General features: G+C 67.3%; 58 protein-coding genes and 1 pseudogene (2 of these 59 only partly in view). 31 read left to right on the top strand and 28 right to left on the bottom strand.

Annotated features, from left to right (window positions below; all coding sequences use genetic code 11):
* Together KQ303_RS03635 and KQ303_RS03630 are read left to right on the top strand one after the other, a co-directional pair.
* Positions 1–770: the 3' portion of a nucleotide sugar dehydrogenase gene (locus tag KQ303_RS03635; protein WP_259729203.1), read on the top strand. Its footprint begins 631 nt before the window's first position; 770 of the gene's 1,401 nt are visible here — the last part of the coding sequence; its start codon lies off the left edge, out of view; the stop codon is at positions 768–770.
* A gap of 705 nt (positions 771–1,475) precedes the next feature.
* Entirely contained in the window at positions 1,476–1,661 is a 186-nt protein-coding gene (locus tag KQ303_RS03630; protein WP_259729183.1) for a type II toxin-antitoxin system VapB family antitoxin, read from the top strand.
* 298 nt (positions 1,662–1,959) lie between these two features.
* Here the strand turns inward: KQ303_RS03630 and KQ303_RS14715 are convergent, their stop codons facing one another.
* A complete protein-coding gene (locus KQ303_RS14715; RefSeq protein ID WP_399232806.1) occupies positions 1,960–2,196 on the bottom strand; it encodes a hypothetical protein in 237 nt (78 codons plus the stop codon).
* On the opposite strand from KQ303_RS14715, the pseudogene KQ303_RS14710 reads away from it, so the two are divergent.
* A pseudogene (locus tag KQ303_RS14710) lies at positions 2,167–2,241 on the top strand (hypothetical protein); the annotation flags it as partial. The gene KQ303_RS14715 and the pseudogene KQ303_RS14710 overlap by 30 nt on opposite strands.
* A gap of 75 nt (positions 2,242–2,316) precedes the next feature.
* On the opposite strand, the gene KQ303_RS14705 reads toward KQ303_RS14710, so the two are convergent.
* From KQ303_RS14705 to KQ303_RS03615, 3 genes are all read right to left on the bottom strand, one after another.
* Positions 2,317–2,493: a hypothetical protein gene (locus KQ303_RS14705; protein WP_399232803.1), complete on the bottom strand. Its 177-nt coding sequence runs from the start codon at positions 2,491–2,493 to the stop codon at positions 2,317–2,319.
* Positions 2,494–2,618: 125 nt separating this feature from the next.
* A complete protein-coding gene (locus KQ303_RS03620; RefSeq protein ID WP_259729182.1) occupies positions 2,619–2,963 on the bottom strand; it encodes a type II toxin-antitoxin system PemK/MazF family toxin in 345 nt (114 codons plus the stop codon).
* Complete coding sequence (locus tag KQ303_RS03615; RefSeq protein WP_259729181.1) at positions 2,960–3,184, bottom strand: AbrB/MazE/SpoVT family DNA-binding domain-containing protein; 225 nt, start codon at positions 3,182–3,184, stop codon at positions 2,960–2,962. Before KQ303_RS03615 ends, KQ303_RS03620 begins: the two co-directional genes overlap by 4 nt.
* Positions 3,185–3,607: 423 nt before the next feature.
* Between KQ303_RS03615 and KQ303_RS03610 the strand changes: the two genes are divergently transcribed.
* The 4 genes from KQ303_RS03610 (at position 3,608) to KQ303_RS03595 (ending at position 5,123) form a co-directional block, all read left to right on the top strand.
* Positions 3,608–3,793 (top strand): type II toxin-antitoxin system VapB family antitoxin, encoded by a 186-nt coding sequence (locus KQ303_RS03610; RefSeq protein ID WP_259729180.1) that lies wholly within the window; start codon positions 3,608–3,610, stop codon positions 3,791–3,793.
* The gene (locus tag KQ303_RS03605) at positions 3,793–4,197 is read left to right on the top strand and encodes a type II toxin-antitoxin system VapC family toxin (protein WP_259729179.1); all 405 of its coding nucleotides are present in this window, start codon (positions 3,793–3,795) and stop codon (positions 4,195–4,197) included. The genes KQ303_RS03610 and KQ303_RS03605 overlap by 1 nt, the downstream gene beginning before the upstream one ends.
* Positions 4,198–4,449: 252 nt before the next feature.
* On the top strand, positions 4,450–4,704 hold the full coding sequence (locus tag KQ303_RS03600; protein WP_259729178.1) for a type II toxin-antitoxin system Phd/YefM family antitoxin: 255 nt from the start codon (positions 4,450–4,452) through the stop codon (positions 4,702–4,704).
* Between the two features lie 8 nt (positions 4,705–4,712).
* Positions 4,713–5,123 carry a type II toxin-antitoxin system VapC family toxin gene (locus tag KQ303_RS03595; RefSeq protein WP_259729177.1) on the top strand — a complete coding sequence of 137 codons (411 nt, stop codon included), beginning with the start codon at positions 4,713–4,715 and terminating at the stop codon, positions 5,121–5,123.
* 92 nt (positions 5,124–5,215) lie between these two features.
* Here the strand turns inward: KQ303_RS03595 and KQ303_RS03590 are convergent, their stop codons facing one another.
* The 7 genes from KQ303_RS03590 to KQ303_RS03560 all read right to left on the bottom strand — a co-directional run bounded on the left by KQ303_RS03590 (position 5,216) and on the right by KQ303_RS03560 (position 11,810).
* On the bottom strand, positions 5,216–5,626 hold the full coding sequence (locus KQ303_RS03590; protein WP_259729176.1) for a type II toxin-antitoxin system VapC family toxin: 411 nt from the start codon (positions 5,624–5,626) through the stop codon (positions 5,216–5,218).
* Entirely contained in the window at positions 5,623–5,817 is a 195-nt protein-coding gene (locus tag KQ303_RS03585; protein WP_259729175.1) for a type II toxin-antitoxin system VapB family antitoxin, read from the bottom strand. The genes KQ303_RS03590 and KQ303_RS03585 overlap by 4 nt, the downstream gene beginning before the upstream one ends.
* 263 nt (positions 5,818–6,080) lie before the next feature.
* Positions 6,081–6,299, bottom strand: coding sequence for a helix-turn-helix domain-containing protein (locus tag KQ303_RS03580; RefSeq protein WP_259729174.1), 219 nt, complete (start codon positions 6,297–6,299; stop codon positions 6,081–6,083).
* Between the two features lie 165 nt (positions 6,300–6,464).
* Positions 6,465–8,318: a heparinase II/III-family protein gene (locus KQ303_RS03575; RefSeq protein WP_259729173.1), complete on the bottom strand. Its 1,854-nt coding sequence runs from the start codon at positions 8,316–8,318 to the stop codon at positions 6,465–6,467.
* A 48-nt stretch (positions 8,319–8,366) separates the two neighbouring features.
* Positions 8,367–9,404 carry a glycosyltransferase family A protein gene (locus KQ303_RS03570; protein ID WP_259729172.1) on the bottom strand — a complete coding sequence of 346 codons (1,038 nt, stop codon included), beginning with the start codon at positions 9,402–9,404 and terminating at the stop codon, positions 8,367–8,369.
* Positions 9,405–9,455: 51 nt separating this feature from the next.
* Positions 9,456–10,769, bottom strand: a complete 1,314-nt coding sequence (locus KQ303_RS03565) for a hypothetical protein (protein WP_259729171.1) — start codon at positions 10,767–10,769, stop codon at positions 9,456–9,458.
* Between the two features lie 39 nt (positions 10,770–10,808).
* On the bottom strand, positions 10,809–11,810 hold the full coding sequence (locus tag KQ303_RS03560; RefSeq protein WP_259729170.1) for a Hint domain-containing protein: 1,002 nt from the start codon (positions 11,808–11,810) through the stop codon (positions 10,809–10,811).
* Between the two features lie 238 nt (positions 11,811–12,048).
* Here KQ303_RS03560 and KQ303_RS03555 point away from each other — a divergent pair, with 238 nt between their 5' ends.
* From KQ303_RS03555 to KQ303_RS03540, 4 genes are all read left to right on the top strand, one after another.
* Positions 12,049–13,320, top strand: a complete 1,272-nt coding sequence (locus KQ303_RS03555) for a hypothetical protein (RefSeq protein ID WP_259729169.1) — start codon at positions 12,049–12,051, stop codon at positions 13,318–13,320.
* Positions 13,321–13,478: 158 nt separating this feature from the next.
* On the top strand, positions 13,479–14,396 hold the full coding sequence (locus KQ303_RS03550; RefSeq protein ID WP_259729168.1) for a calcium-binding protein: 918 nt from the start codon (positions 13,479–13,481) through the stop codon (positions 14,394–14,396).
* A gap of 93 nt (positions 14,397–14,489) precedes the next feature.
* Positions 14,490–17,006, top strand: a complete 2,517-nt coding sequence (locus tag KQ303_RS03545; protein WP_259729167.1) for a glycosyltransferase — start codon at positions 14,490–14,492, stop codon at positions 17,004–17,006.
* Complete coding sequence (locus KQ303_RS03540) at positions 17,003–17,806, top strand: hypothetical protein (RefSeq protein WP_259729166.1); 804 nt, start codon at positions 17,003–17,005, stop codon at positions 17,804–17,806. The genes KQ303_RS03545 and KQ303_RS03540 overlap by 4 nt, the downstream gene beginning before the upstream one ends.
* On the opposite strand, the gene KQ303_RS03535 is transcribed toward KQ303_RS03540, so the two are convergent.
* Positions 17,787–17,993, bottom strand: coding sequence for a hypothetical protein (locus KQ303_RS03535; RefSeq protein ID WP_259729165.1), 207 nt, complete (start codon positions 17,991–17,993; stop codon positions 17,787–17,789). The genes KQ303_RS03540 and KQ303_RS03535 overlap by 20 nt on opposite strands.
* A complete protein-coding gene (locus KQ303_RS03530; protein WP_259729164.1) occupies positions 17,993–19,225 on the bottom strand; it encodes a sulfotransferase family protein in 1,233 nt (410 codons plus the stop codon). Before KQ303_RS03530 ends, KQ303_RS03535 begins: the two co-directional genes overlap by 1 nt.
* 203 nt (positions 19,226–19,428) lie before the next feature.
* On the opposite strand from KQ303_RS03530, the gene KQ303_RS03525 reads away from it, so the two are divergent.
* Entirely contained in the window at positions 19,429–20,286 is an 858-nt protein-coding gene (locus tag KQ303_RS03525) for a hypothetical protein (protein ID WP_259729163.1), read from the top strand.
* 215 nt (positions 20,287–20,501) lie between these two features.
* Here the strand turns inward: KQ303_RS03525 and KQ303_RS03520 are convergent, their stop codons facing one another.
* Positions 20,502–21,569 (bottom strand): sulfotransferase, encoded by a 1,068-nt coding sequence (locus KQ303_RS03520; protein ID WP_259729162.1) that lies wholly within the window; start codon positions 21,567–21,569, stop codon positions 20,502–20,504.
* Positions 21,570–21,579: 10 nt separating this feature from the next.
* Entirely contained in the window at positions 21,580–24,117 is a 2,538-nt protein-coding gene (locus tag KQ303_RS03515; protein WP_259729161.1) for a glycosyltransferase, read from the bottom strand.
* Positions 24,118–24,167: 50 nt separating this feature from the next.
* On the opposite strand from KQ303_RS03515, the gene KQ303_RS03510 reads away from it, so the two are divergent.
* The 6 genes from KQ303_RS03510 to KQ303_RS03485 are packed head-to-tail and all read left to right on the top strand — an operon-like array spanning position 24,168 to position 32,013.
* The gene (locus tag KQ303_RS03510) at positions 24,168–25,136 is read left to right on the top strand and encodes a tetratricopeptide repeat protein (RefSeq protein WP_259729160.1); all 969 of its coding nucleotides are present in this window, start codon (positions 24,168–24,170) and stop codon (positions 25,134–25,136) included.
* Entirely contained in the window at positions 25,133–25,927 is a 795-nt protein-coding gene (locus tag KQ303_RS03505; RefSeq protein WP_259729159.1) for a peptidylprolyl isomerase, read from the top strand. The genes KQ303_RS03510 and KQ303_RS03505 overlap by 4 nt, the downstream gene beginning before the upstream one ends.
* Positions 25,927–28,890 carry an ATP-binding cassette domain-containing protein gene (locus tag KQ303_RS03500; RefSeq protein WP_259729158.1) on the top strand — a complete coding sequence of 988 codons (2,964 nt, stop codon included), beginning with the start codon at positions 25,927–25,929 and terminating at the stop codon, positions 28,888–28,890. Before KQ303_RS03505 ends, KQ303_RS03500 begins: the two co-directional genes overlap by 1 nt.
* A gap of 20 nt (positions 28,891–28,910) precedes the next feature.
* Positions 28,911–30,128 (top strand): HlyD family secretion protein, encoded by a 1,218-nt coding sequence (locus KQ303_RS03495; protein ID WP_259729157.1) that lies wholly within the window; start codon positions 28,911–28,913, stop codon positions 30,126–30,128.
* A 2-nt stretch (positions 30,129–30,130) separates the two neighbouring features.
* Complete coding sequence (locus tag KQ303_RS03490) at positions 30,131–31,357, top strand: glycosyltransferase (RefSeq protein WP_259729156.1); 1,227 nt, start codon at positions 30,131–30,133, stop codon at positions 31,355–31,357.
* Positions 31,354–32,013: a hypothetical protein gene (locus tag KQ303_RS03485; RefSeq protein ID WP_259729155.1), complete on the top strand. Its 660-nt coding sequence runs from the start codon at positions 31,354–31,356 to the stop codon at positions 32,011–32,013. Before KQ303_RS03490 ends, KQ303_RS03485 begins: the two co-directional genes overlap by 4 nt.
* Here KQ303_RS03485 and KQ303_RS03480 read toward each other — a convergent pair.
* The gene (locus KQ303_RS03480) at positions 32,007–33,173 is read right to left on the bottom strand and encodes a glycosyltransferase (RefSeq protein ID WP_259729154.1); all 1,167 of its coding nucleotides are present in this window, start codon (positions 33,171–33,173) and stop codon (positions 32,007–32,009) included. The genes KQ303_RS03485 and KQ303_RS03480 overlap by 7 nt on opposite strands.
* Positions 33,174–33,207: 34 nt before the next feature.
* On the opposite strand from KQ303_RS03480, the gene KQ303_RS03475 reads away from it, so the two are divergent.
* Positions 33,208–35,097 (top strand): glycosyltransferase, encoded by a 1,890-nt coding sequence (locus KQ303_RS03475; protein WP_259729153.1) that lies wholly within the window; start codon positions 33,208–33,210, stop codon positions 35,095–35,097.
* Between the two features lie 12 nt (positions 35,098–35,109).
* Here KQ303_RS03475 and KQ303_RS03470 read toward each other — a convergent pair whose 3' ends face one another.
* Complete coding sequence (locus KQ303_RS03470; protein ID WP_259729152.1) at positions 35,110–35,790, bottom strand: tetratricopeptide repeat protein; 681 nt, start codon at positions 35,788–35,790, stop codon at positions 35,110–35,112.
* Between the two features lie 129 nt (positions 35,791–35,919).
* On the opposite strand from KQ303_RS03470, the gene KQ303_RS03465 reads away from it, so the two are divergent.
* Positions 35,920–36,759 carry a hypothetical protein gene (locus KQ303_RS03465; RefSeq protein WP_259729151.1) on the top strand — a complete coding sequence of 280 codons (840 nt, stop codon included), beginning with the start codon at positions 35,920–35,922 and terminating at the stop codon, positions 36,757–36,759.
* 35 nt (positions 36,760–36,794) lie between these two features.
* On the opposite strand, the gene KQ303_RS03460 is transcribed toward KQ303_RS03465, so the two are convergent.
* From KQ303_RS03460 to prfB, 6 genes are all read right to left on the bottom strand, one after another.
* Entirely contained in the window at positions 36,795–37,562 is a 768-nt protein-coding gene (locus KQ303_RS03460) for an MBL fold metallo-hydrolase (protein WP_399232776.1), read from the bottom strand.
* Between the two features lie 65 nt (positions 37,563–37,627).
* Entirely contained in the window at positions 37,628–38,242 is a 615-nt protein-coding gene (locus KQ303_RS03455) for an aminodeoxychorismate/anthranilate synthase component II (RefSeq protein ID WP_259729150.1), read from the bottom strand.
* A 62-nt stretch (positions 38,243–38,304) separates the two neighbouring features.
* Complete coding sequence (locus tag KQ303_RS03450) at positions 38,305–38,727, bottom strand: diacylglycerol kinase family protein (RefSeq protein ID WP_259729201.1); 423 nt, start codon at positions 38,725–38,727, stop codon at positions 38,305–38,307.
* A gap of 99 nt (positions 38,728–38,826) precedes the next feature.
* Positions 38,827–39,441 (bottom strand): rRNA maturation RNase YbeY, encoded by a 615-nt coding sequence (ybeY, locus tag KQ303_RS03445; RefSeq protein WP_259729149.1) that lies wholly within the window; start codon positions 39,439–39,441, stop codon positions 38,827–38,829.
* A complete protein-coding gene (locus tag KQ303_RS03440; protein WP_259729200.1) occupies positions 39,438–39,641 on the bottom strand; it encodes a DUF3285 domain-containing protein in 204 nt (67 codons plus the stop codon). Before KQ303_RS03440 ends, ybeY begins: the two co-directional genes overlap by 4 nt.
* Before the next feature lie 32 nt (positions 39,642–39,673).
* Positions 39,674–40,799 (bottom strand): peptide chain release factor 2 gene (gene prfB / locus KQ303_RS03435; protein WP_144036962.1). Its coding sequence is split into 2 segments (ribosomal slippage): positions 39,674–40,723 and positions 40,725–40,799, totalling 1,125 coding nucleotides; the frame shifts between segments, so codons are not numbered across the junction.
* Between the two features lie 119 nt (positions 40,800–40,918).
* On the opposite strand from prfB, the gene grxC reads away from it, so the two are divergent.
* The 3 genes from grxC (at position 40,919) to KQ303_RS03420 (ending at position 43,343) form a co-directional block, all read left to right on the top strand.
* Positions 40,919–41,209 (top strand): glutaredoxin 3, encoded by a 291-nt coding sequence (gene grxC, locus KQ303_RS03430; RefSeq protein WP_094511805.1) that lies wholly within the window; start codon positions 40,919–40,921, stop codon positions 41,207–41,209.
* A gap of 3 nt (positions 41,210–41,212) precedes the next feature.
* Positions 41,213–42,229, top strand: coding sequence for a glutathione synthase (gene gshB / locus KQ303_RS03425; protein ID WP_259729148.1), 1,017 nt, complete (start codon positions 41,213–41,215; stop codon positions 42,227–42,229).
* A 97-nt stretch (positions 42,230–42,326) separates the two neighbouring features.
* On the top strand, positions 42,327–43,343 hold the full coding sequence (locus tag KQ303_RS03420) for a fatty acid desaturase (protein WP_255100100.1): 1,017 nt from the start codon (positions 42,327–42,329) through the stop codon (positions 43,341–43,343).
* Positions 43,344–43,484: 141 nt separating this feature from the next.
* Here the strand turns inward: KQ303_RS03420 and KQ303_RS03415 are convergent, their stop codons facing one another.
* Both KQ303_RS03415 and KQ303_RS03410 read right to left on the bottom strand, forming a co-directional pair.
* A complete protein-coding gene (locus KQ303_RS03415) occupies positions 43,485–45,203 on the bottom strand; it encodes a cyclic nucleotide-binding and patatin-like phospholipase domain-containing protein (RefSeq protein WP_259729147.1) in 1,719 nt (572 codons plus the stop codon).
* A 41-nt stretch (positions 45,204–45,244) separates the two neighbouring features.
* Positions 45,245–46,669, bottom strand: coding sequence for an isochorismate synthase MenF (locus KQ303_RS03410; protein ID WP_259729146.1), 1,425 nt, complete (start codon positions 46,667–46,669; stop codon positions 45,245–45,247).
* 77 nt (positions 46,670–46,746) lie between these two features.
* Here KQ303_RS03410 and menA point away from each other — a divergent pair, with 77 nt between their 5' ends.
* Genes menA through KQ303_RS03385 form a run of 5 tightly spaced genes read left to right on the top strand, consistent with a single transcriptional unit; the run spans position 46,747 to position 50,540 of the window.
* The gene (gene menA, locus KQ303_RS03405) at positions 46,747–47,706 is read left to right on the top strand and encodes a 2-carboxy-1,4-naphthoquinone phytyltransferase (protein WP_259729145.1); all 960 of its coding nucleotides are present in this window, start codon (positions 46,747–46,749) and stop codon (positions 47,704–47,706) included.
* Entirely contained in the window at positions 47,688–48,803 is a 1,116-nt protein-coding gene (locus KQ303_RS03400; protein ID WP_259729144.1) for an o-succinylbenzoate synthase, read from the top strand. The genes menA and KQ303_RS03400 overlap by 19 nt, the downstream gene beginning before the upstream one ends.
* An 18-nt stretch (positions 48,804–48,821) precedes the next feature.
* A complete protein-coding gene (locus KQ303_RS03395; protein ID WP_259729143.1) occupies positions 48,822–50,066 on the top strand; it encodes an AMP-binding protein in 1,245 nt (414 codons plus the stop codon).
* A 25-nt stretch (positions 50,067–50,091) separates the two neighbouring features.
* Entirely contained in the window at positions 50,092–50,358 is a 267-nt protein-coding gene (locus KQ303_RS03390) for a TM2 domain-containing protein (RefSeq protein ID WP_094511789.1), read from the top strand.
* Entirely contained in the window at positions 50,358–50,540 is a 183-nt protein-coding gene (locus tag KQ303_RS03385) for a hypothetical protein (RefSeq protein ID WP_259729142.1), read from the top strand. Before KQ303_RS03390 ends, KQ303_RS03385 begins: the two co-directional genes overlap by 1 nt.
* Here KQ303_RS03385 and KQ303_RS03380 read toward each other — a convergent pair.
* On the bottom strand, positions 50,537–50,998 hold the full coding sequence (locus KQ303_RS03380; RefSeq protein WP_259729199.1) for a thioesterase family protein: 462 nt from the start codon (positions 50,996–50,998) through the stop codon (positions 50,537–50,539). The genes KQ303_RS03385 and KQ303_RS03380 overlap by 4 nt on opposite strands.
* A 292-nt stretch (positions 50,999–51,290) precedes the next feature.
* Between KQ303_RS03380 and KQ303_RS03375 the strand changes: the two genes are divergently transcribed.
* Positions 51,291–51,989 (top strand): hypothetical protein, encoded by a 699-nt coding sequence (locus tag KQ303_RS03375; RefSeq protein WP_259729141.1) that lies wholly within the window; start codon positions 51,291–51,293, stop codon positions 51,987–51,989.
* 43 nt (positions 51,990–52,032) lie between these two features.
* Here the strand turns inward: KQ303_RS03375 and KQ303_RS03370 are convergent, their stop codons facing one another.
* Positions 52,033–52,398, bottom strand: coding sequence for a DUF2752 domain-containing protein (locus KQ303_RS03370; protein WP_259729140.1), 366 nt, complete (start codon positions 52,396–52,398; stop codon positions 52,033–52,035).
* Positions 52,399–52,469: 71 nt separating this feature from the next.
* Positions 52,470–53,654, bottom strand: a complete 1,185-nt coding sequence (locus tag KQ303_RS03365; protein ID WP_259729139.1) for an NAD(P)H-quinone oxidoreductase subunit H — start codon at positions 53,652–53,654, stop codon at positions 52,470–52,472.
* 61 nt (positions 53,655–53,715) lie between these two features.
* On the opposite strand from KQ303_RS03365, the gene rsmH reads away from it, so the two are divergent.
* The gene (gene rsmH / locus KQ303_RS03360; RefSeq protein WP_259729138.1) at positions 53,716–54,609 is read left to right on the top strand and encodes a 16S rRNA (cytosine(1402)-N(4))-methyltransferase RsmH; all 894 of its coding nucleotides are present in this window, start codon (positions 53,716–53,718) and stop codon (positions 54,607–54,609) included.
* On the top strand, positions 54,609–54,776 hold the 5' end (the start) of the coding sequence (locus KQ303_RS03355) for a DUF456 domain-containing protein (protein ID WP_259729137.1). The gene runs 378 nt beyond the window's last position; only the first 168 of its 546 coding nucleotides appear in the window; its start codon is at positions 54,609–54,611; its stop codon lies beyond the right edge, outside the window. Before rsmH ends, KQ303_RS03355 begins: the two co-directional genes overlap by 1 nt.

The following is a 54,776-nucleotide window of genomic DNA, read 5'->3' as shown; positions in this document are numbered from 1 at the left end:
GCGTGCTGCGCACCAACCTCTGGAGTTCTGAACTCTCCAAGCTCACGGCCAATGCCTTCCTGGCGCAGCGCATCTCCTCGATCAACTCTATCGCTGCCCTCTGTGAAGCCACCGGTGCCGATGTGCAGGAAGTGGGCCGCGCCATCGGCACCGATTCGCGCATCGGCGCCAAATTTCTCAACGCAGGCCCTGGTTTTGGCGGCAGTTGCTTTCAGAAAGACATCCTCAACCTGGCGTATCTCTGTGACTACTACGGCCTGCATGAAGTGGCCGCCTACTGGCAGCAGGTGGTGGAGATCAACACCTGGCAGCAACACCGCATCGCGCGCCTGGTGGTCAACCGTTTGTTTGGCACGGTATCCGGTAAACGCCTTGCAGTGCTTGGCTTCGCCTTCAAGGCCAATACGAACGACACGCGTGAATCGCCGGCCATTCGCATCTGCCAAGACCTCCTGAACGAAGGCGCTTTTCTGGCCATTCACGACCCCAAAGTCTCGGTCGAGCAGATCTCCTTGAATCTCGGGCAAGAGGAGGCGCAGGGTGCAGAAGGGGTATGGCAACGGGTGTCCACGCCGCTTGATGCTGCCCGTGGTTCCGATGCAGTGCTCATGCTCACCGAGTGGCCTGCTTTCCGGCAGATCGATTGGGTTGCCATCGCAGCGGTGATGCGCCACCCTGCCTGGGTCTTTGATACCCGTGCGATCGCGGAAGCCGCCGCAGTGCGGGCTGCGGGCCTGCGCCTCTGGGTGGTGGGGAAGGGTGAGGGGTAGGGATCTTGCAGTAGAGGCACACCACCAAGGTGGCTTTGCCGCCTCACATACCAAAGCGAGTCAGCCGATCTCCATCCAACGCCAGTCTTCCCATTCGGTCTCCTGCTGCCGGTAACCCTGTGCCCCTGAGCAGAGGCTGAAGGTCTTGCTGCTCCGCCCTGACGCCGTTCCCTCCCCTCGGCGCCAGCACCGGTGCCACACTGCCCAAAGCAACACTCACAAGTCTGTGCCGATCCTTGGGCGCGGTGGCCGCCGCCTCAGCTGGCTTTGGGCACTCCTGATCGGTCTCTCTGTCTTCAAGGGAGCCAGCACGCTGTGGTTGCCCCCGTCGTCACCGCTGCATGAACCCCTCTGCAACCTGATGGGCGGGCTGCCTACCTGCCGTAAGTAACACGCGGGCTAGTGCCGCTACGGTCATGGCAGAGAACGAAGCGCCGCTTTCGTCGGATCCGCCCGATCCGCTTCACCTCCTGCAGCCATGTCGATCTCCTCGACATCCGTTTCCCCGTCAACCAGCAAATCGGCATTCCTTTCCTAGTTGCCGCCGTGGCGGCGCTTCTTGGCGAAGACGAAGTCTTCTCAGACTCTTGCAGGAGTGTGGCGAGGATCAAGCGGTGCTGTGCACTTTTGCGCTGCACCAGGGCCCGTGCTCGGCCCTGGCCTGCAGGGCTACACTGATGGAGCGTTGTCTACACGCTTCCAGCCGTGATCCTGGCCCTGAAAGAGCGTCTGCGGCGCCTGCAGCGCCAGAGCCACACCACAGCGAACAAGCAAGCCGCACTCGTCAACCGGCTCGACCAGATCGCCCTGCGTTGTGCTGGGCGGCCGATCAGCGATCGCCGCAGCGCAGAGGAGATCCTCGGCTACAACGCCACGAGCCTGAGTCTCTGAAAAAAATGCTTCCGTCTTATCAAAAGAGCTGTTAAAAAATGACAATCAAGTGTTGCATAGATTGAGTCACTTGCGAAGTGGTTCGCCTTGGCGATGGCTCGATCATCGCGTCTACTTAGAGGGTGTCTGAATCGCGTTGCATCATCAGGGCCCACCAGTGAAAGGCTTGACCATGCATTGATAGAATGTTATGAGTGAGACCCGCCAAAGCTAGCCAGATATCAATCTCGCTTGCTATGCCTGTATTTCGCCTAGTGGGTTACCGCGGAAAGATGAAGGCGGCGTGTTTTGCGCAGCTCTATAACCCGATCAGTTCACGCCGCAGGGGCCTTCCCCCGGGGCGGCACCAGGCCTTTGGTTTAAGCCCCACGGCGATCCCCTCCAGCGCCAGCCCGTGATCGAGCTGGCCCAGCAGCAGCTGGGCTGGCAGCCCGCCATCCCCCTGGCTGACGGCCTGCAGCGCACCATCTCCTGCATCGTCGCGGGCTACGTCGGCGGACCCACCATGGCGGTCATCGCCGATCGCTGTCCCCACATCCAGGTCACCGGCGTCGATCTCAACGAACGCCGCATCTCCGCTAGGCGGCCATGGCCTTCGAAAGCCGTGGGGCGGCGTTCTCCAGGCAGGGCAGCATCGGCTCACTCACCGCTGCTATCACGCTGGAGGTGGCCTCTGCCATCTCCAGCGGGGCCTACTGCCTTTGAGGGCCATCGCCACCGTTGCCCTCTGGGGAGCGATTTGGTTGGTAACTCTCCCCATCACGGAATAGGCAGAGAGGATGTCATAGAGAGGGCTGAGGCGAAAGGCACCACCGACACTCAGCGACAGCAAAAAATTCTTGGCATGGCCGTCGATGGCGGCTGAATGCGGGCCAGCAGCGTCATCAGCGCAACGATTCCTGGGCCGCCATCACGTTGATCGTTCAATCCAGGCGGCAGCCCGAGCGAGTGATCGGCTCAGGGGCCTGTCGGTAGGAACTTGGCCAACTGGGTTGCCACGCCGACCTGATCGCTAACCCCCAAAGCACCGAGGTTGCCGAGCACCAGTCGCTCATCAAGGGTGAAGAGCTTGAGCCTCACCACACAGTCGTGAGGCAAACCGGCCGCCTTCCGATCCTCAATCGGCCAATCCAGGGGCCAGGAGGATTGGCGCGCCGAGGTGATCATGGCCAGCAACAGGTGGCCGCAGGCCTGCTGAAAGCCAGGCTGCGAGAGCACCAGCGCTGGCCGCCGCTTCTGGGCCTGGCGATCCGTGAACGGAAACGGCACCCGCACCACCGCGAACTGTTCGAAAGCACTCATAGATCGGCAAACGCTTGCTCATCGGCCGGGCTGCTCCATTCGCTCAGCGTTCCCTCCAGCCCACGCAGATAGGCCACATCCAACGGAGCCACAGCCCGCACCCGCACCGCGCCATCCTCCAGCTCCCAGCTGAGCTGATCGCCCTGACGCAAACCCAGGGCGTCTCGCACCGCCTTCGGCACCGTGACCTGCCCCTTGGCAGTGAGTGTCGCGACGTCCATCGCAAGCCCTCGTCCATCTGAACCCAACCTAGGCGGAATGCGTCCTTGCGGTAAGGAGGCCTTGCTCGACCCAGCCCAGTGGCCCCATCAGCTGCAGCCGTTCCTGTATGGCGTGGCTGCAGACTCGACCACAGGGATCGGGGCCTGCTGCCTTTGAGGGCCATCCCCTCGGACCACCGACAAGGCTGATCGATTCATCTACCCGCAGGCTTCTGCGTAGGCGAAGCCTTCTCGAAGAGAAGCAGTGGACTCTGATGGAGGAGTGGCCCTATGTGAGGCCCGGCGCCTCGGCGACCCAGAACGCCTGTTGCCGGTCTACCTGCGGATCGACAACAGCCGAAGGTGCCGCATTGCCCTGGGTTGTCTCAACCCCAACAGTGGCTCGATCAGCTGCTGGCATGAACAACCTGGTGGCCATCCACAGTGATCCTGGCCCTGAAAGAGCGTCTGCGGCGCCTGCAGCGCCAGAGCCATACCACAGCGAACAAGCAAGCCGGCCTCGTCAACCGGCTCGACCAGATCGCCCTGCGTTGTGCTGGGCGGCCGATCAGCGATCGCCGCAGCGCAGAGGAGATCCTCGGCTACGACGCCACGGGCCTGCCCACCTGATGGTGATCGATTCCTCGGCAGTGCTGGCCATCCTGCAGAACGAACCGGAGCGTCACGCCTTCAACGAAGCCATCGCCGCAGCAGAACAGTGCTCTCTCTCTTCTGCTTCCCTGGTAGAGCTCTCCATTGTGATGGAGGCACGCTTTGGTGCTGATGGCCAGGGAGATCTTGATCTGTTTCTAAGCACGGCGCTGATCGAAATCATCAGCCTGGATCGTGAACAGGCTGAACTCGCTCGCCAGGCCTTCAGTCGTTATGGCAAAGGGCGTCATCGGGCCGGGCTCAACTTCGGCGATTGTTTTTCCTATGCCCTGGCCAAGTGGCTCGATCAACCCTTGCTCTTCAAAGGTGACGACTTCTGCCACACCGATCTCCAGCCCGCCACCGCCCGCAACCAGGCCTGATCGATGTCGGCCGCCTCGCCCACCCTCGCCCCTTCTGGGGCGTCGTTATCCCACTCGGCCCTCCTGATTAGTGCCGGTCGATCGAGGAACGGCCTTACGCCGCCATGGCCTTCGAGAGCGGCAGGACAGCCTTCTCAAGGCCTGACAGGATCGGCTCCCTCACCGCCGCTTCAAGATCGCCATACAGCCCCAACCGTGAGCAGGAGCACGTACGATCTAGTCAGATGACTAGTTATCCAGGGAGGAGCAGGGATGGCGATCTGGCCGGTGCAGCACGCCAAGGCACGGTTCAGTGAGCTCCTCGATGCCTGCGTGCGGGAGGGGCCCCAGGTGGTGTCTCGCCGTGGGGCGGAAACCGCCGTGCTCGTGCCGATTGAGGAGTGGCGCCGCCTTGAGGCTGCGGCCCGCCCTTCCCTCAAAGAGCTCTTGCTGGCCCCCTCAGCACGCAGCGAAACCCTGGTGCCGCCCCGGGGGAAGGCACGGCGGCGTGAGCTGATCAGCCTGTAGGTGCTGCGATGTATCTCCTCCACACCAACGTGGTTTCAGAGTTGCGCAAACCACGCCCCCATGGCGCGGTATTGGCTTGGCTCGATGGCGTAGACGACGCCAACCTGCATCTGGCCACGGTGACCCTGGGCGAAATCCAGGCAGGTATTGAGATCACCCGTGAGCAAGACCCTGGCAAAGCCAGCGAGCTCGAAGCCTGGCTGGATCTGGTGAGCCTCAGCTACAACGTTTTGCCGATGGATGGATCAGCCTTTCGCTGCTGGGCCCGGCTGATGCATCGCCAATCCAACACCCTCTATGAAGACGCGATGATCGCCGCCATCGCCAAGGTGAACCACCTCACCGTGGTGACCCGCAATGGGGCAGATTTTCAAACGTTTGAGGTGCCACTACTCAATCCCTTCGAAACAGATCGCTGAAGCTACCGAGCGGACCCTGTCACCCACCCAGCCGTTCACAGGCTGTGCTGATGGAAGAGATCAGGCCATCTCAATCCTGAGGCTCATTCCGCTCACTCCTGATCAGCCTCTCTGTCAACAGGTTGACCGCTCTGGAAGGGGTGCGCTGAATCCGCCAGCCCCTGTTCCTGGGCCAGTGCGGCCAGGCGCCGGTCTAGGGACCACAGGCGGCAATGGCTCAACCTGGCGGACGCCAGCAGGTGAGCATCGACATAGCCGATCCCCCGACCCATCAGCTGGTTGCGCTCGATCAGCAGCAGCACCTCCGCATCACTGGCCACCACTGCCGCTGGCAGGCCCTGCAACAGCTCGAGCACGTCACGACGGTTGCGCAGCTGGCCGCACGCCAGTTCGCCGATCACCCAGGGATGGATCAGTACCTCGCCCTCCTGCAGGAGCGTGTCGAGGCGGGTCAGTCCATGGCGCAGATGCTCCACCCACACGGAGGTGTCGACGAGGATCAAGCGGCGCTCCGGCGACGGGGGATCGGCTCCAGAGCCGGTTCACTGCCGCCAAGTGCGGCCAGGCGTTTCGCGCTTTCCCGCTGCACCAGGGCACGCAGGGCCTCCTTGAGCAAGCCACTGCGTTCCAGGTGGCCGCACAGCTGCTCTGCTCTGGCCAGTAGTTCATCGTCGAGCGTCACTGTGGTGCGCATGGTCCCGCCCATTGCAGGAATCAATCTAAGCGTCATCTGATGTCGCCAGTGATGCGCTCACTCGCCCGGCGGGCCACACGGATACAGCTCTGTCTACGCGCCTCCAGCCGTGGCCATCAACATCCGCAACGCCGAGGCCAAAAGCACATGGCTATGAGCCACGAGCGGATGCTCTAGCCACCGGGATGGGGGCTTTCAGCCGCTTCCTCACCATTGCGCCTGACCACGACGCCACCGACGGCAAGGCTTAGCGCTTTCGCCCATCAGCACGGCAGCTCACGGGGCTGGAGCACCAGTTCGACCCCCAACGCAGCCAGCAGGCGGTAAAGGCTGTGGATCGTGCAGCGCTGGGGGTCGTTCTCCAGGGAGGACACCGTTTTCTGCTGCAGGCCTCCTCGCGCGGCCGCCTCCGCCTGGGAAAGCCCCAGCTCCTTCCGGCGACTGCGCAGCGCAACGCCCAGCTGCGCCGGAAGGCGTACCACGTGCCACAAATCGCATCCCCCACAAGGAATGAATTCAACCCATCCCCTGTGGGGCGTAAATGCAGTTAATCCCCTGCAGGGGATGCGTACGGTCTGTTCGTGCCATTGGCGGCCCCAATTCAGGCCATCGAAGACCGCCAGCTCACTGCCTTTCGGTGTCGAGGCTCAGAGAGTGGTCTGCTCGATCCCATTGGCCACGCCCACATCCACACCATGCTTGAGCTTGGGGCTGATCCTGTAACCCGCTAGCAGCGGTTTGTCTGCTTCGGTGCTGGGCTCAGCAGTGGATGGCGTCCAATACCAGCGGTAGGCGCTTACCTCCTCGCCACGGTTATCCCGAAACCGCACGCACTCCTTGCGCTGCAGCGCGCTGCTCGCCAAGGGCTCAATCCCCAGAGCTTCAGGGTCATCGCTGTCGGTGATCAGCACGCTCTCCAGCTCGATCCCAGCGTTTCCCCACAGCGCGTCCTCCACCTTGAGGCACCCTGCAGCGCAGTCGAGCACGATCGTGCGCAACAACCTCTGATGTCCCGCTGCTGTCGGGTAGGCGCGGGTGAGGTCCAGCTGCACCCGCACCAGGCTGGCGCCGGTCTCCACTGCCAGTAGCTGGGCGGCATAGGCGCGCCCCGCCGCTTGTTCGTGGCCGTTCACGATCGGCACGGAGTGGCCGCTGCTGCGGGTGGCCAGCAGTGTGTAGCGCTTTGGGCCGAAGGTGTCGGCGGTGTATTCCGGTGCTCCCAGTTCAATCGCCAGCCGCTCGCCATCCACATTGAGCAGGAAACTGCCGCAGTCGTTGTGGTTGTGCGGTTCATCGTTGTGGCCCCCCTTCACCGCCAGTTCCCAGCAGCAGCCCTGGCTGTCCAGCCGTCTTACCACCACCAGGCCGGCGTCGCTGTCGATCCAGTCGCCGCACGCCGGTTCCGTGGCCGTGGCCTGCACGTCCGCACTGGGGGCCTCCAGCAGCATGCGTGTAAGATAGAAGAGATCGCAACGCTGATGTTGCACATCGAATCGCCCGTTGAGAGCTTGCTGGTAGAGCCGCACTCCCGCCTGGGTGCACTCCGCTAGATCCAGCCGCCGTCCCAGCAGCATCAGCAAACTCGCTCGGGGCGGCATGCCGAGCCGGCTGTCAGCCACATTCACCATCTGGCCGCCGCGCAGCAGCATCGCCGGCCCGAAGCAGGCGATCGCCCGGGTGCGATCGTCCTGCCCGGACACCAGGCTCTGCTCACCGTCACTCCAACGCTCCAGCTGCTCATTGAGCAGGGCAAACCAGCCGAAGCCGTATTCCCAGTAAGTGATCCCCTCCAGGCAACTGCCCTCAGCACTGAAGCCTTCGAGAAACACCTGCAGATTCCGTTGGCTGGCGTCCACCAATTCCTGCAGCCATGGCGCTTCCGGCGCCAGTGCCAGTGCCGCCCCCAGCAGCCCCTGATGGCACACCGCGTTCCAGTTGCTGGCCTGGGTCGTCCAGAAACTGGCCTCGGGTTTGGCCAGAAATGAGCCCACCATTTCCGCCAGCACCCGCTCACGCATCTGAGCCACCCAGGCCGGCGGCAGCCAGTGGCCGAACAAGCTCACCAGCTCGCCGCAGAGATTGGCCGTTTCTGCGGCGAACAGATCGATCACCCCGGCATCGATCCCGCTCGGATCACGCACGTGGGCCGGCCAGGCCCAGGAGGGCTCAGCCAGCAGCTCCTGAATCGCCGCCAACAGCTGGCCCCACCACGTGCCCCCTGGGTTGACAGTGGCCTCAGGATCCAGCAGCAACCGCACCGCGGCCCGCGCCAGCCGCCGCCGCCGCTCCTGCCACACCCGCTCAAACGGCAGCCGCTCGCCGCTGCGATGCACCTGGCTGTAGAGCTCGGCCGTCAGCAATGGCAATGGCGCGCGGCAGTCAGCCACCTCCAGCGCTTTGAGTTCAGCCACTAGGGCATGGCCGTAGGGGGTGTGGGCGGCAGCCTGCCAACGGGCATCACCCCACGCGGGCAGCAGGGCCTGTGACGACGGCAAAGCCAATGACGATTGAACGGTTGTGAGAGATCCCAATCCTCAGGCCATCAGCCCTCAATAAAAATCCGCCTCCCGCTCCATCTCCTCCGCCAGCAGCGCCGCCAGGTCAAAACCGCGCGCCTGCCAGTAGGCCTGCACCGCCAGTGCCGCATGGTCATTGCCGCCTTTCGGCCCGTTGAAGGCATGCCACAGCGTCTGCTCCTGGGCCAGCGGCTCCGGGCTTGCCGGCGGAAACGCCAGTTCGTCGGTCTTCGCGGCGGCATTCGGCTGCAAAATCACCGCCTGCACCCCCTGGCGTGCCGTCAGCCAGCGCAGCCACAGGTCGTCGTGCGTGGGGGCCAGCGCCAGCGCGGCCTCCAGTTCAAGATCCTCGGGAAACCAGCGGCGCCGGTACAGCACCCCGCTCTGGCCGGTGGGCAGGTTGGCCAGCCGTGGCTCCCGCACGCCGTCGTGCCATTCGCTGTAGGGCCGGAATGGGCCGCCGCTCAACGCTTCGCCCAGTGCCCCTTCCAACAGCCGGATGCGCCGGCCGCGGTGCGCAACCACGCAGCCATGGCGGGCGTGGTTGCGCACCAGATATTCGATGAACCGCGGCGGGTAGAGCGTGTCGTCGTCCACCGTGATGAACAGGTCATCGTCGTTCCCTGCCTCGGCCGCGCCGGAGCTGCTGGCCTGCCCGTAGCCACCGGCCTGCAGGAAGGGCGCGATCTTGCGGTAGGGCCCCAGGTTGGGCACCCAGTGCAGTTGCACCCAGCCATCCGCCGTGAGCTCCCGCAACACCGGCTCGTCGCCGGCCACCCCCTGATCGAGCAGATGCGGCTCGTGCGACAGGTGCAGGTGCACCCGGGCGGGCTGGTAGGTCTGCTGCCGCAGCGAGGCCAGTACCGCCGGCAGGCTGGCCAGTCTGCCGCTGATCGCCGTCAGCGTCACCGGTGGACCCACCACGGCGGGGGGGCGCAGCTGCGGATGGGGGATGTTCAACACCTCCAGTGCCGCCGCCAGGTTGAGCCGCACCACCTGCAACGCCGCCGCTTGCTCTTCGGCGTGGCTGGCCCCGTGGTCGCGGGTCTGCCCGGAGGCCTGCTGGGTCATCGCGCTGGCCCCCGGCACGGCACAACGCCAGCCTATGGGAGCTCTCCAGCCCTAGCAGGCCTGGCGTTCCTCAGGCGCAGCCTCACCCTGCTCCAGCCAGCGGCGGGCCTGCCGGCGCCGTCGGTGGTGGAACAGCTGCGTCACCGGTTCCTCTTCCGGCAGCCCCACCGGCCGGGGCAGCGCCACCCCCAGCGCCAGCTGGCGGCGCAGCGATGGCAGCGGCACCAACTGCAGGCCTGCCGGCAGCGCCCCCTGGGCCAGTGTCGGCGCGGCCCAGCGGGCGAAAACCCCGCTCAGCAGGCAGGCGCCGGTGAGGTCCCAGCGGCTGTAGGCCTGCCCGTCGAGCGCCTGGAGGCAGGCCTGCTCCAGTGCCGCCCCTACCCACGGATGCTGCGGCGCGGCAGCCACCAGCTCCAGGCTGATGCCCAGATCATCGTCTTGGCAGAGCAGCAGCTCCGCCCCATCAAGCAGCGGCGTGAGCGGTTGCAGTGGGCGCGTGTTCCACTCCGGTGCCACGCCGCCATGCAGCCACAGCATCGCCAGCCGCAGCAGATCGCCCCGTACCGCCGGGTCGTTCACGCCGTGGCAGGCCGCCCGAACCAACGGCGGCACCTCAACCTGCGCCGCTTCCTCCACAGCGTTGTGATCCAGCCATGCCAGCTCCCAGTCCGGCAGTTGCTGGCGCCAGTGGCCTTCCAGCGCCTCCAGTTCGGCGTTGCTGCCCGGGTAGCGGCGCAGCAGCCAGAGCTTGGCGGGGATCCTGCCGGCCGTTGCTGGCAATGGCGGTGCGGCCTCCTCCATCAGTACGTGCCGCAGCCGCTGCTGCAGCACAAAGGCCACCGCGGTGGCCTGGGGATGGCGCTGCACCAGCGCCGCCAGTTGACGCACCGCCGTGGCAGGGTCGTGGTCCTGCTGCTCCAGCGCCCGCAGCGCGCGCAGGGCCTGTTGGTCGGCCGCCAGCTCCAGCCGCCACTGGCGCAGCGGTTCGCTCTTCACCTGGGCGTGGTCGTCGGGGTGGTTGCTGGCGGCCAGCAGTTGCCGCAGCCGTTCCCGCAACTGCCCCGCTGCTTCCAGATCGGCCTGCAGATAGGCGAGCCGCTCTGCCCGCTCCAGTGCCCGGCGGCGCAATGGCGTGAGCTGCTCGGCAACACTCAACGCATCGATCGTGCGCAACAGCCCCATCGCCACCGTGAGGCGGCCCCGCCGTTGGGCCAGCTCCGCCGCCTGCCAGAGCTTGCCGAGCGGATCGGCGCCCTCGGCCGCCGGTAGGGCGCAGTAACGCGCCAGCAGGGCGTCTGCCTCCGGCAGCAGCTTCGCCGACGCTTGCTGCAGATCGTTCAGCAGCGCGGCTTGATCGCCTACCACAGGGTCACCACAACGCCATGGATAGCGATCGATCAGGGCTTAGCGCAGGGCCAGTGCCTTCTCTGAACGGCTGGGAGCACCAGCGACCAACCGCTGGCGGATCTCCACAGGCAGCTGGCGTGCGAACGGAATCCGCGGCAGCGCCAGCTCCACCATCGCCGCGCCGTTGCCATACAGCGCCTGATAAGCGGAGAAGTTGTCCCAGCTCTCACGGCTGAACTGATTGCCGCGCGCCGTTGCGAAATAGGTTTCGCACAGCAGGCCGTTGGCCCACACCAGTGCGTGGCGCTCCAGCTCAATCGAGTAGTACGTCACCGTGCCGGCATGCCACTGCTCAAGTTGGCGGATCGTGCGGCCATTGATCAGCCCTTGAGCTTCCACCAGGCACCCTTCAATCAAGAAGGCGTGGCTGGGGGTGCAATGAATCGCTTGCTCCGGCCCCATACTCCCCAACGCTCCGGCTTCGATGAAGATCGGCATGCGGCCAGTGGAGCGCAATTGCCACAGCGTGCGGGTGGTTTGCCCTACAAAGCGCACGGCATGAGTGCCCGATGGCGTAAGCACCTCATCGCCCACCTCCAAGGCCGCTACATCCTTGCTGCTGCCATCCGCAAGCCGCACACTTGCGCCCTCAACGAGGCACAGAACCAGAGGCTCTGTCGATGAAGATGTCTTGTATTCAACTTTGAATTGTACGAGTTCGTCGTTCGTAGCAAGAACATAGGTGCGACCAGGATCCAGGCCTTCAGGTGCGCCTTTAGAGGGTTTGCCGCCTTCGGAGCCAGGCACATCGAGCACAAAAATAGGATAGCCTTCATAGGAATATCCTGTATAAGTATAGCTTTCCTTCCCGTCGCTGGGAGTCACCGTCTCTCCAATGGTGAGTTTGCCATTATTAGATTTTTTTGGCTCATCAAGCTGGATCTCTTTTCCCAGTCTGGATTCTACCGTGAACGAATCTCCACTCTCATTAGTGAAGTTGATCTGGTAGAAAAAGCTGTACGTCTCTTGAATTTCTTTAGTTTCTTTAGTCTTTGCCATAATGTCAAAGTTAGATTTCGCAAAGCTACCCGGCCTCCAAGTTCCCGCAAGAATTCTTTAAAAAAGTTAACCTAAGTTGACTTCGTTGATGTTCCGTGCTACTGGCTGGCTATTGGTTTTGCTGTCTTGTTCGGCTCGCTCCTCCCGTTGATGGCGCGCCTGGCCCCCGATCGGCGGTGTCAGCTGCGCCGATCGGGGGCCAATGCCAGCCCGGCTGCTGGCCCCTAGGGTTTTCAGCATGCTTGAGCTCGAGCACTTGCTCCACCGCCTCGATCAGGCGGTTGCGGCCCCCCAGGCTGGCCAGGGCAACGCACAGCCCATCGATCAGCCACCTGATCAGGCCCCCGATCCGCTCAGCGAGGTCTGTGAACAGGTGGCGGATGTCCTGCTTGGGCTGGGCCTCACCGCCTACGCCGCCCGCTGGCGCACCTGGGCCCTGCTGCCACCGCCTCCACCCCAGCTTGCTGCGGCCATCGCCGAGGTCCGCCAGGAGCTGGTGCGCTTTGGGCCTGAACCGGATGGGCAGCTTCCGGTCGATCCCGTGGCGGCGGCCCGCCAGGTGCTGGCGCTGCAGCTCAAGTTACCCGCGGCCTCACAGGTGGCGGCCTGGGCTCGGGCCCTGCTGGCGGCAGGCGATGGTGCTGCCGCCGTGGAGTTGTTGCAGCGGCAGGCCGTGGCCGGTGGCCTCCAGCCGGATCACTGCAACGCCATCGCCTCCGCCTTGCTGCAGTTGGAGCAGTGGTGGGAAGCCGAGCGCTGGCTCTGCACCAGCCTCAGCAAGCAGCGCAACCAGCCGCGGCCCTGGTTTCTGCTGGCCCGCCTGTTGTTGCAGCAGGGCGTGCTCGATGAGGCCTTCGAAGCGGTGCAGCAGGGCCTCGCCCGTGATCCCACCAGCGATTGGGGGCGCAACCTGCGCGCCCGCATCCTGCTGGCCGGGGGCAGCTGGCGCAGCTACGACCTGCTCACAGCCGACCCCCAGGGGCTGCCGAGCGATCCGGCGCTTCGGCAGGATCTGCAGGACAACGCCCAGCGCCAGCGCCTGAACCACCGCACGGCGGCGGACGCACCGACGGCCGATCTGCCCCTGGGCGAGCGGCTGCGGTTGCGCCACCTGTTCCCGCGCGATGGCTTGGTGGTGGTGTTGCACGGCCATCCCACCGGCGCCCTGCACTGGTGCCTGGCCCAGGAACTGTTGCCCGAGGGCCTTGAGGTGCAACCGGTGGCGAGCCGTGAGCCCCTGTTGATGGCGGAGGCACTGGCAACGGCGGGTCTGCGCAGCCGCAGCGAACAATCCTCCCCTCTGCTGCGCCAACTGGCTGCTGACGCAAACCAAGCCGTGGCGCTGCTGGTGATCCAGCGGCCCAGCGGCAGCAAGTTCCCTACAGCCCTGGGCCTCCTCTGGCCGAAGGTGGCCCATCTGCTCACGCCCGTGGGGCTGGTGGAGCCGCCGGGCTTCAGCGCTGTGGCCTCCCTGGGCGGCTGGCAGCTGCTCGCTTCAAGCCAGTTGTGACTGAACCTATACGAGCGTGGAGCATGTCCAGCACATGCTTTTGATTCTCAAGTGCAATCCTTAATACCATTTCCGGATCAAAAAAGTTGTAAGCGATACAGCTATCGGCATGTGCGCATGGCGTAAGATGTACCTATCGAGTTGGTCCGTTCCTAGCCATGTCCTTCATTGCGCCTCCTCCCTCAAGCATCTTTGGCACGAGGCCGCTCGATGAAGAGGGAGGGGGAATACTCCCCTTGGAGCCAGTCAATCCAGACACTATTGATGATTTTGTCGGGGAGCGCACCCTGGTTGACGGAACCAACGGCCCTGTTGAAGTTGGTGGTGTTGGCGCAACGTGGGCGACCATCCCAGTTCCCACCGGCGAAACGAACGAAATTCTTCTGACGGGCGAGAGCAATACCCTCATCCTTGGTGCCGGCGCCACCAATGTGCAGGTGCAGGGCAGCGGCAACATTGTTGAAGCTCGGCAGGAAATTGGTGTGATTGACAGCCCCAAGGTGATCAGCCTTGGCGATTTCGGCGCTGGCAGCGATTCCAATAACCCCAACGTCAAGGTTGATCTGAACAAGACCACTGCCGGCAACGAGATCGGCACGACAACCTCCATCCTTGACGCGGCTGGTGGTGGCCAGCTCGGCACCGACTTCCAGAACTACGCCCACGGCGGCACCGGCAACGACACCATCTACGGCGGCAGCGGCTCCGACTTCATCCGCGGCGGCTCCGGTGATGACCAGCTCTACGGCTTCGGTGGCAACGATCTCGTCCGCGGTGGTTCAGGGTCTGACTTCGTCAGCTTGGGTATCGGTGGCAACGACACCCTCTATTACACCTCCGATCAGCTCGGCGGCGGCGACGTCGACACCGTCAGCGACTTTACCTTTAGCGACGACAGGCTGGCCTTCGACGCTTCTGCTGTTGGTGCTGTTGGTCCTATTGATGAATCCGACTTCAGCGCATTCGCTGGCTTCAACACCTCCACCCTTTCGGTCACCGTCGACGGCAACACCACTCAAGTGGTGGCTGGCAACGGCTATCTCTGGCAGCAGGACGACATTCTCTTCGTGGTTTGATAGCCGAATCAGCCGGTTTGCGGCCCTTTGGTTAGCCCTCCCTCAGCCCGCTGGTTTTCCCTTGAGATCCGGGCAGCTGCACCCACTTTTGGCTTGCCGCTGCAGCTCAGCTTCAACCTGAACGACGGCAGCAAGGCGCAGCATCACGTGCGTCTTGCTGAGGCTTCCTGTTCGGGGATGGTGGTGCTGCCGTTGGCGGATCAGCCCCTCGGGGTGCAAGCCGTTGTGCCGGATCGGCCTGGCTCACCGCTTCAGGTGTCCTGGCGCCCCATCACGCCGCGGCTGGCAGGCCTCGCCATGGCCCGCCAGCTCTGTGCCGAGGATCCGGCCACCCTCTTTCACGATTGCCTTGAACTCCACCGCCAGCTGGAGCCCCTGCCTCCCAGCCAGGCGCTCACCCGCCTCTGGCAGCGCTACGCCTGCTGGCTCGCCGAGCGGCCCCGTCCCGTGCTGGCGCCGCACCCCCTGGAAGGCCGGCCCTTCGCCGATGGTCGCTTCCAGCCGCCCGCCGCTGAAGCCAGCGTGGCCCGCCTTCGCACCCTCTGGCCGCTGCTGTTGCAACGGCTCAAGCCCGCTCCCACCGTGAGTGTGGTGCTGCCGCTGTTCGGCCAGGAGGCCGTCACCCTGCGCTGCCTCGAAAGCCTGGTGCAGGAGCAGCTGCGCCGGCCCGATCCACCGGCCAACCTCGAGATCCTCCTCCTCGACGACGCCTCCCCCGCCGGTTCCATCGATCAGCTGGTCGCCCTGGTGGCCGAACTCGACAGCAAGCACCTGCGCATGCTGCGCCAGCCCGACAACCTCGGCTATCTGCGCACCTGCAACAGCGGTGCCGCCAACGCCACCGGCGAACTGCTCTGCTTTCTCAACAACGACACCGTTGTGACCTCCGGCTGGTTGGACGAACTGATCGGCAGCCTGGAAGGCTTTCCCGATGCTGGCCTGGTGGGCCCCATGCTGCTCTACCCGGATGGCCGGCTGCAGGAAGCCGGTGGCATCGTCTGGCGGGATGGCAGCGCCTGGAACTACGGCCGCGATGGCGATCCCACCGACCCCTCCTACGGCTTCTGCCGCGACGTCGACTACGTGTCCGGTGCCTGCCTGTTGATGCGCACCGAGCTGTTTCGCCGCATCGGCGGCTTCGACAGCCGCTATGCCCCCGCCTACTACGAGGACACCGACCTGGCCATGGCGGTGCGGGATCTCGGCTACCGCGTGCTCATGCAGCCCCTTGCCCGCGTGATCCACTACGAAGGCCTCTCCAGTGGCCGCGACCACGACAGTGGCCCCAAGCGCTTTCAGGAACGCAACGCCCGCTTGTTCCGCAGCAAGTGGGAACGGCGCCTGCAGAGCCATGCCGAAAACGGCACGGCCGTCTGGCACGAACGCAACCGCGGCCGGGTGGGCCGCATCCTGGTGATGGAGGCCAGCCTGCCCACGCCCGATCGCGACGCCGGCTCCCTCTACATCCTTCACCTGCTCACCGATCTGCTCGCCCTCGGCTGGGATGTGAGCTATCTCCCCACCGACAACCTGCTCTGGCAGCCCGACTACGGCACCCCACTCCAGCGCCTTGGTGTGGAAGTGCTGGTGCACCCCTGGGTGCCCTCCGTAACCCAGCTGCTCGAAGAACGCGGCGATCACTATGAGGCGATCCTGATCGCCCGGCCCGAAGTGGCCGACCGCTGGCTGGAAGCCATCAAGACCCACGCTCCGCTGGCGCGCCTCCTCTACTACACCCACGATCTGCACCACCTGCGCATGGAGCGGCAGCTCGCCGTGCAGCCCGAGGCGATCAGTCGCGAAGCGATCGATCGCATGCGCGCCTGCGAGAAGCGCATCCTCGACATCGTCGATGCCGTGCTCTACCTCAGCGAAGAGGAGCGCCGTCAGGCCGTGGAGCGGCTCAGCCCCCGTGCCGCCGGCTTCGTGCTGCCGCCCCGTGTGCGCCGTGAAGCCCTGCCCAGCTCCTTTCACGAGCGGCAGGGGGTGCTGTTTCTCGGTGGCTTTGGCCACCCCCCCAACGCCGATGCCGTGCTCTGGTACGTGCAGGAGGTGCTGCCCGTGTTGCGTCACCTGGCTGGTGATGCCGCCGTGCCCCATTTCCATGTGGTGGGCGCCAATCCCCCCGCCGCCATTCAGGCCCTCGCCGGCGAGGGTGTCACGGTGCATGGCTATGTGGCCGATCTGGGGCCCCTGCTCAGCCGCCTGAGGGTGTGCGTGGCGCCCCTGCGTTTTGGTGCCGGCGTGAAGGGCAAGATGCTCACCGCCATGGCAGCAGGCTTGCCGCTGGTGGCCACCGGTGTGGCGGCCGAGGGGCTGGGGCTGCGCCATGGCCTCACGGCCCTGCTGGCCGAGGATGCCGAGGCCTTCGCGAGCGATGTGCTGGCTCTGCATTCCTCCGCCGAGCTGTGGGAGCGCCAGGTGGAGGCAGCCACCGCCCACCTCGAAGCCGGCTGGGGCGCCGACGTGGTGCGTGAACACCTGGCGGAGGCCTTGCGCGCTGTGGGCCTGCCTGTGGCTCCGGTGCCCAGGCCTCTGCCGGAGGACCACTGGCCGCTCCCCCTGGGCGCCGGTCCTGAAGGCCTGCTCAGCTTCTACAACCTCCAATGAACCCTGGCGCACAGGCGGGTGTATGGATCCCGCTCGATCAACTGCTCGCGCTGCCACTGCCGGCCGAGCCCCTCGCCAGCCTCTGGCGCGAGCTGCTGCGTGGCCTGCCCGCCGCCGCTGTTCGCGAACGCGAGGCCCTCGAGCAGGCCCTGCAGGCCCATGAGCTGCGCCGTGTTGAAGCCCTCTGCGAGGCCGGGGAGATCGATGCCGGGCTCAGCCGGCTCGAAGCCCTTGCCGCTGGCCTCGATCCCACCGCCCTGGCGGCCCTGCTCCATCGCCTGATGCCCGGCCTGCATCACCGCCTGGTCCGGGAGGTCGGCCCCAAACCAGCGCCGGAGGTCCTGGCCGACCCGCAGAGAACGGAACGGCTCTGGCTGGCGGATCAGTGGATGCGGCGTCTGGAGGCTCTGCCCAGCGACAACACACACCAGCAGCAGGTGATGGCGGAGCAGATCTGCCGCCACGCGGTGCTTGCCTGGCTGGTCCAGCCAGGTGCTGCCGCCAGCGGGCGGGCGATCAGCTTGCTGCAACGCCTGCTGCAGCTTGAACCCAAGTCCCGCAACTGGGCGCTGCCGGCCATCCGCGAGCGCTTGCTTCAAGGCGTGCAGGCGTTGAACCACCCAGAGTCGCTCGCCGATCCCCAGCATCTCGGCGTGTTGCTGGAAGCCTGCGCTGCCATGGGAGCCGATCCCCAGCTGCCGGAGCCCTCCAGGCAGGCGCTGGAGCTGGCAGTGTTCCGGGGCCGTGCCGCCCTCGATGTGTGGCAGAACCTGGAACGCCTCAGCGCCCCAGTTCCTTGACGGCCTGCTGCATCTGCTGCAGCACACATCCCTGCAGCACGGTTTCCAGCTGCTCGCTCGCTGCACCATCGCGCTCCGCCTGCATCAGCGCCAGTGCCGCCTGCTGGCGCAGCACCTGGCCCTGAAGGTCGGGGGTGAGGCTGCTCAGATGCTCACGGGCCTGCGCGATCCATTGTTCTGCCGGCATCAGCTCCCCGCGCCAATCGCCCCCAGCTTGCCCTCAGCTCCAAGGATGGTCCACTGGTCACGGGGCTTGAGCCGCACGTCGGGTCGCTGCTGGCGCAGGGCGTCGCAGCGCTCCGCAAAGGATGCCAACCGGCCGTTGAGATCGGGGATGGCCGCCAGGCGGGCATCGAGCCGGGCTGTGGCTCTGCGATAGAGGTTCGCGTCCAGTTCCGTGATCTCCAGCAGCCGCTCTGAAGGTGCTGAGGTGGTGTCGCCGTCGCCGTTGATGCCCTCGGTGGTGTTCATCCGCTGGGGATAGGCCAGATCGAGCGGGCAGCCGAGCTGCTCCAGCGCGTGCTCCAGCGCCACGATGGATTCGTCGTAGCGCTCCACCAGCCCCACGAACAGATCCTGCCGCTCCAGATCGATCAGCTCCGGCCGTGCTGCCCAGCCCTGTTGCAGCCTCCAGTTGTCTGGGTCTTGCGGGGAGAGGTGGCGCGTCTGGAAGTTGGCCAGCAGACCGCGACAGAACTGCTCGATGTAGTCCCGGAAGGGCATGGCGGCGATGGTGCCCTGCCGGTGCAGCTGAAAGCGGTATGCCGAGGCGAGCCGGGCCAGTGGATCCCGCAGAAACGCCACCTTGAGTCGCGCCAGGGCCCCCGGCGGCGGAAGCGTGATCAGGTGGGAGGTGATCAGCCGGGGGTGTGCAGGGACCGTGGCGAAGTGATCGCGCACCCGTTCCCAGGCCAGCCGCTGGTTCGAGGCCTCCGATTCCACATAGGCCACGCCGCCCTTGCTGGCATGCTCCAGCGACCAGATGAACGTGGATCCGGCACACTTGAAGCCGTGCAGGTGCAGCACATCCGCCAGTGATCCGCCCGCTGTTCGAACAGCTTGCTCGCAGATGCGGATCAGATCGGCACGCATCGCCGCCAACCAGGCAATCGGCTCAAGATGGAGTTCCTCCAGCCGGGCCAACAGCTTCAGCCCATCACGGGCCATCGCGGTGGCCTGCGGATCGACGAGCGCCTGGCGGTGGATCCAGATGGCACCATTGCGGCAGCACTGTTCCTCATGCACAAAGACCCAATCGGGCTGCACGGGGTTCTCTTGCCTCAGTGCCTGGAAGATTCGCGCCCCCTCCAGCGCATGGGTGACGGCGGCGGCGCTATCGCTTTCACCGATCTCCAGCATGCGGCGATGCGCGGCCAGCCCCAACTCCACGGACACATCGGCCGCTGGGGGTGAAGGCATGGCCACAGGGGGATCCGCCTCAGATTCAGGCTGGCCTCTCAACAAGGAACGACTCCAGAGCGAGAGGTTTCAAGCCCGTGCAAAATCACAATGTTCGAATCAAGGGTTTGGAGTTGCTGTTGAGGATGGTCACGTGAAAACAACCACCATAAAGCAGGCAAAATCGCGTAGCCTAATCTAAGGCCAAACTTGATTGCACTCGAGTGGCGCAGATCGATGTGCTGATGGTGGCAGATGGCGAGCGGCTCTCGCTCGGCTGCATGGTTGCCGCGATCATCGCCAGGAAATCCTTTCCAGAGGCGCGCTTCTTTTTCGCGGTGCCTTCGGATGTTCCTTTCAATCTCGGCTTGCCGGAAGGCACTCTGGAGGCTCTGGATGTGGATCTGGTGCCCTTCACCTTCAGGGATCTGCAGGTGGAGGGCAAGGGCTACCGAATCCTCAACAAAGTGAGGGCGCTGGCGGCCTTCGGGTCTCGCCCAGTGATGCTGTGTGATTCTGACCTGTTCTTCCTGCGCTCGATCCCAGCCGCATACTTAATCGGCCGCACGGTGCCCTCAGCGACGCCCGAGCACGGTCGGCACTATTTCCCCTGGGAGCGCCTCTACGCCCACTTCAACCTCCTGCCTCCCTCGTTCCAGGTGCTCTGTGGCAGTGGCGAAGCCAGCCCGCCCTGGTTCAACGCCGGGCTGGTGCATGCCCCCAATGCCGCTGCCCTGGGGGCGGAGTGGGAGAAGATCTGCCTGGCCATCAATGCATTGCCCTGGGTGCCCGAACGTTGGCCCTATCTGGATCAGATCGCCTTGCCGCTGGCCATGGCGAGCCTTTCTCCAGCCTCTCGGCTCACCGAGGCATCGGTGCTTGACAACCGCCTGAATCAAAATCTATTCCATTGGATGGAGAATCAGAGCTACGTGACCAATGGATTCGGTGTGCATCACCATGGCCGCGTTTCATTGATTAAAAAGTATTTCCCGTCACTTCTGATGTGGCTGCATGCGGATTACCCCCTGCTGGAGCAAGTGCTGGAGCGTTATACCTTTTATGATGATCACGGCGAATGAGGTGATCAGCGATCCCCCTGGAAGCTCTCCAGTGAAGATCGTTCGGGGAGTCTCACCAGAGAGGGCCTTTCTTGGTACGAGGATGGAGATGGGTGCTGGCGGTCCAGGCCGATAACGCTCAGTTTCAGGTCACAGTTGCCTCTGCTGCAGCTCCTCGTTCCAGCGAGAGGGCAACCCAGCCATCGCCGCCGCTGGGCCTCCCACTCACAACGCCCTCACAGCGCCGTCCACAGCTCGAGCGCTTCCGCCAGCACCCCTTCCCGGCAGCGGCGCGCCAGCGCCGGATCGATCGGCTGGCTGGGCACCACACCCACGTTGTGCGCCGGATAGCTGCGGCCCGCCGGCAGGTCCTCGCGCTTCAGATCGAGGAAGGCCAGGCAGCGGTGCACCACCCGCTCGGGGTGGAGGGCCAGGTCTTCGAAGCGCAGCACCAGCAGTTGGGAGGCCGGCCACGCCGCTTGCCAGCGGCGTAGCTGCTCGGCGTAGAGGCTGCCGCTCAGCGCATTGGGCCGAAACCAGCCCAGCGTCTCCCGTTCCGCCCTTCCCATCGCCTCCAGCCGGTCGGCTTCATCCGCCAGCAGGGCTCCGGCGTCACCTGCGAGGCCGATCAGGCTGTGCATGTGGCGCAGCCAGCTGAGTGCCCGATCCAGCGGTTCGCGCAGCAGCACGATCAGCCGCGCTTCCGGCACCAGGGCTCGCATCCGCTGCGGCGTTTCCGGGTTCTGCAGATAATCAGGCGTGGCTTCCAGCCGCAGCAGCCCCGGGCTGCGCAGCGCCGGAAACTGGGCCCGGTACCAGGCCTCGCCCCGTTGCCAGTGGTTGTCGAAGAAGTGCAGTTCCTTGAGCGGATGCAGCCACACCCGCGGATGACCGGCCAGGTAGGCCGCCAGGGAGGTGGTGCCGCTCTTGGGAGCGCCGAGGATCAACACCTCTGGCAGCCCACCGCCCGATCCCGCTGCCAGGCGCCAGGACGGCAGGTCCAGGCGGGCGGCCCGGCGGTTCAGGGCCATCGCCGCTTCGGGGTCGTCGTCCCGCAGCCAATGGGCCAACAGCGACAAGCCAAGGGCATAGGGGGGCGCCGCCTCGATCAGCTGGCGCAGCTGGGGCAACAGCTCCTGCCGGGCGGAGGCATCGATCTGCAGGTAATACAGGCCCCGCAGGCTGCTGGCGTCCGCCGGATCCAGCGCCAGCACCTGCAGGTAGGCGGCAGCCGCAGCCTCGGGTCGGCCCTCCATCCGTGCCGCCGCCGCCTGCTTGAGCCCGTTCGCTTTGGCCTGCACCATGGCGGCGAGATTAGGCAGGCCGGCCCTGATCATCCGTCGCTGTGTCCTGCTGGATCCGTCGCAGGGCGGCCGCCACACGGGCTGGATCGAGCAGGATCGGCTCTGTGATCGGCGCCTCGAACAGCAACTGGCTGTACAGCCTGGGTGGGGTAGCGGGCTGCAGGCAGCGCACCAGCTTCAGGGCGCCCGCTGCTGCCAGGGCATGGCCGTAGGGAGGGGCATAGCGCGGCTGGTGCAGCTCCAGCACCTGGGTGCCCGGCCGTGCAAAGGCCAAGCCCGCCAACGCTGCTCCATGGGCGAGCACCAGCAGTTCGGCGTCGGCGATCAGGGCCGCCTGTTCCGCCAGCGGCAGCCCTTCCAGCACCGTGGGTTCCAGCGCCAACCCCTCCTGCTCCAGGTGGGCCAGCAGCTCCGCCTCCCCGAACACCGGTCGGCGGCCTGATGGGCCGCGCACCAGCCACAGCCGCCGGCCAGCCCCGCCCCGGGGGCCCCGCTGCTCAGGCCGTAGGTAGCGGTGGCGCAGCCAGGCGCGGGCCCGCCGCGACGGCCAGCCGAATGGGTGCAGTGCAGCGGGCACCAACAGCCGCTCTGCCTGCAGATGGGGATGTTCACGCGCATCGATCAGCAGCTCGGGCGGAATGCCGAGGTCGTCCACCAGGCAGCGGCGCACCCGCTCGCTGCTGCCGCCGTTGTGCCAGAGGTGCCAGGCGGCCGGCCACCCTTCTGCGCCAGCCAGCGCCAGACCCAGGCGCGGCAGGCTGTCAAGCAGCCAGTGGTAGTGGATCTCGGCGGAGAGGTCCACCACGGCCAGCACCGTGCCGGCCACCACCAGCGGCGCTCCGGCCGGCGGTGGCTCGGTGCTGCTGGGCGGGTTGGGGCAGGTGGGCCAGGGCTGGGGATAGCGGCGGCACAGCTGCGGCAGCAGCTCGCCCGCACCATCGGCCACACCAAGTCCGTGGGTGGTGCCCCAGGGGTTGCTGCTGGGTGGGCGCAACCAGGCGCGGCCCTGCTGGAGCTCATGCAGCTGGAAGCGTTCCTCCCGCCACCCCTGCTCCTGCAGGGTCTGGGCACAGGGGAGGCAGTCGGTGCCGCGGCAGTCCGCCGCTGGTGTTGGCGCCGCCAGGCCCCGGAAGCGAGCGGCATCCGCGCCATCGCTGGGCTGGGGGGGCAGGTGGGCCGCCAGCTGCTCCAGCGCTGCTGCACCCCATGGGTAGCGGGGGGCTGCCAGCCGCGCGATGGCCCGGGCCAGTTCGCCACCGGGTTGCAGTTCGAACACCTCCTGCAACCGCTGACGCGCCGTTTCGGCGTTTTCCGGCCAGCTGATCAGGGCCCAGCAGCGCAGCAGCTCCGCCAGCTCCTCCGCCAGTTCGGCCGCGGTGGACTGCGGCTGCAGCAACGCCTCGCACCAGGCCAGCACCCGAAGCCGCAGGCTGGCCAACGGGTCGGCGCCGGCGGGCAGAGTCTGCCACCAGCGGGTCAGTGCTTCCGGCCGCCACAGCGGGTCGCTGCTCTCCAGTTCAGCCCTCAGCTGGCTGGCCAGGGCCTGCAGCCGGCGGCCTGTACGGCCGCGGCCGGAGTGGGCAAGATCCTCCAGCACCTGCGCTTCCAGGGCGTACCAGGTGGGATCGCTCAGCCACTGTTCAGCGCTGACCTGGCGGCCGATGCGCGCGCAGCTGCGTCCCGCGTTTTCGGCCAGGTGCAGCCAGGTGTGGGCGTCTCCGTGCGGGCGGCTGCCCCAGGCGGTGCGCCACAGCTCCAGGGCCAGCTGAGGCTGTTGTTCCTGCCAGGCGTGCCAGCCCGCCCAGGCCCGGGTTCCAAACAGCAGGGCCGTGCGCCGGGCCCGCAGCGGATGGCCCGCAGGCAGGGCCTCCAGGCGCCGGTTCATCACCCACAGGAGCGCACGGGCCTGATCGGCCGCCTGGCGGCTGGCCGCGCCGCCATGCACCCGATAGCCGCAGAGCACCTCCTCCAGCCAGGCGCCGCGCTGGCCGTCGGCGGCCAGCCGCAACAACAGGTCCACATCCTCCGCGTGCCGCAGGGCGGGATCAAAGCCGCCGCTGCTGGCCAGCAGCGAGCGCCGCAGCATCCAGGCGCTCGGCAGAACGGCCTTGTGCTCAAAGGCCGCCTCCAGCTCGCAGCCCGCTCCCTCCTGCCAGGGGCACACGTCATGCAGGGGCTGGCCCGAGGTGTCCAGGCGCTGCCAACCACACAGCAGGTGCTGCAAACTGGGGTCGGCCTCGAATCGAGCCGCCTGGTGGCTGAGCCGGGCGGGCAGGGCGATGTCGTCGGCATCGAGGAAGGCCACCAGAGGCGCACGCGCTGCGGCCCAGCCGATGTTGCGGGCCGAGGCCACCCCTCGCCCCGCCGCCAGGCGGATCAGCCGCACCGGCTGAACACCTCCGCGTGACCACGCGGCGATCAAGCCGGCCGAGTGGTCCGTGCTGCCGTCATCCACCGCCACCAGTTCCCAGTCGGCCAGCTCCTGGCCCCGTAGCGACGCCAGGCAGGCCGGGAGCCACCGTTCCGCATCGCGGAACGGAAGGATCACGGAAACGCGTGGCAACATATGGCGAAGCAAATGCAGGCTGAGGCTGGCTGATGGGTTTGCGTACGGCGTTGATCCGCATGCTCGGCGGGGAGAAAAGCTCTGCCGGCCCCAGCGGTTCATTCTCCCTGGATCAGCCTCCTGCCCCACCCCCCCATGCCCCGGCCAGCGCCGGGCCCGCCTCCCCGGAGCTGCAGTTTCGCTACGCCGAAGAACTCAACGATCAAGGGCGGCCTGATCTCGCCGTTTCCCACTACCGGCAGGCCTATGTGATGTTGCGTGTGCTGGCCGGGCCTGCGGCGGCCCAGCTTGCGGGTTACACCCAGCTCGCCCTGCCGGATCGCACTTCCGGCCAGCCCATGCCGGGGCTGCCGCAACCTCCTGCTCCCCCCTCGTACAACCCCCTCGCGGCTCTGCGCCAGAAGCTCAGCAGCGCCAACGCCGCCGAAGTTGAGCAGGAAGTGCGCCAGTTAATTGTGGCGGGAGGCCGTGGTGCTGATTCCTTCAGCCTGCTGGGCATGTGCCACCTGCTGAAAAATCAGCCGGCGGAGGCGGAGCGCGCCTTCCGTGAAGCGCTCAAATACGACGGCAATCATTTCCGCAGCCTGGTGAATCTGGGCGGCGTGCTGCTGAAAACCGGCCGGATCGAGGAGGCGGTGCCGCTGCTGGAAAGCTCACTCCAGCACACGCGCCCCGGATCGCCTGAGTCGTTGGCGGCCCTTACCAACCTGGCCGTGGCCCAAACCCAGCTGGGCCGCCCGATCGATGCCGCCCAGTTGGTGCTGCGCATCTTTCGCATCAAGCCCGATCATCTTCAGCCCGACAAACTCGTGGTGGCGGCCAAACATCTCGAGGAGATGGGCGACGACACGGCGGCCATCGACCTGCTTCAGCATCTCCGCACCCGCCTGCGCGAGCCCGACCTCAACCGCCGCCTGGCCGAGTTGCTCGAACGGCGGGGTGACTATCAGCAGGCGGCCCTGGTGTACCGGGAGCTCGCCGCCGGCACCGGTAGCCCATGAACACCCTGCTGCCGCCCCAGCTGCAGGATCTCGGCAACACACTCCCTCTGCCGGATCAGGCCACCGTGCGGTTCCTGGCCCGGCATGAACTGCTCAGCGCCTGGTGCCAGCGGCGTCTGCTCGAGGAGTTGGCCGCTGCCCCCGTGCCGCTGCAGGCCGATCCCGAGGCCGAGGCCGACGACGATGAAGCCTTGCTGCTCGGCTACGCCCGCCGCTGTGGCCTCGACAACCTCGACGCCCTGCAGACCTGGCGCGAGGCCCGCGGGCTTTCGCTGGAAGAGCTGGAAGCCCTGGCCAGCTTCGACACCCGGGTGGCCCGTGCCAGCCAGTGGATCTGGAGCCAGGAGGTGCCTGGCCTCTTCCTGAAGCGCCGCGGTCAGCTTGATGAAGTGGTGCTCACCTTGGTGCGCGTGCGCGATCCCGACCTGGCCACTGAGCTTTTCTTTCAGCTGCAAGACGGGGAATGTTCTTTTCATGAAGTGGTGGAGCGCCATGCCGACGAAGCCGATCGGCTGCGGCGTGGGGTGGTGGGTCCGTTGCCGGTGAACCGGCTGAATCCGCTGCTGATGAAGGTGGTGCGCCGCTACAAACCCGGTGAACTGATTCCGCCGCTCGATATCGGCGGGGTGGTGCATCTGATCCGGGTGGAATCGCTCAAACCCGCTCAGCTCGACGACCGCCTCCGGGCCCAGCTCCTGGAGGAATGCCGCAGCCGCTGGCAGCGCGATCAACTCAAGAAGCTGCGTGAGCGGCTGATGCAGCTTTCCCCTTCCCTGGAGGACCAGCCCTGATGCGTTTTGACCAGCTTCTGCGCAACTCGGCGCTCCTCGCCGACCTGCCTGACGATCTGATCAACCGGATGGCAGCTGAAGCCTCCATCCTGCAGCTGGGGGTGGGCCAGCCCTTCCAGCGGGCCGGTCAGCTGCCACCCGGCGCCGCGCTGCTCGTGGAGGGGCGGCTGCGGCGGCTGCAGGTGCGGCCGGGGGAGCCACCCACCAGCCTCGGTCTGGTGGGCCCTGGCAGTTGGCTGGGCTGGACCTCCCTGTGGCGCGGTGAGCCGGAACTGGGCTTGGTCGCCTCTCAACCCTGCGCCCTGCTGGTGCTGCCGGCGGCCCTGGCTGTCCGGCTGTTGCAGCAGGAGCCGCTCCTGCGCCAGGCCGTTGCCGGCCGGCCTTCACTCGAAGAGCTCGCCAGCCTGATGGAGGTGTGGTGGCAGGCCCAGGGCCTGCGGCCTGAGCGGCCGCAGGCGCGGCTGGAGCAGTTGCTGGGTGAGGCCCTGCTGCTCGGCCCCAACGACCAGCTCCCCCCTGGTCACCTCGTTCTCTATAGCGGGCCGCGGCAGCCGGCCGGGCTGCTGCCAGGGGATCGGCTCCAATCGGATTCGGAAGGCTGGCGCGGCGCGGTGAACCAGCTGCCGCCCCGGGTGGTGGCCATCCCGGAAGCGGCCCTCAACGCCCAGTTGCCCCAGGAGGGCAGTTCCGCCCTGGTCCCCCTGACCAACCGGGCGCCAATGCTGCCCGTCGATCCCCTTGAGCTGGGCTTCGTGGACACCCGTCCGCTGGGCAGCGGCGCCCGCAGCACCACCAATCCCTCTGCTGATCGGGTGGAGCAGGCCTTCCTCTGTATCCAGCAGCTCTGCCAGGCGCGGCAGGTGGTGCTGTCCAACGAGCAGCTGATGCGCAATCTGCGCGATGTGGAAGCACGGCTCGGTGCCCTGCGCTTGCCGCAGGTGGGGCTGCAGCTGGAAGCCCTCGGCTTCGATACCCGGCCGCTGCGGGCGCGCGCCTGGGAGCTCGCCCGGCTGGAGCCCCCGGCGGTGCTGGATTTCGACGGCCAGTTCGTGTTGCTGCTGCTGGCCGGCCGCGGCAGCGGCGTGCTGATCGGTGATCCCCGCCGCGGGCCGGTGCGGCTCAGCCTGGCCGAGCTGGAGAAGCGCTGCCCCGAAGGCCTCGATGTGCTGGTGGTGCGCGAGGGCAGGGCCGGCCGTGATGTGGTGGAAAAGGCTGGCCTGGGCTGGTTCCTCAGTGCCTTTTCCCGCTATCCCGGCATGCTCACCATGGTGGTGTTCTCGGGCCTGGTTTACCAGTTGCTCGACATGGTGCTGCCGCTCAGTGTGATGCTGGTGATCGATGTGGTGGTCGCCCGCAACAATCCAACACTGCTGGCGCCCATCCTTTTTGTACTGGTCACCGCCACGCTGGTGAACGCCGTGATTGGCGGCGTGCGGGCCCTGGTCACCGCTGATCTCTCCGATCGGGTCGATGTTCGCCTGGGATCGTCGGTGGTGGAGCATCTGCTGCGCCTGCCCCTGCCTTATTTCGAGAGCCGCCAGGTGGGCGCCATTCTCTACAACGTGAACCAGCTGTATTCGATCCGCCGCTTCGTGGTGGATCAGGTGCTCGGCGTTGGCCTCGACCTGGTGCTCGGCCTGGTGGTGCTGGTGGTTCTCTTTTTCATCAGCCCCACCATCACGTACCTCACCCTGGCGGTGGTGCCGGTGATGATCGGCCTCAATCTGATCGGCAGCCCGCTGATCAGCCGCAACCTCAAGACCAGCAACCGCTACATGGCTTCGGCCAACTCCTATCTGGTGGAGCTGCTCTCGGGCATGCGCACCGTGAAGAGCCAGAACTTTGAGGTGGAGGCCCGCTGGCGCTGGCTCGATCGCTACCGCCGCTACACCAATGCCCGCTACCAGCTCACGCGCCTCTCCACCCTGCTCAATCAGGCAGGTAAAACCGTCGGCAACCTCACCGATGTTGTGCTGATGGGTGTGGCGGTCGTGATGATCCTGGCCAACGACCTCAGCATCGGTGCCCTCTTCGCGATCCGCATCCTCTCCAGTCGGTTGGTGAGCTCGATGGTGCGGCTTGGTGGGCTCTGGCAGGGAATTCAGGAGTTGCAGATCTCCCTGGCCGCGATCAGCGAAGTGATGGAGAGCATGCCGGAGGCCGGCCCTGAAGACCAGCAGCAGCAACCGCTGCCTCCCCTGCGTGGCGACCTCCGCTTTGAGCAGGTGTCGTTCCGCTACGGCACCCGCACCCCTTACCTGCTCGATGGCCTTGATCTGAGCGTGAAGGCGGGCCAGTTCGTGGGCATCGTGGGCCTCAGCGGCAGCGGCAAGAGCACCCTGGTGCAGCTGATTGATCGCCTCTACCTTCCCCAGCAGGGCAAGGTGTTCCTCGATGGCATGGATGTGGGCAAGGTTCAGCTCGCCAGCCTGCGCACCCAGGTGGGCTACGTGCCCCAGGACGGCCTGCTGTTCGAGGGCACCGTGCTCGAAAACCTCTGCCTCAACAGCCCGGATGCCGACATGGAGGCCGTGGTCGCCGCCGCGAACGTTGCCGCCGCCCATGAGTTCATTTGCGCCCTGCCGAATGGCTATGCCACCCGGCTGGGCGAGCGTGGCGCCGGCGTGAGCGGTGGCCAGCGCCAGCGGCTCTGCCTGGCCCGCATGGTGTTGCAGAACCCCACGTTGCTGATCCTCGATGAGGCCACCTCCGCCCTTGACGCTGAGACCGAGCGGCAGGTGTTCGCCAGGCTGCGGCAACGGTTCCAAGGCACCACCGTGCTGTTCATCACCCACAGGCTCACTACCCTGGGCGAGGCTGACCGCATCCTTTTCATGGACAGGGGCCAGATCATTGAGGATGGCCGCCACGACGATCTGATGCGCCTCGCTGGCTCCTACGCCACCCTCTACTACCAGCAGGTGGGGATTCCCTTCGATTCCAACCAGGGCAGCCAGGCCTGAACCCAACCCGCGCCCCCGTCATGCAGCCCACCAAGCCCCCCGCCGCGCCATCCCGCTCCTTGCTTGGCAGGCTGCGGCCCACCACCCCCGTCCGGTCGGACAACCGGATGCTGGGCTCCATCGAAGACACCGGCTTTTCCAGCGAAGACATCCGCCTCGAAAGCCGGCCGGCCTCCTGGATGCCCGTGGCGATCGGCTCGGCCCTCTCCGTTTTGGTGCTGGCTCTGCTGGCCAGTGCGGTGTTCATCAAGGTCGACCGGGTTGTCACCGTGCCAGGCCGCCTCAAAACGCTGCGCTCCACCCAGGATGTGGCCTCCACGGAGCAGGGGGTGGTGAGCAAGGTGCTGGTGAAGGAAAACCAGCTGGTGCGGGCGGGCCAGCCCCTGGTGGTGCTCGATCCTGAAACCCTCACGGCTGAATCGGCCTCGCTGGTCGACAGGCAGGGATCCCTTCAGGCCAACGCCATCGCCGAGCTGCAGCGGCTGGAGGCCGCGATCGGCGAGGCCAATGCCCGCTTGGCCGGCGCCCAGGAGCAGCTCACCATCACCAACGAGCAGCTCGCCCGCCTGCGGCCCCTGGCCCAGGAGGGCGGATACGGCCAGCTCAACGTGCTCGACACCGAAAAGAAGCGGGTGGAACTGGAATCCAGCATCCGCTCCACCCGCGCCGAGATCACCAAGCTCCAGGCCGAATCGGCACAGAAGGAAGCCTTGCTGGCAGGGGAGCTGGCTTCCAACCGCTCCAGTCTGGTGGCCACCCGCAACCGTCTGCGGCAGACGGTGCTCAAGGCGCCTCTCGATGGCACGGTGCTCGATCTCCAGGCCAAGCCCGGGTTGGTGGCCCGTGGCACCGAACCCCTGCTCAAGCTGGTGCCCAGCGACAACCTCCGGGCCGAGGTCGACCTGCCCGATGCTGACCTTGCCTTTGTGCGCCCCGGCCAGAGAGCCGAAGTCGAGTTTTCCGCCTACCCGCGTGACCGCTACGGCTGGTTGCCCGCCGAGGTCGTCTCCATCGGCACCGATGCACTGCCGCCCGCCGAAAACAGCCCCGTGCAAACCCCACGCTTTCCAGCAAAGCTGCAGCTCAGCCGCCAATACCTCGAAGCCGATGGCCAGCGCTACTCGCTTCAGGCCGGCATGGCACTCACCGCCCACCTCAAACTCGACAAAGTCAGCATCCTCGAACTCTTGTTTTCCAGATTTACCGGCGGTGCACGGGCCCTGCGCACCATCCGCTGACGTTGGCGCTGCGCGTGCTGCTGCTGCACCAGAATTTTCCTGGTCAGTTCCAGCATCTGGCGCCCGCCCTTGTCAACCGCGGCGACGACGTGGTGGTGGTGGGCCGCCGAACGGGCAGCTATCCGGCCCTGGCTGGCCGTCTGCGCTGGCTCGCCACGGGCGGCAACGTGCACAACGATCTGCGCCATGGCGATCCCGAGCGGCGCCTGTTGGCTCCCTGGCACCAGGCACGCCGGGTGGTGGCCTGCCTCACGCCCTTGGCCGCGTCGGGATGGCGGCCCGATGTGGTGCTCGCGCATTGTTTCTGGGGCGATGCGCTCCTGCTCGACGACCTCTTCCCCGCCGCCCCCCTGGTGGCTCTGCTCGAACTCGACCTCAGCTCCCCCCAGGTGTGGGGCGGGGCGGCCTCGCCAGGCAGGCGGCAGCTGCAGCAGTGGGCTGACGCTCTGGCCATCCGCCGCATGGCAGTGGGGCTCACGGCCAGCCGCTTCCAGCGCGACAGCTACCCGGCCTGGCTTCACCCCCGCCTCCGGGTGATCCACGAAGGCGTGGACCTGCAGGCCTGTGCCCCCGATCCGCTCGCCCGCCTCCAGCTCCCCGGCGGCGTCAACCTCGGCCCCGAAGCGATGGTGCTCAGCTTTGCGGCCCGCAGTCTCGAACCACTGCGGGGCCTCGATCGTTTGCTGGCCGTGCTGCCGGCCCTGCAACGCCGCCTGCCCCGCCTGCAGGTGGTGCTGGCCGGTGCCTGCGACCGCGGTTGCTACGGCGCCGCACCCCCCGGCAGCGAGAGCTGGTTGGCCCATCTGCTGGCTCGCCTCGGCGACAGCATCGACCGCAGCCGCCTGCACACACCCGGCCTGCTGCCCCGTTCCCAGCTCAGGTGCCTGTTCCAGATCAGCCGCTTGCACGTTTACCTCAGCCGCCCCTACGTGCCCAGCTGGAGCCTGCTGGAGGCGATGGCTTGCGGCGCTCCCGTTCTGGCCAGCCAGGATGCCGGCGTGGAGGGGCTGGTGCTGGAGGGGGTGAACGGCCGGCTGCTGCCCGCCGACGATCCGCAGGCCCTGCTCGACCTGCTCGTGCCCCTGCTGGAGCAGCCCGCTGCTGCCGCTGCGCTGCGGCTCGGTGCCCGCCGTCATGTGGCCGCCCACTTCGATCACCGCCGTTGCGTCAGCGCCCAGATCGAGCTGCTCGATGCGGTGGCCCGTGGCCAGGAGCTCCCCTCACCATGAGCACCCCGTCGGCGTCATGGACGGAGCTGCTGCGGCGCGCCCTGGCCGAGGCCGACTGGCCCGTGGCCGAAGGTGCCCTGCAGCGGCTGCTGCTGCTCACCCCCGAGGCCCCTGATCTGCTCGACCTGCTCGGCTACGTGATGCTGATGCAAGGGCGCTTCGATGCCTGCGAAGCTGCCCTGGAGCGGGCCCTGGCCGCCGGCAGCCGCAGCTTCTGGACGCCCCACAAGCTCGGCGACGCCCATCGCGGCAGGCAGCGCCTGACGGCCGCGGCCGCGGCCTACGAGCAGGCTCTCACCTGGGGCAGCGACAGCCCCCTCACCGTGCGCAACCTGCTGGAGGTGCTGGTGCCCCTCGATCCGGCGCGGGCGCTGCAGCGTCTTCAGCAATTGGCGAGCCAGCAGCAACCCGGCTGGCAGGAGGGCGCCTGCGCCGCCGCCAGCTCCGGCTTGGCCCCCGAACTGGCGGAGTGGCTCTGCGCCAATGGCGCCGCCGATCAGACGGTGCGGGCCCTGGTCTGCATGCGGCGCCTCAGCTGCCTGGATCTCGACAGTGCCAAGCAGCTTCTGCAGGCCATCGATACCCCCTGGTCAGCTCCCCTGCGGCAGCGGCTCGAACGGTTGCAGTCGCCCTTGCCGCAGCCCGAGGGTCACTGAAGCCGGCGCAGCGGGTGATCGGGCGGCAGGGCCTTCACCAGTTCGGCCCGGCCCCCCCAGCGCAGCAGGCAGCCGATCCGTTCGGCCACCACTGCGGCGAGGGCCGCTGGATCGAGGGCCTGCCGCACCGCCCGCCGCCCCGCCGCGCCCAGCTGGGCCGCTTGGTCCGGATGCTCGGCCAGCCGCCGCAGGGCCGCCGCCGCCACCTCCAGATCCGGTTCGCCCCAGCACCAACCGGCCCGGTAGTCGCCCTCACTGCGTTGGATCGCCACCCGGCGGCAAGGCACCAGCACCGCACTTCCCGGGGGCATGAAGCAGAGATTGCCGCCATAGCCACTGGCCACCGTCGGGATGCCAGCGGCCATGGCTTCGGCCAACAGCAGTCCGAACCCCTCGGCCCGATGCAGGCTGAGCACCACGTCGGCTTGCGCGTAGAGGGCATCAAAGGCGCCCGCAGACAGGTGGTTGGTGATCAGCTGCAGGCGGGAATCGCCGGCGCAGCGCTCGACCAGTTGGGCGGTGGCCTCCGGAAACTGGCTGGCACTGGCGAGCTTGAGCACTAGCCGCGCCTCCAGCGCACCGCCTGCCGGGAAGGCGGCGAGGAAGGTCTCGATCACGCCGTCGGGATTCTTGCGGCCGCGGGTGCTCCAGAAATCGAAGGCATAGAGCACGGTGAAGGGCTCCCCACCGCCACTGCGGCCGGCGCGCAACTGCGCCAGCCGGTCGGCGCGTTGCCAATCGATCAGATGCGGCAACGCCGTGACCGGCACCGGGCTGCGCTGACCAAGGGAGGTAGCGCAGAAGGGCGAAGGGCACCAGAGCTGATCGAGGCCTGAGAAGCCCACCTCCCAGCCGTCGGGGAAGGCCTCCAGCTCCCAGGCCCAGAAGCCGATCCGCAGCGGTGCCTCCAGCTGCAACCGCTCCGCCAGGCCATCGGTCTGCCGCAGCACATTGGGGTTGGTGTGCACCAGATCGATCGCGGCGGCGGCTGGCCCCGCGGCGGCGCCCTCAGCTCCATCGGCATGGGTCGCCAGGGGCAGGTGGCGCAGCTGCACCGTGAGCCCGGCGGCACGCAGGGCTCGCGCCGTGCACAGCGCACCCTCGCCCAGGCCGAACCCACCGCCGAGATGGCCCCACAGATTCACAACCAGGGGCGACACTGAGCTGTGGCAACCCATCCAGTGTGGCCTCCCCTTGGCTTCCACACCGCAGCACTGGTATTCCCTCGGCGAGCAGGCCCTCGAGCGGGAGCACTGGGCTGAGGCGGAAGCTGCATTGTGGGAATGCCTGGCGCTGGATCCGCGCCATGGCGCAGCCCTGCATCTGCTGGGCCGCCTGCGAGCGCGCCAGGGGCGGCGCCCGGAGGCGATCCGCCTGCAGCGTGAGAGTGCCCGTTGCGATCCAGACCTCGGCTGGAACGCTTTCGCTCTGGCGGAACTGCTGGAAGAGCAGAACGACTGGCCGGCTGCCGCCGGGGCCATGGCCGCAGCCGCGGCAGCCCTGCCACACCAGCCCTGGATCGCTCGCCGCCGGCAACGGCTGGAGGGCCTCGCCGCTCTCGACGGCGAGACCCTCGCCGATGGGCTGGGCCCCGCCGCTTACCGCTACTGGCGCCGGCACCTGGAGCTGCCCTTGCCCCCTGTCGAGCCGGCTGATCCGCTGCCCGGTTGGCAGGTCTGCGTCGGTGCCGGCGCCCAGCTGCGGGCGGGGGCTCTGGGCTGGATGGCGGCCGAACTGAAGCGCCGGCTGGAAGCTGGTGAACAGCTCCCCGATGGCCTCTACGCCGACGAAGACCTGATCAGCCCAACCGGCGAGCGTTTTGGGCCCTGGTTCAAGCCGGGTTGGCAGCCGGAGAGCTTCTGGAGCACCCCCTGGCTGGATGGGCTGAGCGTGTGGCGGCTCGACTGGCTGCAGCAGGCCGACCTGCCACCACCGCCTGCCGCACCCGACGCCCTGTTCGCCTGGCAGTTGCAGGCCCTCGCCTGCCAGCCGCGCCTGGTTGCCCTGCCGCGGATCCTGGTGCACCGCCGTGCTGCCGCAGGCGGCCAGCCCTTCGCCATGCCGGCGATCGCTCGCTCCGACCTGCTGCACCGCCACCTGCGTGAGCTGGGTGAGGCGGTCACGGCCGTCACGCCCCACACGGTGGAGCCGCCGGGATCAGCGCAGCCTGGCGGGGTGGCCGGTTTCCGTTTCACCTGGGCCCTGCCTAGCTCGCCACCGCTGGTGAGCGTGATCGTGCCCAGCCGCGATCGCCCCGATCTGCTGGCGGCTTGCCTCGATGGGGTTGACCGGGCGCAGACGCCCCGGCTGCGCCTTGAGGTGTGGGTGGTCGACAACGGTTCACGCCAGCAGGCCAGCGCCGAGCTGCAGCGCCGATGGCAGGAGCGGCCAGGTCTGCGGGCCGGTTGGCTGGATGGCGATGGCCCGTTCAACTGGAGCCTGCTCAACAACGGGGCAGCCCGCACCGCCCGTGGAGATCTGCTGCTGTTTCTCAACAACGATGTGCGCCCTCTGCAGCGCCGTGGGCACCACGCCGGCTGGCTCGAAAGCCTGGCGGCCCAGGCGCTGCGCCCGGTGGTGGGCTGCGCAGGCGCCCTGTTGCTCACGCCTGCAGGGCGCCTGCAGCACGCCGGGGTGCTGCCGGGGCTGGGCAGGGATGGCTGTGCCCACCCCTACCGCGATCTGCCGCCAGACCATCACGTGCACCGCTCCCGCAGTTCCTTTCTCACCACCTGGCCCGCCCTCACCGGCGCTTGCCTGATGGTGAGGCGGCCGCTGTTTCTTGAGGCGGGTGGATTCGATCCAGCCTTGCCGGTGGAAGGCAACGACGTGGACTTCTGCTTGCGGCTTGGAGCCTTCGGCCTGCGGCATGTGCTCACCCCGGAGGCGGTGCTTGTTCATGCAGAGGGGAGCAGCCGCCACAGCCGTGGTGACGACCGCGCGGCCCGCCATGCCGGCCTCACCGGTCTGCGGCAACGCTGGCCCGCAGCCATGGCCGGCCCAGGCCTGTGCTGGCCGGGCGCGAGCAGTGCACTGCACCACGATGGCCGCCCCCGCGAACTGCAGATCCCCGGCTGGGACTGACGTGTTGCCGGTTCAGCGGCTTCGCCGGGCTTCGTGGCGATGGAGAAACAGGCGGAACTGCTCCAGTTGCAGCTCGATTTCGTCCAGTGACGGGAGCCGTTGTCCCTGTGGCACCAGCGCACGATCCGGCCAGAGCGACAAGGCCGCTTCCTGGCGTTCCCGCTGGGCGAGCTCAGCTTCCACCTCTCCCAGCGCCCGTTCAATGAGGCGGTGGTGGTGCTGATTCTCAGCAGGCTGCAGAGCCAGGGCGCGGCGAAGGCTGCCCATGGCCTGCTCAAGATCGCCTTGGTGCCGCAGCTGGCAACCGAGCTCAAACCAACCCCAGCAAAACGTGGGAGCCAGCTCCACACAGCGCTGCTGCGCGGCAATCGCTTCGGCGCAGCGCTGCAGCCGGGCGAGCGCCCGACCCTTGATGTGGTGGCTGAAGGCGAAATCCGGGCGTCCGAGCAGGGAGCGACCAATCAGCGCCAAGGAGCGCCGCTCGTCGCCAAGTTCCAGGGAGGCCTTCGCCAGCAGGTAAGTGATCTGCGCTTCCAGCGGTGTGCCGGCCTTCACGTGCTGGAGCTGGGGCTGAAGCGCCTCAACCATCAATGGCCAATCGCCGCTGGCCTCAAGCTCCTGCCCCAGCCGCTGAATCATCCCGGCATCACCGGGAAACCGGCGCAGACTCTCCAGCAGTGTTTCCCTCCGCAAGGCGAGCCCCTGGTGGTGTGCTCCCATTGTCTGGCCTTGGCCAGCAGCCCACCGCCGAAGGGCTGGCCGGGCAGCCGTGAGGCAAGGGCGGCAGGATGGAGCCACGGGATCGGCGATAGCCACCACTCCATGGGTTTATCGCCCCAGACCATCTCCTACGACGGCCATGGCGCCCTCTGGCTGTATGGCCTGCCCGGCAGCGGACTGATGTACAGCCAGGCCGCTGGGGCTCCTTCGCTGCAGGAGCTTGCCTGTCAGGAACCTGCGGCAGTGGGGGAGTCCACACGCATCTGGATCTGCTACGGGGAACTGGCGGACGGACTGGCGGACGTGGTGATGCGCACTGACGATCCCCAGGAGCTGGAGGCCGCACTTGATCAATGGCAGACAGATCTCTCCAGATCGGCGGCACTGAAGCGGCGCTGGCGGGAACGGATCCAGTTGATCAACATCTGTGGCGATGGGGCAGCGCTGTTGGCCGCAGAACTGCCAGAACTGGCCACTGGGCAACGCCGCGGAATCCTGGCGAGCGGGGTATCGAGCGGCGCCATGGAATTGGCCACGCGTGCACTGCTGGAGGCCCGACCGAGCCTTCTGAAGGCTTGGCTTGACGCCCAGCAATGGGCCGATGCCAGCGGCCATGCCGAGGGTGTCGACTGGCGCCGACCAATGCCATTGGCCCGGATCCTGTCAGCGCTGGAAGGCCAGGGGTTGAAGGCGAGCGCAGGACACCGCCAGCTGGAGGAGCGTTGTGAACAGCTTGAACGCTCCCTTGACCTGGAAAAGGAGCATGTGGGGGTGCTGCAGGGCTATCTGCTGCAGATGGAGCGTGAACTCGACCACTTCCTGGCCAACCATGAGCGGACTGCAACTCTGGCGGAACAACTTCCGCAGCTGCTGGAGCGGGCTCGGCGCCTGATCGGAGTCAGCAACTCCGCAGCACCCGGTGGTCATGGGCTCCATGGCTGAGGCCTAAGGCTCGCTGGTCAGCAGGACGCCCGTCTTCAGCGCAACACCAGAATCTGCGTGGCGTCGCTCAGGGGCGCCCCCAGGGTCACCGTGCGGCCCGGGCGCTGCACGGGGGTGCCGGGCATGGCATCAAGGAAGGGCTTCACGCTGCCCTGGTCGCAACTGGCTGGGGTGGTGCCGCTCACGTATTGCACCGGGATCACGCGGCGTGGTTGCAGTTCGCGCACCACTTCAGCGGCTTCGGCGCCCGTGTACACCTTGGCGCCGCCGCCCACACCGATGATCAGCACATCGGGCTTGCCGAGCAGCACGCGGTCTTCCGGTTTCAGCGGTGCGGCCGTGCCGCCGAGGTGGGCGATCTCCAGTCCTCCCTGCTTCCAGCGCCACAGCGTGGCCATGCCGAAGCGGCGGCCGCCGAGGCGGTCGTGGGGGGCGGCGAAGCCTTCGATGCGCAGCCCCGCCACCCGGTAGGAGCCCGGGCTGGCCAGGAAGCGACCGGTGGCCACCGGCGCCCCTTCATCCAGCAGGCGGCTGCTGGCCAGGATCACGTCGGCGCTCACCCTCGGTTCCGGCAGCCCGGCGGCGCAGCCCACCGCCTTGAACGGATTCAGCAGCACCGTGGCGCCACCGCCGCGGATCAGCAGGGCGCTGTGCCCGTAGCTGGTGATGCTCACTCCACCGGCAGCATGGCCGGCCGGCGGCATCGCCAGGGCCAGGGGCATCGCCAGGGCCAAGCCCCCCACCAGCAGCTGGGCAAGCAGGCGGCGCCGGGACGGGGCCGGTGCCGGGGAGTCGGACGCCATGGGCTGCTTCGCGCCCCGATGGCGCCGGATCTTGGCGGAACCTAGCAGCGCTGCCGGGGCGAGCCCTACCGGCTGGTTCCGCTCGTCGTGCTGGCGGCCTGCCGCAGGAAGTTGGCCAGCAGCTGATGGCCGCTCTGGGTGAGCACGCTCTCCGGGTGAAACTGCACCCCCTGCACGTGGCGGTACTGCCGGTGCCGCAGCCCCATGATCGTGCCGTCCTCCAGCCACGCGGTGATCTCCAGGCAGTCGGGCAGGCTCTCGCGCTCGGCGATCAGGCTGTGATAACGGGTGGCCGTGAGCGGGTTGGGCAACCCCTCGAACACCCCCACCTCTGCATGCAGCACCGGTGAGGTTTTGCCGTGCATCAGCTCATGGGCGCGCACCACCTTGCCGCCGTACACCTGGGCCAGGCACTGGTGCCCCAGGCACACCCCCAGGATCGGCACCGTCGGCCCCAGCGCCGCCAGCACCTCCAGGCACACGCCCGCCTGATCCGGATCACCGGGGCCCGGCGAGATCAGGATCGCGGCCGGCTCCAGCTGGCGGATCTGCTCCAGCGTGAGCGCGTCGTTGCGCTCCACCCGCAGCTCGGCCGCCAGCGGGTGCTGCGCCGCCAGCTCACCCAGGTACTGCACAAGGTTGAAGGTGAAGCTGTCGTAGTTGTCGAGAACGAGAAGCATCCCGGCTGCCGGACCAGCCGCCATTCAACCCACCCGCGCCAGGGAGCGGCGGTTTGGGCGGCTCAAAGCCCCAGCCGCAGGAGCAGGGCTGGCACCAGCAGCAGCGCCGCGATCAGCACGGCAGCCAGGGCGGCCACCAGCACGGCGGCGGCTGCGCAATCTTTGGCGATCTTGGCCAGCGGGTGGAAGCGGCGCCCGATCGCCAGATCCACCACCGATTCGATCGCCGTATTCAGCAGTTCCAGCACCAGCACCGCCGCCACCGTGAGCACCAGCACTGCCAGGCGATCCAGGCTCAGCTGCAGCCATAGCCCCAGGCCGAACACCACCGCGCCGGTGATCACATGGATGCGGAAGTTGCGCTGGCTGACGAAGCTGTAGCCCAGCCCCTGCATCGCGTAGCGCAGGCTCAGCGGCAGATCGCCGGCCACCCTCCAGGCACCGCCCCGGCGGCCGCGCCCCCGGCGAGGAGCTTCACTCGCCATCGGTTCGGTGGAGCGTGGCAGCAGCGTGGTCATGGGCGCCGCAACTCGGGCCTGCGTCGAACCATACCGCTGGTTTCACTGGCACGCTCCCCCAGCCGGTCACGGCTCGCACACCGGGCCGGCGTCGCCGCTTCCTGCTGGCGCCGCCGCAGCGATGCCCTCCAGCAGCTGGTCCTGACGGGCGAGCATGGCCTCCAGGCGGGCGTCGTCGGGGTGGTCCCAGCCCAGCAGGTGCAGCAGGCCGTGGCTGGCCAGCCAGGTGAGCTCCCGCGCCAGGCTCTGGCCCGCCGCCTCGGCCTGCCGCGCGGCCGTCTCCACGGAGATCACGATGTCGCCGAGCTCGAGCGGCTCGCTGTCCTCGTCGTCGTCGCCGCCGGTCGGCAGCGGTGGCGCCTCCTCCTGGGCCGCGAAGGCCAGCACGTCGGTGGGGCCCTCCTTCTGGCGCCAGTCGGCGTTCAGCTCCGCCATCGCCGCATCGTTCACCAGGGTGAGCCCGAGGCTGTAGGAGGACGCTGCCAGCTCGGGCGGCAGTTCGCCCTGCAGCTGCGCCAGCCACACGCTCAGAGCCCCGTGCCAGAGATCGGCCCCCGCCAGCGGATCGGCCAGATCTCCGGCGGCGGCGAGCAGATCGTCCGGCAGGTCGTCGTCGCTGGAGAAAGCGAGGTCGAGGTCGGGCGGGAGCGGCAGGTTGCCGTGGGCGGCTGGCAGCGTCATTGCGGCAGGGTGGGGCGGCCGAACCAGGCCAGCAGCAGCAGCAGGGAGCTGAGCCCCACGGCGGTGAGCCCGAAGTGCAGCAGGCTCTGACGCCCCTTGCGCACCATGTTGCGCATCGCCAGCTTCACGAAGCTCGGCGGCGGCACTGCGGGAGCTGCCGTGGTCGCGCCGGGGGCGTCCGGGGGGTTGCTCTCAGGCATCTGGGGATTGGCCATCAGGGGATCAACGGGGCTCAGGCGGCCTCATCGGCGGCGATCTCCACACCCTGGCGCAGCAGCGCCTGGATGAAGGGATCGAGATCGCCATCCATCACCCCCTGCACATCGGTGGTTTCCACAGCGGTGCGCAGATCCTTCACCATCTGGTACGGGTGGAACACGTAGTTGCGGATCTGGTTGCCCCAGGCCGCCTCCACGATGTCGCCGCGGATGTCGGCGATCTCCGACGCCCGCTGCTCCTGGGCGATCACCAGCAGCTTGGCCATCAGCAGCGCCATCGCCTTCTCCTTGTTCTGGAGCTGGGAGCGCTCCTGGGTGCAGCGCACCGCCAGGCCGGTGGGGATGTGCAGGATCCGCACCGCTGTTTCCACCTTGTTCACGTTCTGGCCGCCGGCGCCGCCCGAGCGGGAGGTGGTCACCTCCAGATCCTTGTCGGGGATGTCGAGCTTCACGTCTTCGTCCAGCTTCGGCATCACCTCCACCCCCGCGAAGCTGGTCTGGCGCTTGTCGTTGGCGTTGAAGGGCGAGATCCGCACCAGCCGGTGGGTTCCTTTCTCGTTGCGCAGGTAGCCGTAGGCGTAGCGGCCGTCGATCTCGATCGTGCAGCTCTTGATGCCCGCCTCCTCCCCTTCCGAGAGTTCGTCCACCGACACCTTCATGCCGTGGTCTTCGGCCCAGCGGGTGTACATGCGCATCAGCATCAGCGCCCAGTCCTGGGCGTCGGTGCCGCCGGCGCCGGCGTTGATCGAGATCACGGCGCCTTCCTTGTCGTAGGGGCCGCTCAGCAGCCGCTCCAGTTCCCAGCGGTCGAGGGCGCCCTTGAGGCTCTGCAGGCCGCCGTTGGCCTCGCCCAGCAGTTCCTCGTCGGGTTCCAGGTCGTAGAGCTCCAGCGTGGCGCGGGCGTCATCGATCGCCGCCTGCCACTGCTGCAGTTGCTCCAGCTGAGCCTTCACCTCATCGAGCTGGCGCATCTGTTTCTGGGCCTGCTGCTGGTCGTCCCAGAAGCCGGGCTGGGAGGCCAGCTGCTCGAGATCCTGCTGGCGCGCGTTCAGGGCCGGTACGTCAAAGACAGTCCTGGGCATGGCCCAGGCGGTCGGTGAGTTCGGAGAGATCGCGCTTGAAATCGGTGAGATCGAGCACCGGCGGGCCTGGGGCGTGGTGGATTCGACCGTATCAGCCGCGCCTGCTTGCCACGCCCGCGTCGGCGCTCCCCGACCGGGGCCGCTCCTAAGATCCAGCCAAAGCACCGGTCCAGCCTGATGGCGGCATCCCCCGCTCCCTCCTCCGCCAGTCCCAGCGTGGAGATCTACACCTGGCGGTTCTGCCCGTTCTGCATGCGCGCCAAGGCGCTGCTCGATCGCAAAGGGGTCGCCTACACCGAATACGGCATCGATGGCGATGACGCGGCCCGCGCCGCCATGGCTGACCGCGCCGATGGCCGCACCAGCCTGCCCCAGATCTTCATCGCCGATCGGGGCATCGGCGGCTGCGACGAGCTCCATGCCCTCGAACGCACCGGTCGCCTCGATCCCCTGCTGCAGGGAGCCTGAGGGGTGGGGGCCACAGCACGCACCCCGGCGCCCGCTTCCCAGCTCTTCGTCGTCGACCCCATCGAGCGGCTGCGGCCGGCCAAGGATTCCAGCGTCGCCCTGATGCAGGCGGCCCAGCGGGCCGGCCAGGAGGTGTGGGTCTGCACCATCGCCGAGCTGGCCGTGGAAGGTGAGCGGGCCGGCGCCGCTGGCCCCGGTTGCACGCCGCTGGTGCGCGCCCGCCCCGTCACCTTCGCCCCCATGCACCCCGACGGTGACGGCTGGCAGGTGCCCGATCCCTGGTTCAGCGCCGGGGAACCGCTCTGGTTGCCGCTCTGCGACTTCCCGGTGGTGTGGATGCGCAAGGATCCCCCCGTCGATGAAGCCTTCCTCTACGCCACCCTGCTGCTGGAGCGGGCCGAGCACCAGGGCGTGCGCGTGCTCAACCGGCCCGCAGCCCTGCTGGCCTGGAACGAGAAGCTCGGCGCGCTGCGCTTCAGCCACCTGATGGCGCCCTCGCTGGTGAGTGCCGATGCCGAGCAGCTGGCCGCCTTCGCCGCTCTGCACCACGAGGTGGTGCTCAAGCCGCTGGGGGGCCGCGCCGGCCAGGGCGTGGTGCGCACCGCCGCCGCCGCACCGGGCCTGCGTGCCCTGCTGGAGCTGGTCACCCACCAGCAGACGCTGCCGGTGATGGTGCAGGCCTTCCTGCCGGCCGTCACTGCCGGCGACAAACGCATCCTGCTGGTGAACGGTGAGCCGCTGGGGGCGATCAACCGCCGGCCCCTGCCCGGCGAGTTCCGCAGCAATCTGGCGGTGGGCGGCGCCCCTGAACCCACGGCCCTCAACGCCGCCGAAACCGCCATCTGCTCCGAACTGGCGCCGGTGCTACAGGCGGAAGGCCTGTTCTTCGTGGGCATCGATGTGATCGACGGCCGCCTGAGCGAGATCAACGTGACCAGCCCCACAGGCATCCGCGAGATCGAACGGCTGGGCGGTGTGCCCGTGGCCGATCTCACCATGGAGCGGCTTCTGAAGGCCTGAGGCCTGGCCATCCGCCAGGGCCAGTCCACCAGAGGAGCCGTTGCTGCTGATTCGTGGATCGGGTTTAGTCTCTGGGTCCATCTTCGCGACCGGAACCATGACGTCCGACGCCAGCCTGGTCCCGGGTAGCGATTCCAATCAGGACACCGGATTCAGTAAGGAGCAGCGTCGCGCTGACCGCCTGATGACCGAAGGCATCGAGGACCTGGTTCAGCCCTTGTTCAAGGTGAATCAAGGCCTCGGCTGGCTGCGTCTGTTCGCCCTGCTGGTGCCTTCGCTCGCCTGTCTGTGGATGTACTGGCAGGAACCCAGGTTGCTTCTGGCCCTGCCCTGGCTGGTGGCGAGCACGCTGCTCTACGCCTTCGTGATGATCAGCACCCACGACATCAGCCACTCCACCCTGCTTGACCTCGGTGACATTGAACAGGCCGTGGGCTGCGCGCTGAGCTGGCCGATCGGCTGGCCCTATCGCACCTACCGCAATCTGCATCAGCTCCATCACCGCATGAATGGGATGGACCTGCGCGACCCGGAGCGGCGGGAACCGTCCGAGGAGGAGGAGGCCAGGGCCGGTGCGCTTCGGCGTCTCCACTTTCAGCACCCCTTCTGGATCAGCGTGCTCGTGTTCGGCGGCCTGCAATTGATTGTGTCGATGTTCTGGTTCGGCTGGAAACTGCGTGACAGCCATTCACGCCTTGTCGCCGGCATGGTCAACGACCTGATCGGCATCCTGGTGGTACAAACCTGCATGTTCGCCTGGGCAATCAGCCAGGGCGAGGTGATCAAGCTGATCCTGATGCTGGTGGTGGTGGAGCGCCTCGTGGGCGGACTGATGCAGGTGCGCGGCATGATCGAGCACCACAGGCTCTGGCACGCCAACACCACCTATGAGCTCACTCAGCTGTACACCTCGCGCAACATTGCCGCCGGTCCGCTGGTGAACGTGCTGATGGGAGGCCTGCCGCATCACTCTCTGCATCACGCCTACCCGTCGATCCCCTACGACCGCCTACCCGAGGCCACGGCCATCGCAGAGAAGACACTGCTCAGCCATGGCAAGCCACCGCTGCCCAAGGTGGACAACTACATCGAGGGACTGGCCTTGCTGATGTGATGCCGTGCTTCACAACCCTGGCAGCAAGCGGGGCAGGAAGACCAGCACCAGTGGAATCCCGATCCGCTGGATGCCGATCCAATGGCCAAGCTGACTTGGTGTGTGGCTGATGGCTAAGCGCGCAGCGCTCGACCGACTCGCTCAGAGGCTGCTCGGCGTTTGGGGGGTGTTTCCCGAAGCGAGTGAACTGGGGAGTTGGCTGCGCGCATGGTTGTAGCCAGCTTCAAAGATCTGGCTGTAACTCTTCCATTCCATGAAGGGGTAGTGCCCGATCTCAGGCCTCAGAACCACATCGGCAAGCTGTTCCTGTGACTGGGAAGCAGCGTGGGAGGCACACATCATGGCGTTGATGATGGTTTTGCCGAGGGATGGTCTGCGCCGCTGCCGGTTCACACCATATTGATTGGCGGAATCTGGCTCTACATCCAGCGAGATGGCGATGATCCTGCCATCGGTCAGGTGCCGGGCCGGAGCGATGGGAAGATTATTCAGGATTCCGCCATCCACATGCAGTTCGCCAGTGGCATCTTCAACGGGTGGAAAGATTCCCGGCACTGACATGCTGGCGATCACAGCCGTGGGAATGTCGCCAGCCGTCCAGGCTTGAAGTTGATTGGTGGAGAGATTGGTGGAGAAACACTGCAGCACCAACCAGCTGTCTTGAATCATCGAGCAACCGAAGAAGGCGGCGAGCTCACGCTGGGAATTGGACAACGAAAACAGGGAGTCGCGGGGAATGGTGATGGTGTAGGGCTTGGCGTCGATGATCACTCGCTCGAGGTGTCCGAGGATTTGCTGCGCGGTCAGCTCAAAGGCTGCCAAGGAGGAAACGAGCGCTCCAATGCTCACGCCCATGACCATGTCGATGTCGTCCACCGGAAGTTCCTGTAGGGCCGCGATCGCTCCAACATGAGCAAATCCCCTGGCACCACCACCGCCCAGTACCAGAATGTTCTGGAGACGCAGCACCGTGCGGGCCAGCCGTTCCATATGGCTTTGCTTGGCCGCTTTGATGTTGAGCACGAAGGCAAAACTCTTGTTGCTGAACCAGCCCTGCGTGCTGGGGCAATCCTGCTCCATGGGCCAGAGCCGCACCAGAATCGCCTCCGAATCCATACGGCTGGGTAGATCGGCATGGTCAACGGTGCCATCACTGAGAATCACCAGCCGGTCGATCAACTTCTGATTCCTCCAGCTCACTGCCAGCGGATCGTCCGTGATCAACACCTGAAGATCACGCGCTTTGGTGGCTTCCGTCAGCTGGTGGTGAAGATCAGCCTCGCTGCTGCAATGACGTGTGATGACAGGACTTTCTAAGGCGATGGTTTTGCCCGCCTGGCTACGTAGATGGCTGGCCAGCTCCACCAGGACCTCGCGTGTGAGCAAGGACTCCGGGTGGACATTGTGTATCAGAATTGTATTGAGAGGAGATTGCCTTGGATCCCTGCCGATGGAGGCGGCTTCGGCCAGCGATGCCAACAGCTGAGTCTGAAAATCAGCCGATTGATGCAGCATCTGCTGGAGATCTTCCTTGCCGAACTGGAAGTACTTCAGATCGGTCAGCGCGATCGCAGAAGCGGATCGTGGCTGATCACAGAACAACCCGTATTCACCCACCAGATCCCCCTGCACCACTTTGCGGAAGCAGCAGGTTGTGTGCTCCAGTCCGCCGCTGAACAGGCCGAGAATTCCTGCTTCAATCACATAGGCGAAGTCGGCTGACTCCCCTTCTCGGAAGAGAAGATCGCCTTCTTTGATCGTGCCTGTCTGCGGGTTCAGAGCCTCGATGCAGCTGGATGGAATGCTTCTGAACATCCGGGAGTGTTTGAAGACCTTCTGCAGCCGCTCCCTCGTCGTCATCCCGTCTGTGCGGCACTGTTGAACTGCGTGTGATTATCCCTCTACCCCTGCAGGCTGCTACTGGCGGGCCTGCGTATGTGCGGGATCGCTGGATCCAGCGGCAGATTGAGTTGTTGTTGCAGGACACCCAGTTTCAGGGCCACTTCCTGCAGCTCCCGCTCCGGTTCCGAACCCCGCACCAGGCCCGCACCCGCCGTGAGTTCCAGCTGGTCACCGTGCAGGCGCCCGCTGCGGATGGCCACCCGCAGCTCGGCGTCACCAGCGCTGTCGATCCAGCCGATCGGGGCGGCGTAGTGGCCTCGTTCGAACGGTTCCAGGCTGCGCAGCCAGGCCATCGCTTCCCGCCGGGGGAGCCCCGCCACCGCCGGTGTGGGGTGCAGTGCCGCCGCTAGGGACAGCAACTGCTGGTCCCCGAGGGCTGCGGTGATGGGCGTGTGCAGATGCACCAGCTGGCCGTGTCGAGCCAGCCGCGGATGGCGCGGTCGCCGCGGCGACAGTCCGGCGCCAGCCAGCACCTCAGTGATCGCCTCCACCACCAGCTCGTGCTCGTGCCGGTCTTTGACGGATCGGCTGAGCTGGTCGGCCAGCGGCCCGCAGGGGGCAGTGCCGGCTAGGGCGTCGCTGCGCAGCTGGCCCTGGCGCACGGTCAGCAGCCGCTCCGGCGAGGCGCCGATCAGGGCTGCACCTTCCCGTTGCTGCCACAGGAAGCGACAGCTGCCGGGCTGATGGCGTCGCAGATGGGCCAGCAACTGGAGTGGATCCAGCGGGCGGTCGAGCTGCAACTGCTGCCGCACCGCCACCACCAGCTTGCGCAGCGCACCGCTCTCCACCAGTTCCAGGGCACGCGTCACCGCTTCGCGGTAGCCCGCTTCCCAGGGAGAACGGCTGGCGATGCCCGGGCCCCTGCCCAGGGGGAGCTCCGCCTCGTGATCCGTCGGCAGCTGTTCCAGACGGCGGGCCTGCTCCCAGAGCTCTTCGGCCATCGCTCGGGTGGTGACATCCCCGCCCAGATTGCGCTGCAACCTCAGCCAGCAATGGCGGCCCTGGCGGCTGAGTTGCCAGCGGGGCAGGACCGCCTCCACACCGGCTACACCATTGCCTTCCTGCAGCGGGCTGTCGAAGAAGGAGAAGGCCAGCAGCACCCGGGGCCGCGCCGCGGCGGGGCAGAACTGGGGCACCGTCACCAGCCGGCTCAGGCTCACGGCGCTGAACCGCTGGGCCATCTCGAAGCGGCGTGGACCGCTCAGAACAAGGCTGTTTGTGTGGCCCGTTGCCGCCAGGCAGAGCCCGGGGGCGCCATCCCAGAGGAAGCGGAAACGATGGCCATCTCCCAGGTGGGGGAGTAGCGCCAGCGGGTCCCGAGCGGGAATCGGCAGGGCCAGGCTGAGCACGCCCTCCTCCTCGAGCTGCCGTGCCCCAAGGGCGGCGGCTGCCAGCAGATCGGTGAAGGAAGGGGCGACCTGCACCAGGGGGAGGGCCGGGAGCGGCGGGCGGAAGCTGCTCAAATGTATGGGTCCTCTTCGGTCCGACGTCTCCGCTGCCCATGTCCGACCCCAAGGTCGTCGCAAGCCGTTACGCCTGCGCGGATCCCGCCCGTCGCCGGTTGTGGAAGGCAGCCATCAAGTGGCCGATGTATTCGGTGGCGGTGATGCCCGTGCTGCTGGCCGCTGGCTGGCTGGCCGGCCAGGGACAGGTTCCGCGCTGGGACCAGCTGCTGGGGTTCCTTGTGGCGGCTGTGCTCCTGCTCGGCTGGGAGAATCTGGCCAACGATGTCTTTGATGCCGATACCGGCGTGGACCGGCTCGGCAAGCCCCATTCAGTGGTGAACCTGACCGGCCGCCGCGACCAGGTGGCTGTGCTGGCCAATGGCTGCCTGGGGCTGGGTCTGGTCTTGATCGCCGTGGTGGCGGCCCGCAGCAGTCCGGCGGTGCTGGCGCTGGTGCTGGCCTGCTGCGGCCTCGGCTACGCCTACCAGGGGCCACCGCTGCGCCTGGGTTACAGGGGGCTGGGGGAACCGCTGTGCTGGCTGGCCTTCGGGCCGCTGGCCACAGCCGCCGCCCTGCTGGCACTCGCCCCCGCCGCGACGGCCACAGCGATCCCTTGGCGCACCGCCTTGCTGCTTGGCGGCGGGCCTGCCATCGCCACCACCCTGGTGCTGTTCTGCTCCCATTTCCACCAGGTGGCGGAAGACGCCGCCAATGGCAAGCACTCACCGGTGGTGCGGCTCGGCACGGCACCGGCGGCGGCGCTGGTGCCCTGGTTCGTGGCCCTCACCCTGGCGCTGCAGTGGGCGCCGGTGCTGCTGGGTCGCTGGCCGCTCACGGCCCTGCTCGGGGTGGTGGGCCTGCCGCCGGCCCGCGCCTTGATCCAGCTGCTGCGGGAGCACCACGCCGCCCCTGAGCGGATCACCAGCAGCAAGTTCCTGGCGCTTCAGTTTCAAGCCCTGAACGGACTCGGCCTGGCCTGTGGACTGGCGGTGGGGCCATGGCTGAGCCGCTGGTGACGCTGACCTGGCGGCCCTTCCGGCTGCCGTTGGCGCGTCCGCTCGTCACGGCCCAGGGCGCCATGGCCGAAAAGCACGGCTGGTTGCTGCGGCTCCAGGCCGAAGGCCCGGGCAACTCCAGCATCGACGCCTCCAGCCATGGCAGCACCAGCTCCGGCCTGGCCGCCCTGGCGGGCCTTGGCTGGGGAGAAGCGGCGCCGCTGTGTTTCACCCCAGTCACCGCCCAGGAGCGCCAGCGCTCGCTGGCCGCGGCGATCAAGGCCCTCGGCAGCGCTCTGCCCCGGCAGGAGCTGGAGGCGTCCCTGTCTTCCCTGCCGCCCGAGCTGGCTTTCGCACTCGGCCTGGCCCTGGCGGAAGCCGATGGGCTGCTGGGCGCGGCCGCCGGCGGCTGGCTGGCGGCGCCCCCTTCCGCCGTGCTCCTGCCGGCAGGGGAAGCGGCGGTGGCGGCGCTGGACGCGGCGCTCGATCGGCCGCCTGTGCCGCTCGAGCGGCCAGCTGCGCCGCCGTTCACCTGCAAGTGGAAGGTGGCCGCCGCTGGAGATGAGGTCGAGCGTGAGCTGCTGGAGCAGCTGCTGGCGCGCCTGCCTGCCGGCAGCCGCCTGCGCCTGGATGCCAACGGCGGCTGGGACCGCGCCACGGCCTGGCAGTGGGCCGACCGGCTGGCGGAGGATCCGCGCCTGGAGTGGCTGGAGCAGCCCCTGGCTCCCCCTGACCTTCCCGGCCTCATGGAGCTGGCACGGCGGGTGCCGGTAGCGCTGGATGAGTCGCTGCAGCTCGATCCCGCCCTGCGCCGCCACTGGCCGGGCTGGCAGGTGCGGCGCCCTGCCGTGGAAGGGGATCCCCGGCAGCTGCTGGCGGCGTTGCAGCAGGGCGACGGCGGCGCCAGTGCAGTGGTGCTGAGCACGGCCTTTGAAACGGGCATCGCGCAGCGGTTGATGGGGCATCTGGCGGCGCTGCAGAGCCGGAGCGCCACCCCCGCCGCTCCCGGCCTGGCGCCCGGCTGGGCGCAGGCCTCAGCGTTGTGCGCCGCCGATCCGGAAACCGTGTGGCAGGCGGCTGGCGCCGGCCAGCGGGCCGAGGGAGGCCATAGCTTGTGACGCCTGATCGGGCAGACGATGGCCCTCAGCATCGAAGTGCACGCCGAGGTGGCGCCTGAGCCGCAGGTGGCCCGGTTGCTGGCCGCCTGGCAGCGGGGGCAGCTGGTGGGGTTGTGTGCGGCAGGGGAAGGGGAAGAGCTGGTGGCAGCCATGGCCGGCTGCCCACCGCTGGCGGCGCCGGGGGTGGTGATCGGCAGCGGCGGCAGCCGTGGCGGGCGCCGCTGGTGCGTGCAGCCGCTGGCCCATCTGCAGGCTTCGGCCCGCGCCACGGCCGCCTGGCTGCAGGCCTTGGGCCTCGATCCCGCCGGCTGCCTGCAGCTCAATCCGCTGCCGCTGCAGCACACGAGCGGCCTGATGCCGGTGCTGCGTGCCCGGCAGTGGGGCGGCCAGTGGCGTTGGTTGCCGCCGCAGCTGCTGCGCGCGCCCGCTGAGCTGCCGGAGGCGGTGCCTCTGCCGACGGATCGTCCGGTGCTGCTGTCGCTGGTGCCCACCCAGCTGCAGCGCCTGTTGGCGGATCCGGCAGGGCGGCGTTGGTTGCGGGGCCTGGCAGTGATCTGGACGGGTGGGGCTCCCCTGGCTCCGGATCTGGCCGCCTGGGCCCGGCGCGAGGAGATCCGCCTCGCCCCTTGCTATGGGGCCACCGAAACCGCCGCCATGGTCACGGCGCTGCCGCCGCAGCGCTTTCTGGCCGGCGATGGGGGCTGCGGCCACCCCCTCGACGATGTGACCCTGCGCCTGAACCCCGCCAATGGCGCGATCGAACTGCGTTGCGGGCGGCTCAGCCCGGGCTGGCTGGCCGCCGACGGCAGCGGCCTGCGCCCGTTCGCTGAACCCGGCGGCGATGGCTGGTGGGCCAGCGGCGATGCCGGGCAGCTCACACCGGCCGGTCTGCAGGTGCTGGGCCGGCTCGACGGCGCCATCCACAGCGGCGGCGAAACCGTGTTTCCCGAGCAGGTGGAGCAGCGGCTGAAGCGGCTGGCCGCCGCCGCCGGCCTGCCGCTGGCGGATCTGCTGTTGCTGCCGGTGCGGGATCCTCTCTGGGGGGAGCGGTTGGTGGCCCTGGTCCGCCCGCTGCCAGTCGGAGCTGCTGCGCCGTTGCGCGAAGGCCTGATGGAGCTCGCCCGCCGCCTGCCGCCGGCCGAGCGGCCGCTGCACTGGTGGACCTGCACATCCCTGGCGCGCACCGCCACGGGCAAGTGGCAGCGGCCGCGCTGGCATGAATGGTTGCGGCAACAGCATGAAATCAACCCCGAACCCCGCTAAAGAGGGTGCGCGTTGACTGCCACCGATGGCTGACCTGACTGATTCCGAAATCGCCAACAAGAAACTGGTTGCAGGGCTGCTGGGGCTCTTTCTTGGTGCGCTTGGCATTCACAAGTTCATGCTCGGTTACACCAAGGCCGGCATCATCATGCTGCTCGTCACTGTGCTCACCTGCGGGTTCGGCGGCTTCGTGATGGGTGTGATCGGCCTGATCGAAGGCATCATTTATCTCGCCGCCACCCCTCAGGATTTCAAGGCCACCTATATCGATGCCCAGAAGGAGTGGTTCTGATGGCGAAGCAACGCGCCGGCACAGCACGTCGAGCCCTGCTGCTCGTGGTGCTTGGTGTGGGAGGCGTGGCCAGCGTCAGCCTGGCTCCCGGGCTCGCGCTGGTACCGCTCCATCCCCTCACCCTGATCGCTTCCCTGCTGCCGCTCCAGCTGGCGGGGCTGCTGTGGGTCTTCGGCCGCTAGCCCGGAGCGGACTCCGCTGGTGGTGTTGCCGGCTCCACTGGCGCTGCAGAAGCTGATGACGCAGCCGGTGCTGAGGCCGCAAGCCACCGTTCGACCGCTTCCGGTAGTGCCTGCCGTTGCCGGACCGTTGGATCGATCGCCACATGGCGCAGCCGGGCCCGCGCCACTTCACGCCCTTCAGAAGTGAAGCGAAAGGCCACCTCGAAGCTCGATGCCTCCAGGCGCTGCGGCTCCAGCCTGATCCGCAGGGGCGCGCCGCAGACGAGGGGCCGCCGGTAGTCGGCGTCGCAGTGCACCACCGGCAGCGCGCGGGCGGGCGTGGTGGCGGGGGTCGGAAAGATCTCTGCGGCCGCAATGCCGAAGCGCTCCAAGCTTTCCTCCCAGGCTTCGTGGCACCAGCGCAGCAACTGGTGGAACTGCATCACGCCGGCGGCATCGGTGTCGCCGAAGCGCACCATTCGCCGCAGCTCCAGCCAGTCGGCGGGATCCTGGCGGGTGCCGGGTTCCCCCACCTCCGGGTTGATCGCACCCTCCCCTGGCTGCACCACCTTCCTCCATCCATCCCGCCGTCTGACCATCCTGGTGGGCCGCCCCATAAAGCCGGCGTGGTGGTCAAGCCACGCACGCCGCCGGAGTGGCGGACGAGGCCTGCAGCGCCGTGTCGTGCTTGCTTGTGGGCGGGAGATTTCCGCCGTTCATGACAGGTCTGTTGTCGGCTGTGGTCACCACGACTACGTTCCCCTCAGTGCGTTGTTTTTTCTTTTGGCCGCCGAGATCGCTTACGAGCCGCCCAGCATCAACAAGGCCTGGGCGGCGTTTGTGGCCCACATCCCCACCATCCTGCTGATCTGGGTGGCCACCATCGTCATCGCTGTGATCGGCTTTGTCGTATCGGTGATCTTTTCGTTGATCGGAATCGGTCTGGCCGGCGGCAATACCGATGCTGAAGCCGTGGGGTCGTTGGCCGTTTGGCTGGGCAATCTCTCCCAGGTGCCGTTCGCGATCCTCTCCAATCTGGTGGGGGTGCTGTTCGTGGCCGTGCCCGCCATGCATTACGACAGCGGCGAGAACATTTCCTCTCAGGTGGCCTTCCGCGCCCTGCTGCAGCGGCCCTTGCGTTACCTCCTCGCCGGTGCGTTGTTTTCGGTCGTGACCACCGTGGGCTTCCTGCTCTGCATCCTGCCCGGTATTGCCGTGGCCTTGGTGACGCCGGTGTTCGTGAACAGGATCTTCCTCAGTGATCAGCCGATCGTGGAGGCCTTCGCGTCCTCGTTCCAGGCGGTGTATCGCTCACCGCGCGGTCGCACGTTTGCCGGCATCCAGCTGCTCACCTGGCTAGTGGTGCTGCTTGTTTCCGTCTGCACCTGTGGCCTCGGAGCTCTCGTGGCCGTGCCGGTGGGAACCTTCTACATCCAGAACTCCGCGTATCACCAGGGAGCCATCAGCTAGCTCCCCGGAAGCATCACGCCCATATCCGCTGAGGTGGAGTGGGCTACCCGCTTGGAAACGCAGGTAGACCGAGCCCGTAACTGAACACCATCCGTGCGGCCCAGTAGAGCAGCAATGCCGCGGCGGCCAGCACCAGATGACGTCCGTTCAGAGCCCGGGGCACCAGTTGACCACTGCGAAGCGCTGCCACCGACCACACCACCAGGGCGGCTGCGGCAAGCGGCCCGAAGCCGTGCAGCTGCACTGAGGTGGCCAGCTGGCCGTTCAGAGCGGCTGCCGTGGCACGGGTGAGGAAGCAGGTGGGGCAGGGAATTCCCGTGAGCGCCCGCAGCGGACAGGACAGTCCCGGCAGGCCGGCGTGCCAGCCCTTCAGCCAGAGGTAACCGGTGAGCAGGGCAGGAAGGGCCACCCCGCAGCGCCGCAGCTGATCGAGCCAGCGCTGGCGCCGGCTCCGCTGCAGATCACGGCGGCGGGAGCTGCTCAGCGATCCACTGAGCCCATGATCACGTCGATGGAGCCGAGGATCGCCATGATGTCGGCCACCTTGGCCCCGGTGAGGATGTGGGGCAGGATCTGGAGGTTGTTGAAATCAGCGGCGCGGATCTTCCAGCGCCAGGGAGTGACGTCGTCGTTGCCCATGATGAACACGCCCAGCTCCCCTTTGCCGGATTCCAGCCGCGCGTAGAGCTCACCACTAGGGATCTTGAAGGTGGGGGCCACTTTCTTGGCGATGTACTGATAGTCGAAGCCGAAGGATTCACCCCCCTTGCCCTCGCTCATGCGCCTGGCCTCCAGGTTTTCGGTGGGGCCGCCGGGGATTCCCTTGCAGGCCTGCCGCAGGATCTTGAGGGATTGGCGCATCTCCTCGATGCGCACCTGATAGCGCGCGTAGCAATCGCCTTCCGTGCGCCAGGCCACGTCCCAGTCGAAGTCGTCGTAGCACTCGTAGTGATCCACTTTGCGCAGATCCCAGGGCACGCCGGAGGCGCGCAGCATCGGGCCCGACAGGCTCCAGTTGATGGCCATCTCACGGCTGATCACGCCGAGGCCCTGGATCCGGCGCTTGAAGATCGGGTTGTTGGTGATCAGCTTTTCGTATTCGTCGATCTTTGGGCCGAAATAATCGAGGAAATCGAGGCACTTCTCCAGCCAGCCGTAGGGAAGATCGGCAGCCACGCCTCCGATGCGGAAGTAGTTGTTGTTGATCAGCCGCTGGCCGGTGGCCGCTTCCCAGAGGTCGTAGATCATCTCCCGTTCGCGGAAGATGTAGAAGAAAGGGGTCTGGGCGCCCACATCCGCCAGGAACGGGCCCAGCCAGAGCAGGTGGTTGGCGATGCGGTTGAGCTCCAGCATCAGCACCCGGATGTAGCTGGCCCGCTTCGGCACCGGGATGTCGGCCAGCCGTTCCGGCGCATTCACCGTGATCGCCTCGTTGAACATGCCGGCGGCATAGTCCCAGCGGCTCACGTAGGGCACGAACATCACGTTCGTGCGGTTCTCGGCGATCTTCTCCATGCCGCGATGGAGGTAGCCGATCACCGGTTCGCAGTCCACCACGTCCTCGCCGTCGAGGGTCACCACCAGCCGCAACACCCCGTGCATCGAGGGGTGGTGAGGCCCGAAGTTCACCACCATCGGCTCGGTGCGTGTTTCGAGCTGCGTCATGGCGCCGGGGCGGGCGAGCGATCCGCAGGATCTTAGGAAGGGATCGCCGCAACCAGGGCCTTTGCCGCCAGACGCCCCCTCCGGGTTCCACCATCTGCCGGTGCTCGCCGATGCCGTGCTGGCGGCCTTCAGCGACCTGCCTCCTGGCGCCACCGTGATCGATGCCACCGTGGGCGGTGGCGGCCACAGCGCCCTGCTGCTGGAGGCGTACCCCGACCTGCAGCTGATCGGCCTGGATCAGGACGCCACCGCCCTGGCCGCCGCCGCCACGCGGCTGGCCCCGTTCGGCGAGCGGGTGCGCCTGATCGCCACCAATTTCGCCGCCTACGCCCCCGCCGCTCCGGTGCACGGGGTGCTGGCCGATCTGGGCGTGAGCAGTCCACAGCTGGATGTGGCGGAGCGCGGCTTCAGCTTCCGCGCCGATGGCCCCCTCGACATGCGCATGAACACCAGCGCCGGCGAGAGTGCCGCCGAGCTGCTCGACCGCCTCGACGAGAAGGACCTTGCGGATCTGATCTATGCCTACGGCGAGGAACGGCTCTCGCGGCGGATCGCCCGCCGCATCGTCGAGCAGCGCCCCTGGAGCCCCGCTGACCGAACGGGCGGCGGCACCAGCGCCCTTGCCTACCTGGTGGCCGGCTGCTACCCGCCAGCGGCCCGGCGCGGCCGCATTCACCCCGCCACCCGCACCTTCCAGGCCCTGCGCATCGCCGTCAACGATGAGCTCGGCGCCCTCGACCGCTTCCTGCAGCAGGCTCCGCAGTGGTTGCTGCCGGGCGGTGTCCTGGCGGTGATCAGCTTCCATTCGCTCGAAGATCGCCGCGTCAAGACGGCCTTTCTGAGCGATGAACGCCTGGAGCGGCGCACGCGCAAGCCGCTGATCGCCACGGAGGCAGAGCAGGAGGCCAATCCCCGCAGCCGCTCCGCCAAGCTGCGGCTGGCGGCAAGGCGCTGATGGCTTCGCTCGATGCGTTGTGGTGGGTAGCGCTCACGCTGCAGCTGGTGGCCATTCCCGGCACCCTGCTGCCCGTGCTGCCGGGGCTGATCTTCCTGCCGCTCGGGGCCGGCCTGTGGGTGTGGGCGGCGGGCTGGAGCACCGCCTGGCCCACCCTGCTGCTGGCC

The organism is Synechococcus sp. CS-1333 (assembly GCF_025128015.1).
Taxonomy (GTDB): Bacteria; Cyanobacteriota; Cyanobacteriia; order PCC-6307; family Cyanobiaceae; genus MW101C3.
This window is presented reverse-complemented; position numbering and strand designations above follow the sequence as displayed.

Bases quoted from the DNA above. Each gene is read 5' to 3' on its own strand.
- KQ303_RS03620 (WP_259729182.1), bottom strand. From the start codon at position 2,963: ATGAGTGCTTTCGAACAGTTCGCGGTGGTGCGGGTGCCGTTTCCGTTC.
- KQ303_RS03615 (WP_259729181.1), bottom strand. From the start codon at position 3,184: ATGGACGTCGCGACACTCACTGCCAAGGGGCAGGTCACGGTGCCGAAG.
- KQ303_RS03605 (WP_259729179.1), top strand. From the start codon at position 3,793: ATGGTGATCGATTCCTCGGCAGTGCTGGCCATCCTGCAGAACGAACCG.
- KQ303_RS03600 (WP_259729178.1), top strand. From the start codon at position 4,450: ATGGCGATCTGGCCGGTGCAGCACGCCAAGGCACGGTTCAGTGAGCTC.
- KQ303_RS03595 (WP_259729177.1), top strand. From the start codon at position 4,713: ATGTATCTCCTCCACACCAACGTGGTTTCAGAGTTGCGCAAACCACGC.
- KQ303_RS03585 (WP_259729175.1), bottom strand. From the start codon at position 5,817: ATGCGCACCACAGTGACGCTCGACGATGAACTACTGGCCAGAGCAGAG.
- KQ303_RS03570 (WP_259729172.1), bottom strand. From the start codon at position 9,404: ATGACCCAGCAGGCCTCCGGGCAGACCCGCGACCACGGGGCCAGCCAC.
- KQ303_RS03560 (WP_259729170.1), bottom strand. From the start codon at position 11,810: ATGGCAAAGACTAAAGAAACTAAAGAAATTCAAGAGACGTACAGCTTT.
- KQ303_RS03555 (WP_259729169.1), top strand. From the start codon at position 12,049: ATGCTTGAGCTCGAGCACTTGCTCCACCGCCTCGATCAGGCGGTTGCG.
- KQ303_RS03550 (WP_259729168.1), top strand. From the start codon at position 13,479: ATGTCCTTCATTGCGCCTCCTCCCTCAAGCATCTTTGGCACGAGGCCG.
- KQ303_RS03540 (WP_259729166.1), top strand. From the start codon at position 17,003: ATGAACCCTGGCGCACAGGCGGGTGTATGGATCCCGCTCGATCAACTG.
- KQ303_RS03535 (WP_259729165.1), bottom strand. From the start codon at position 17,993: ATGCCGGCAGAACAATGGATCGCGCAGGCCCGTGAGCATCTGAGCAGC.
- KQ303_RS03530 (WP_259729164.1), bottom strand. From the start codon at position 19,225: ATGCCTTCACCCCCAGCGGCCGATGTGTCCGTGGAGTTGGGGCTGGCC.
- KQ303_RS03520 (WP_259729162.1), bottom strand. From the start codon at position 21,569: ATGGTGCAGGCCAAAGCGAACGGGCTCAAGCAGGCGGCGGCGGCACGG.
- KQ303_RS03510 (WP_259729160.1), top strand. From the start codon at position 24,168: ATGGGTTTGCGTACGGCGTTGATCCGCATGCTCGGCGGGGAGAAAAGC.
- KQ303_RS03505 (WP_259729159.1), top strand. From the start codon at position 25,133: ATGAACACCCTGCTGCCGCCCCAGCTGCAGGATCTCGGCAACACACTC.
- KQ303_RS03500 (WP_259729158.1), top strand. From the start codon at position 25,927: ATGCGTTTTGACCAGCTTCTGCGCAACTCGGCGCTCCTCGCCGACCTG.
- KQ303_RS03495 (WP_259729157.1), top strand. From the start codon at position 28,911: ATGCAGCCCACCAAGCCCCCCGCCGCGCCATCCCGCTCCTTGCTTGGC.
- KQ303_RS03485 (WP_259729155.1), top strand. From the start codon at position 31,354: ATGAGCACCCCGTCGGCGTCATGGACGGAGCTGCTGCGGCGCGCCCTG.
- KQ303_RS03465 (WP_259729151.1), top strand. From the start codon at position 35,920: ATGGGTTTATCGCCCCAGACCATCTCCTACGACGGCCATGGCGCCCTC.
- KQ303_RS03460 (WP_399232776.1), bottom strand. From the start codon at position 37,562: ATGGCGTCCGACTCCCCGGCACCGGCCCCGTCCCGGCGCCGCCTGCTT.
- KQ303_RS03455 (WP_259729150.1), bottom strand. From the start codon at position 38,242: ATGCTTCTCGTTCTCGACAACTACGACAGCTTCACCTTCAACCTTGTG.
- KQ303_RS03450 (WP_259729201.1), bottom strand. From the start codon at position 38,727: ATGGCGAGTGAAGCTCCTCGCCGGGGGCGCGGCCGCCGGGGCGGTGCC.
- ybeY (WP_259729149.1), bottom strand. From the start codon at position 39,441: ATGACGCTGCCAGCCGCCCACGGCAACCTGCCGCTCCCGCCCGACCTC.
- KQ303_RS03440 (WP_259729200.1), bottom strand. From the start codon at position 39,641: ATGCCTGAGAGCAACCCCCCGGACGCCCCCGGCGCGACCACGGCAGCT.
- grxC (WP_094511805.1), top strand. From the start codon at position 40,919: ATGGCGGCATCCCCCGCTCCCTCCTCCGCCAGTCCCAGCGTGGAGATC.
- KQ303_RS03420 (WP_255100100.1), top strand. From the start codon at position 42,327: ATGACGTCCGACGCCAGCCTGGTCCCGGGTAGCGATTCCAATCAGGAC.
- KQ303_RS03415 (WP_259729147.1), bottom strand. From the start codon at position 45,203: ATGACGACGAGGGAGCGGCTGCAGAAGGTCTTCAAACACTCCCGGATG.
- menA (WP_259729145.1), top strand. From the start codon at position 46,747: ATGTCCGACCCCAAGGTCGTCGCAAGCCGTTACGCCTGCGCGGATCCC.
- KQ303_RS03400 (WP_259729144.1), top strand. From the start codon at position 47,688: ATGGCTGAGCCGCTGGTGACGCTGACCTGGCGGCCCTTCCGGCTGCCG.
- KQ303_RS03395 (WP_259729143.1), top strand. From the start codon at position 48,822: ATGGCCCTCAGCATCGAAGTGCACGCCGAGGTGGCGCCTGAGCCGCAG.
- KQ303_RS03390 (WP_094511789.1), top strand. From the start codon at position 50,092: ATGGCTGACCTGACTGATTCCGAAATCGCCAACAAGAAACTGGTTGCA.
- KQ303_RS03385 (WP_259729142.1), top strand. From the start codon at position 50,358: ATGGCGAAGCAACGCGCCGGCACAGCACGTCGAGCCCTGCTGCTCGTG.
- KQ303_RS03380 (WP_259729199.1), bottom strand. From the start codon at position 50,998: ATGGTGCGCTTCGGCGACACCGATGCCGCCGGCGTGATGCAGTTCCAC.
- KQ303_RS03365 (WP_259729139.1), bottom strand. From the start codon at position 53,654: ATGACGCAGCTCGAAACACGCACCGAGCCGATGGTGGTGAACTTCGGG.